The organism is Flavobacterium myungsuense (assembly GCF_042677265.1).
In the GTDB taxonomy this organism is placed as follows: Bacteria; Bacteroidota; Bacteroidia; order Flavobacteriales; family Flavobacteriaceae; genus Flavobacterium; species Flavobacterium myungsuense.
On the sequence record NZ_JBHTIZ010000010.1, the window covers coordinates 1 to 57,671 of the forward strand.

Annotated in this window: 58 protein-coding genes and 1 other RNA gene (1 of these 59 running past the window's edge); 20 read left to right on the forward strand and 39 right to left on the reverse strand. The window is 31.9% G+C overall.

What is annotated here, in order from left to right; genetic code table 11:
* On the forward strand, positions 1-293 hold a 293-nt coding region (locus tag ACFQ0S_RS03110), incomplete at its 5' end, for a T9SS type A sorting domain-containing protein (protein ID WP_379819048.1).
* Between the two features lie 246 nt (positions 294-539).
* On the opposite strand, the gene ACFQ0S_RS03115 is transcribed toward ACFQ0S_RS03110, so the two are convergent.
* The 6 genes from ACFQ0S_RS03115 to ACFQ0S_RS03140 all read right to left on the reverse strand — a co-directional run bounded on the left by ACFQ0S_RS03115 (position 540) and on the right by ACFQ0S_RS03140 (position 3,718).
* Positions 540-1,454, reverse strand: a complete 915-nt coding sequence (locus ACFQ0S_RS03115) for a pseudouridine-5'-phosphate glycosidase (RefSeq protein ID WP_379753587.1) — start codon at positions 1,452-1,454, stop codon at positions 540-542.
* Positions 1,441-2,373, reverse strand: a complete 933-nt coding sequence (locus ACFQ0S_RS03120) for a PfkB family carbohydrate kinase (RefSeq protein ID WP_379753584.1) — start codon at positions 2,371-2,373, stop codon at positions 1,441-1,443. Before ACFQ0S_RS03120 ends, ACFQ0S_RS03115 begins: the two co-directional genes overlap by 14 nt.
* Before the next feature lie 155 nt (positions 2,374-2,528).
* Complete coding sequence (locus tag ACFQ0S_RS03125) at positions 2,529-2,810, reverse strand: Txe/YoeB family addiction module toxin (RefSeq protein ID WP_379753581.1); 282 nt, start codon at positions 2,808-2,810, stop codon at positions 2,529-2,531.
* Entirely contained in the window at positions 2,786-3,031 is a 246-nt protein-coding gene (locus ACFQ0S_RS03130; protein WP_379753578.1) for a DUF2683 family protein, read from the reverse strand. The genes ACFQ0S_RS03125 and ACFQ0S_RS03130 overlap by 25 nt, the downstream gene beginning before the upstream one ends.
* 108 nt (positions 3,032-3,139) lie before the next feature.
* On the reverse strand, positions 3,140-3,274 hold the full coding sequence (locus ACFQ0S_RS03135; protein WP_379819049.1) for a hypothetical protein: 135 nt from the start codon (positions 3,272-3,274) through the stop codon (positions 3,140-3,142).
* Positions 3,275-3,331: 57 nt separating this feature from the next.
* The gene (locus ACFQ0S_RS03140) at positions 3,332-3,718 is read right to left on the reverse strand and encodes an HU family DNA-binding protein (RefSeq protein ID WP_379753575.1); all 387 of its coding nucleotides are present in this window, start codon (positions 3,716-3,718) and stop codon (positions 3,332-3,334) included.
* Between the two features lie 1,091 nt (positions 3,719-4,809).
* Between ACFQ0S_RS03140 and ACFQ0S_RS03145 the strand changes: the two genes are divergently transcribed.
* Together ACFQ0S_RS03145 and ACFQ0S_RS03150 are read left to right on the forward strand one after the other, a co-directional pair.
* Positions 4,810-5,799, forward strand: coding sequence for a helix-turn-helix domain-containing protein (locus ACFQ0S_RS03145; protein ID WP_379753572.1), 990 nt, complete (start codon positions 4,810-4,812; stop codon positions 5,797-5,799).
* Positions 5,800-6,108: 309 nt separating this feature from the next.
* Entirely contained in the window at positions 6,109-11,106 is a 4,998-nt protein-coding gene (locus ACFQ0S_RS03150; protein WP_379819050.1) for an InlB B-repeat-containing protein, read from the forward strand.
* 52 nt (positions 11,107-11,158) lie between these two features.
* Here the strand turns inward: ACFQ0S_RS03150 and smpB are convergent, their stop codons facing one another.
* Entirely contained in the window at positions 11,159-11,611 is a 453-nt protein-coding gene (gene smpB / locus ACFQ0S_RS03155; protein WP_379753566.1) for an SsrA-binding protein SmpB, read from the reverse strand.
* 61 nt (positions 11,612-11,672) lie between these two features.
* Here smpB and ACFQ0S_RS03160 point away from each other — a divergent pair, with 61 nt between their 5' ends.
* Complete coding sequence (locus ACFQ0S_RS03160; protein ID WP_379753563.1) at positions 11,673-11,897, forward strand: VF530 family protein; 225 nt, start codon at positions 11,673-11,675, stop codon at positions 11,895-11,897.
* Between the two features lie 18 nt (positions 11,898-11,915).
* On the opposite strand, the gene ACFQ0S_RS03165 is transcribed toward ACFQ0S_RS03160, so the two are convergent.
* Positions 11,916-12,767: an aldose 1-epimerase family protein gene (locus ACFQ0S_RS03165; RefSeq protein WP_379753560.1), complete on the reverse strand. Its 852-nt coding sequence runs from the start codon at positions 12,765-12,767 to the stop codon at positions 11,916-11,918.
* 97 nt (positions 12,768-12,864) lie between these two features.
* Between ACFQ0S_RS03165 and ACFQ0S_RS03170 the strand changes: the two genes are divergently transcribed.
* The 3 genes from ACFQ0S_RS03170 to dnaK all read left to right on the forward strand — a co-directional run bounded on the left by ACFQ0S_RS03170 (position 12,865) and on the right by dnaK (position 17,706).
* Positions 12,865-13,146 (forward strand): hypothetical protein, encoded by a 282-nt coding sequence (locus tag ACFQ0S_RS03170; RefSeq protein WP_379753557.1) that lies wholly within the window; start codon positions 12,865-12,867, stop codon positions 13,144-13,146.
* Between the two features lie 192 nt (positions 13,147-13,338).
* Entirely contained in the window at positions 13,339-15,588 is a 2,250-nt protein-coding gene (locus tag ACFQ0S_RS03175) for a M1 family metallopeptidase (RefSeq protein ID WP_379753554.1), read from the forward strand.
* Positions 15,589-15,819: 231 nt separating this feature from the next.
* On the forward strand, positions 15,820-17,706 hold the full coding sequence (dnaK, locus tag ACFQ0S_RS03180; RefSeq protein ID WP_379753551.1) for a molecular chaperone DnaK: 1,887 nt from the start codon (positions 15,820-15,822) through the stop codon (positions 17,704-17,706).
* 70 nt (positions 17,707-17,776) lie between these two features.
* Here the strand turns inward: dnaK and ACFQ0S_RS03185 are convergent, their stop codons facing one another.
* Positions 17,777-18,661, reverse strand: a complete 885-nt coding sequence (locus ACFQ0S_RS03185; protein WP_379753548.1) for a Brp/Blh family beta-carotene 15,15'-dioxygenase — start codon at positions 18,659-18,661, stop codon at positions 17,777-17,779.
* Positions 18,662-18,783: 122 nt separating this feature from the next.
* On the opposite strand from ACFQ0S_RS03185, the gene ACFQ0S_RS03190 reads away from it, so the two are divergent.
* From ACFQ0S_RS03190 to ACFQ0S_RS03200, 3 genes are all read left to right on the forward strand, one after another.
* On the forward strand, positions 18,784-19,509 hold the full coding sequence (locus ACFQ0S_RS03190) for a bacteriorhodopsin-like (protein WP_379753545.1): 726 nt from the start codon (positions 18,784-18,786) through the stop codon (positions 19,507-19,509).
* Positions 19,510-19,616: 107 nt separating this feature from the next.
* The gene (locus tag ACFQ0S_RS03195) at positions 19,617-20,210 is read left to right on the forward strand and encodes a hypothetical protein (RefSeq protein ID WP_379753542.1); all 594 of its coding nucleotides are present in this window, start codon (positions 19,617-19,619) and stop codon (positions 20,208-20,210) included.
* A gap of 93 nt (positions 20,211-20,303) precedes the next feature.
* Positions 20,304-20,687: a RidA family protein gene (locus ACFQ0S_RS03200; protein WP_379753539.1), complete on the forward strand. Its 384-nt coding sequence runs from the start codon at positions 20,304-20,306 to the stop codon at positions 20,685-20,687.
* A 64-nt stretch (positions 20,688-20,751) separates the two neighbouring features.
* On the opposite strand, the gene ACFQ0S_RS03205 is transcribed toward ACFQ0S_RS03200, so the two are convergent.
* Entirely contained in the window at positions 20,752-21,801 is a 1,050-nt protein-coding gene (locus ACFQ0S_RS03205) for a glutaminyl-peptide cyclotransferase (protein ID WP_379753536.1), read from the reverse strand.
* A gap of 88 nt (positions 21,802-21,889) precedes the next feature.
* On the opposite strand from ACFQ0S_RS03205, the gene ffs reads away from it, so the two are divergent.
* From ffs to fsa, 3 genes are all read left to right on the forward strand, one after another.
* Positions 21,890-21,987: signal recognition particle sRNA small type (gene ffs, locus ACFQ0S_RS03210), an RNA gene on the forward strand.
* Positions 21,988-22,247: 260 nt separating this feature from the next.
* Positions 22,248-23,051, forward strand: coding sequence for an SDR family oxidoreductase (locus ACFQ0S_RS03215; protein ID WP_379753533.1), 804 nt, complete (start codon positions 22,248-22,250; stop codon positions 23,049-23,051).
* 62 nt (positions 23,052-23,113) lie between these two features.
* Positions 23,114-23,770 carry a fructose-6-phosphate aldolase gene (fsa, locus tag ACFQ0S_RS03220; protein WP_379753530.1) on the forward strand — a complete coding sequence of 219 codons (657 nt, stop codon included), beginning with the start codon at positions 23,114-23,116 and terminating at the stop codon, positions 23,768-23,770.
* Positions 23,771-23,839: 69 nt separating this feature from the next.
* On the opposite strand, the gene ACFQ0S_RS03225 is transcribed toward fsa, so the two are convergent.
* From ACFQ0S_RS03225 to ACFQ0S_RS03235, 3 genes are all read right to left on the reverse strand, one after another.
* On the reverse strand, positions 23,840-24,073 hold the full coding sequence (locus ACFQ0S_RS03225; protein WP_379753527.1) for a hypothetical protein: 234 nt from the start codon (positions 24,071-24,073) through the stop codon (positions 23,840-23,842).
* Between the two features lie 52 nt (positions 24,074-24,125).
* Positions 24,126-24,350 carry a hypothetical protein gene (locus ACFQ0S_RS03230; protein WP_379753524.1) on the reverse strand — a complete coding sequence of 75 codons (225 nt, stop codon included), beginning with the start codon at positions 24,348-24,350 and terminating at the stop codon, positions 24,126-24,128.
* 169 nt (positions 24,351-24,519) lie between these two features.
* The gene (locus ACFQ0S_RS03235; RefSeq protein ID WP_379753521.1) at positions 24,520-24,960 is read right to left on the reverse strand and encodes a KTSC domain-containing protein; all 441 of its coding nucleotides are present in this window, start codon (positions 24,958-24,960) and stop codon (positions 24,520-24,522) included.
* A gap of 205 nt (positions 24,961-25,165) precedes the next feature.
* On the opposite strand from ACFQ0S_RS03235, the gene ACFQ0S_RS03240 reads away from it, so the two are divergent.
* From ACFQ0S_RS03240 to ACFQ0S_RS03255, 4 genes are all read left to right on the forward strand, one after another.
* Positions 25,166-27,136 (forward strand): endonuclease, encoded by a 1,971-nt coding sequence (locus ACFQ0S_RS03240; protein ID WP_379753518.1) that lies wholly within the window; start codon positions 25,166-25,168, stop codon positions 27,134-27,136.
* An 81-nt stretch (positions 27,137-27,217) separates the two neighbouring features.
* Positions 27,218-27,763, forward strand: coding sequence for a hypothetical protein (locus ACFQ0S_RS03245; protein ID WP_379753515.1), 546 nt, complete (start codon positions 27,218-27,220; stop codon positions 27,761-27,763).
* Positions 27,760-27,912: a hypothetical protein gene (locus ACFQ0S_RS03250; protein ID WP_379753512.1), complete on the forward strand. Its 153-nt coding sequence runs from the start codon at positions 27,760-27,762 to the stop codon at positions 27,910-27,912. Before ACFQ0S_RS03245 ends, ACFQ0S_RS03250 begins: the two co-directional genes overlap by 4 nt.
* A gap of 11 nt (positions 27,913-27,923) precedes the next feature.
* The gene (locus tag ACFQ0S_RS03255) at positions 27,924-28,145 is read left to right on the forward strand and encodes a hypothetical protein (RefSeq protein ID WP_379753509.1); all 222 of its coding nucleotides are present in this window, start codon (positions 27,924-27,926) and stop codon (positions 28,143-28,145) included.
* A gap of 6 nt (positions 28,146-28,151) precedes the next feature.
* Here ACFQ0S_RS03255 and ACFQ0S_RS03260 read toward each other — a convergent pair whose 3' ends face one another.
* Positions 28,152-28,574, reverse strand: a complete 423-nt coding sequence (locus ACFQ0S_RS03260) for a thiol-disulfide oxidoreductase DCC family protein (protein WP_379753506.1) — start codon at positions 28,572-28,574, stop codon at positions 28,152-28,154.
* A 5-nt stretch (positions 28,575-28,579) separates the two neighbouring features.
* Entirely contained in the window at positions 28,580-30,745 is a 2,166-nt protein-coding gene (locus tag ACFQ0S_RS03265; protein WP_379753503.1) for an endonuclease MutS2, read from the reverse strand.
* Positions 30,746-30,827: 82 nt separating this feature from the next.
* On the opposite strand from ACFQ0S_RS03265, the gene ung reads away from it, so the two are divergent.
* Positions 30,828-31,496: a uracil-DNA glycosylase gene (gene ung / locus ACFQ0S_RS03270; RefSeq protein WP_379753500.1), complete on the forward strand. Its 669-nt coding sequence runs from the start codon at positions 30,828-30,830 to the stop codon at positions 31,494-31,496.
* Between the two features lie 2 nt (positions 31,497-31,498).
* On the opposite strand, the gene ACFQ0S_RS03275 is transcribed toward ung, so the two are convergent.
* The 4 genes from ACFQ0S_RS03275 to ACFQ0S_RS03290 all read right to left on the reverse strand — a co-directional run bounded on the left by ACFQ0S_RS03275 (position 31,499) and on the right by ACFQ0S_RS03290 (position 35,542).
* On the reverse strand, positions 31,499-32,431 hold the full coding sequence (locus ACFQ0S_RS03275) for a transglutaminase (RefSeq protein WP_379753497.1): 933 nt from the start codon (positions 32,429-32,431) through the stop codon (positions 31,499-31,501).
* Between the two features lie 204 nt (positions 32,432-32,635).
* Positions 32,636-33,502: a nucleoside phosphorylase gene (locus tag ACFQ0S_RS03280; RefSeq protein WP_379753494.1), complete on the reverse strand. Its 867-nt coding sequence runs from the start codon at positions 33,500-33,502 to the stop codon at positions 32,636-32,638.
* 49 nt (positions 33,503-33,551) lie between these two features.
* Positions 33,552-33,902 carry a translation initiation factor gene (locus tag ACFQ0S_RS03285; RefSeq protein WP_379753491.1) on the reverse strand — a complete coding sequence of 117 codons (351 nt, stop codon included), beginning with the start codon at positions 33,900-33,902 and terminating at the stop codon, positions 33,552-33,554.
* Positions 33,903-34,114: 212 nt separating this feature from the next.
* Complete coding sequence (locus ACFQ0S_RS03290; protein WP_379753489.1) at positions 34,115-35,542, reverse strand: L-serine ammonia-lyase; 1,428 nt, start codon at positions 35,540-35,542, stop codon at positions 34,115-34,117.
* A gap of 295 nt (positions 35,543-35,837) precedes the next feature.
* Here ACFQ0S_RS03290 and ACFQ0S_RS03295 point away from each other — a divergent pair, with 295 nt between their 5' ends.
* A complete protein-coding gene (locus ACFQ0S_RS03295; protein WP_379753486.1) occupies positions 35,838-36,674 on the forward strand; it encodes an ATP cone domain-containing protein in 837 nt (278 codons plus the stop codon).
* On the forward strand, positions 36,671-38,026 hold the full coding sequence (locus ACFQ0S_RS03300; protein WP_379753483.1) for an MBL fold metallo-hydrolase RNA specificity domain-containing protein: 1,356 nt from the start codon (positions 36,671-36,673) through the stop codon (positions 38,024-38,026). Before ACFQ0S_RS03295 ends, ACFQ0S_RS03300 begins: the two co-directional genes overlap by 4 nt.
* Before the next feature lie 11 nt (positions 38,027-38,037).
* Here the strand turns inward: ACFQ0S_RS03300 and ACFQ0S_RS03305 are convergent, their stop codons facing one another.
* The 20 genes from ACFQ0S_RS03305 to ACFQ0S_RS03400 form a co-directional block, all read right to left on the reverse strand.
* Positions 38,038-38,430 carry a hypothetical protein gene (locus tag ACFQ0S_RS03305; RefSeq protein WP_379753480.1) on the reverse strand — a complete coding sequence of 131 codons (393 nt, stop codon included), beginning with the start codon at positions 38,428-38,430 and terminating at the stop codon, positions 38,038-38,040.
* A 5-nt stretch (positions 38,431-38,435) separates the two neighbouring features.
* On the reverse strand, positions 38,436-38,666 hold the full coding sequence (locus ACFQ0S_RS03310) for a hypothetical protein (RefSeq protein ID WP_379753477.1): 231 nt from the start codon (positions 38,664-38,666) through the stop codon (positions 38,436-38,438).
* A gap of 41 nt (positions 38,667-38,707) precedes the next feature.
* Entirely contained in the window at positions 38,708-39,985 is a 1,278-nt protein-coding gene (locus ACFQ0S_RS03315) for an NRAMP family divalent metal transporter (protein WP_379753474.1), read from the reverse strand.
* A 66-nt stretch (positions 39,986-40,051) separates the two neighbouring features.
* On the reverse strand, positions 40,052-40,393 hold the full coding sequence (locus ACFQ0S_RS03320; RefSeq protein ID WP_379753471.1) for a DUF6799 domain-containing protein: 342 nt from the start codon (positions 40,391-40,393) through the stop codon (positions 40,052-40,054).
* Positions 40,394-40,815: 422 nt separating this feature from the next.
* Positions 40,816-41,346 (reverse strand): TspO/MBR family protein, encoded by a 531-nt coding sequence (locus tag ACFQ0S_RS03325; RefSeq protein WP_379753468.1) that lies wholly within the window; start codon positions 41,344-41,346, stop codon positions 40,816-40,818.
* Positions 41,347-41,494: 148 nt separating this feature from the next.
* Positions 41,495-42,343 carry a universal stress protein gene (locus tag ACFQ0S_RS03330; protein ID WP_379753465.1) on the reverse strand — a complete coding sequence of 283 codons (849 nt, stop codon included), beginning with the start codon at positions 42,341-42,343 and terminating at the stop codon, positions 41,495-41,497.
* 356 nt (positions 42,344-42,699) lie between these two features.
* Positions 42,700-42,972 (reverse strand): heavy-metal-associated domain-containing protein, encoded by a 273-nt coding sequence (locus ACFQ0S_RS03335; protein WP_379753462.1) that lies wholly within the window; start codon positions 42,970-42,972, stop codon positions 42,700-42,702.
* A gap of 58 nt (positions 42,973-43,030) precedes the next feature.
* A complete protein-coding gene (locus tag ACFQ0S_RS03340) occupies positions 43,031-43,687 on the reverse strand; it encodes a BON domain-containing protein (protein ID WP_379753459.1) in 657 nt (218 codons plus the stop codon).
* A 193-nt stretch (positions 43,688-43,880) separates the two neighbouring features.
* Positions 43,881-44,768 carry a DnaJ C-terminal domain-containing protein gene (locus ACFQ0S_RS03345; protein WP_379753456.1) on the reverse strand — a complete coding sequence of 296 codons (888 nt, stop codon included), beginning with the start codon at positions 44,766-44,768 and terminating at the stop codon, positions 43,881-43,883.
* A gap of 214 nt (positions 44,769-44,982) precedes the next feature.
* On the reverse strand, positions 44,983-47,337 hold the full coding sequence (locus ACFQ0S_RS03350) for a glycosyltransferase (RefSeq protein ID WP_379753453.1): 2,355 nt from the start codon (positions 47,335-47,337) through the stop codon (positions 44,983-44,985).
* An 11-nt stretch (positions 47,338-47,348) separates the two neighbouring features.
* Entirely contained in the window at positions 47,349-48,371 is a 1,023-nt protein-coding gene (locus ACFQ0S_RS03355; protein ID WP_379753450.1) for a glycoside hydrolase family 130 protein, read from the reverse strand.
* 128 nt (positions 48,372-48,499) lie between these two features.
* Positions 48,500-49,177 (reverse strand): ABC transporter ATP-binding protein, encoded by a 678-nt coding sequence (locus ACFQ0S_RS03360; protein ID WP_379753447.1) that lies wholly within the window; start codon positions 49,175-49,177, stop codon positions 48,500-48,502.
* Positions 49,178-49,179: 2 nt separating this feature from the next.
* Positions 49,180-50,436, reverse strand: coding sequence for an ABC transporter permease (locus ACFQ0S_RS03365; protein WP_379753444.1), 1,257 nt, complete (start codon positions 50,434-50,436; stop codon positions 49,180-49,182).
* On the reverse strand, positions 50,426-51,517 hold the full coding sequence (locus ACFQ0S_RS03370; protein ID WP_379753442.1) for an efflux RND transporter periplasmic adaptor subunit: 1,092 nt from the start codon (positions 51,515-51,517) through the stop codon (positions 50,426-50,428). Before ACFQ0S_RS03370 ends, ACFQ0S_RS03365 begins: the two co-directional genes overlap by 11 nt.
* Before the next feature lie 59 nt (positions 51,518-51,576).
* On the reverse strand, positions 51,577-51,891 hold the full coding sequence (locus ACFQ0S_RS03375; RefSeq protein ID WP_379753438.1) for a hypothetical protein: 315 nt from the start codon (positions 51,889-51,891) through the stop codon (positions 51,577-51,579).
* Positions 51,892-52,166: 275 nt separating this feature from the next.
* Entirely contained in the window at positions 52,167-52,601 is a 435-nt protein-coding gene (locus ACFQ0S_RS03380; RefSeq protein ID WP_379753435.1) for an Hsp20/alpha crystallin family protein, read from the reverse strand.
* 319 nt (positions 52,602-52,920) lie between these two features.
* Positions 52,921-54,003 carry an AI-2E family transporter gene (locus tag ACFQ0S_RS03385; RefSeq protein WP_379753432.1) on the reverse strand — a complete coding sequence of 361 codons (1,083 nt, stop codon included), beginning with the start codon at positions 54,001-54,003 and terminating at the stop codon, positions 52,921-52,923.
* Positions 54,004-54,025: 22 nt separating this feature from the next.
* Positions 54,026-56,554, reverse strand: coding sequence for a cation-translocating P-type ATPase (locus tag ACFQ0S_RS03390; protein ID WP_379753429.1), 2,529 nt, complete (start codon positions 56,552-56,554; stop codon positions 54,026-54,028).
* A gap of 236 nt (positions 56,555-56,790) precedes the next feature.
* A complete protein-coding gene (locus ACFQ0S_RS03395; protein WP_379753426.1) occupies positions 56,791-57,225 on the reverse strand; it encodes a response regulator in 435 nt (144 codons plus the stop codon).
* Positions 57,226-57,228: 3 nt separating this feature from the next.
* Positions 57,229-57,671: the final stretch of a PAS domain-containing hybrid sensor histidine kinase/response regulator gene (locus ACFQ0S_RS03400; RefSeq protein ID WP_379753423.1), read on the reverse strand. The gene runs 1,837 nt beyond the window's last position; 443 of the gene's 2,280 nt are visible here — the last part of the coding sequence; its start codon lies off the right edge, out of view; it ends in the stop codon at positions 57,229-57,231.

The following is a 57,671-nucleotide window of genomic DNA, read 5'->3' on the forward strand; positions in this document are numbered from 1 at the left end:
AATTAACTATTCCAAGTTCTAGAATGTCAGACACAAATACTTCTAGCATCTTTAACGTAAAAGCGTTCCCTAATCCATTTGCATCGCACTTTAGTTTAGACATCGAGAGTTCAAGCGACGCTCAAGTAGAGATGAAAGTATACGATATGATAGGAAGACAATTAGATGTTCGTAAGGCTACCGCATCAGAACTAAGTGTTCTAGAAGTAGGTCGCAATTATCCATCAGGAGTTTACAATGTTGTTTTATCTCAAGGAGATAAAGTAAAATCGTTACGAATGATGAAAAGATAATATTCAATATAAAATAGTATAACTCCAAAGCCTCTTCTAATTTTTGAAGAGGCTTTATTTATACTATTACCATTATTTAAGAAGCGCCAAATTATTCGAGATAACTAGTTAAAACCATTTTGGTTCTAAAAAAAACTCTAAAAAAATAAAAAATACAATACCCAATCTGTAAACAGCCTTAAACTTCAGTTTAGGGCTTTTTTTGTATAGAAAAGGCAGTAGTGTAGAGCAAAAAACCAAATGCTATTACTTGCAATGCGCTACCGCAATTTGAGCCGCTAACCTCGCATTGTTTTTAATTAAGGCAATATTGGTCTCTAAGCTTTCGCCTTGGGTATGATCAGCAATATATTTCAGTATAAATGGTGTTACTTCTTTGCCTTTTATCTTTTGTTGATTGGCAGCTTCCAATGCGTTTAAGATGTACTGTTCTATGGCATCTTGACCCATCTCAAACTCAGTTGGTACAGGATTCGCAATCAATACGGCGCCGTCCAATTGCATCCCCCATTTGGCTTTCAATAAATCGGCAATAGCGTCTGCAGAATCCAGTCGCAAAGGGGAATCAAACCCACTTTTAGACGAATAAAAACTAGGAAACTCATTCTGGCCATAGGTCACCACAGGAATGCCAAGCGTTTCCATATATTCTAAGGTCAAGCCAATATCTAAAATAGATTTTACACCCGCAGCAACAATCGCCACATTGGTTTGTCCCATTTCAGTTAAATCAGCTGAGATGTCCATCGTTGCTGTAGCTCCACGGTGTACCCCGCCAATACCTCCGGTAGCAAATATTTTAACACCCGCCATGGCAGCAATTCGCATTGTGGCCGCAACGGTAGTTGCACCTGGGAGTTTTTGAGCAATAACATAAGGCATGTCTCTCAAACTCACTTTCCAAACGTTTTGTGCCTGAGCAAAATAATCAATAGCTTCTGACGATAATCCCACTAAGCATTTTCCCTCTTTAATGGCAATGGTAGCCGGAACAGCTCCTTGTTTTCGTACTTCATCCTCTACTGACTTTGCTGTGATGGCATTTTGAGGCCAAGGCATTCCGTGGGAGATAATAGTAGATTCTAGTGCCACAATAGGTAAATTGTTATCTAAAGCATGTTGCACTTCTGGACTTAGGACTATAAAATTAGAGGTGTTCATTATAATAGGTGTTTTTAATTTGGTATAGATATTCACTGTTCAGGTGCTGCAGTACTGCTCCTTTAATTTGTAATACTTCTAGCGCTAAAGTATGTGCCAATTGCAGGCAAGTTTCTTCGTTTTCGTGATTAAGAAAGCCAAAAACCCAACCCGCTAAGGCAGCATCACCGGCGCCAGTGCTGTCGCTAATGCTAATTTCAGGAACTTGCAATGCCAACGATTGAGTGGCGGTGTAAATAACGGAGCCTTGATTTCCTTTTCTAATCCAAACCTGTTGCACGCCGCGACGAAACAAGCTTTGCACAAGAGCCAACTCATCGGTCGTGTCGCCAGTAGCCATGGCTCTGAGCTCGTCTTCATTAGGTGTAATCATAAAAACGCCTTCTAAATCCAATGCCGCTAGCTTGGAGGCTTTAGCCACCGAAACTGGCTCAATAATTAGTTTCTGTCGGTGCGTTTTAGCAAAATCAATCAACCACTGTATGCTTGCTATGGGGATATTAGTGTCGAGGATCACCAAGTCAAAGGCTGCAATAAAGTGCGATTTAGACTCCAAGAAATCGGGGGTGAGGTATGTGCTGCTGATGTCTTGACAAACCGCTACCACCAGATTTCCGTCAGGATTCATAATAGAAATATATTTTCCGGTACTGTCATTAGCATAAACACAATGGTCTAGCACAATGCCTTTTTGGTTTAAACTTTTGGTAATGTACTCTGCATCAGCATCTGCGCCTAATGCCGTTATTAGTGAAGGATGAAGTTGTAACAATCCTAAATGCTGCGCAATATTACTTATAACACCACCTATACTGGAGGTTTTAGTCGCAGGATTAGAGGTGCTGGGAATGCAATGCTGTTCACAAAAATACAACTCGTCCACTAGTGTTGCTCCAATACACAAAACCGATTTCTTCATGAAACAAATATAGAAAATTTATTCGAAATGGTTTTGTTCCTGTAAACACAAAAGGCGTAAGATTCAATTCTTGCGCCTTTTTTATTGAGAAGAAAAAGAGTCTAGTTTTTTTTAATTTTTTGGTTGAAACCTATTGTTTGCCTTCGAGACAGGTTTTATTTATCAGAATAATGACCCATTGCCGAAACAACTTCTACTAATACTAAAGTATCACTTACCGAATAAATCATTCGGTCTTTAAGATTTATTTTTCTGGACCAAAATCCCGTTAAACTATACTTTAATGGTTCGGGATTTCCGATGCCTTCAAAAGGGGTTTCAGTAAGTTCTTTTAAAATCTTTTCAATTCGTTTAATGCTAGACTGATTACCTGATTTTAGATGTTGGGTAATATGTTTTTTGGCTATTTCTGTTACTTCAACCCTAAACTTCCCCATACATCATTTGGATTTATTACGGTTCTTTTATTACTTTTTGCTGATTTTAAAACCATTTTTACGAATTCTGGATTGTAGTTGTCTTTTTCTATTTCTTTTAAAGTAGTACTATTTAATTCGGAATCAATACGTACTCCTTTATTAGTGGCAGAAAGCATTTTAGCAAGCTCCAATACTATTTTTCCCGCTTTAGTTCGTTCGTTTATAGTTATAGTTTTCATAATGAGTGTTATTAAAAGACAAATATACAAAAAAATCATGCCTATTTAGTGATGCGATCTTTTTAGTGAAACACATTTTTTGTTTAAAATTCTATTTTTTTATTCTTCTTACTTGTTAGGTGTAATTATTACATACGTCAGTTCGAGTATTTTTTGTGGTGTAAAATGCAACGAAACTTCTCGATACGCTTCGCACTCGAAGTGACGTATATCGAGAACCGTTTTTAATGAAATTTTTCTCATCATCTCAATCTTTCAAAGATGTTTAATCTGTGATTGAAAGCATTTTTACCCCAAATGCTATTTGCCCTTCCTAATAAAACGCAACTCTTTAAGCATGGCCTTAAACTTCTTGCCCGGTCTAAAAATAACTGAAGCACTTCGAACGTTTTTTGGAGACACGCCTTCGGGAGTTTCACTTGCGTTTCCCTTCACGCTAATTTGAAAAGCACCTAATTGCCCAAGTCGTACAATTTTTCCCGCCTCTAATTCTTTAGAAACCATTGCAACCAAACTAATAACAACCGCATAACAATCGGCTTGCGTTAAGGAAGAGCTATAGGCAATTTGTTCTGAAAGTGCTTCTAAATCTATTTCTCCCGTTTTAGTGACTTTAGGATAATACAGCATCGAAGCGCTAGGATTTGTGGGATTGGTTTTCCCAATAGGGGTAATAGTAATAGCCATAATTTTAGGAGGTCAAGAAGTTATACCAATAACATTTGTAAAATAGTACAATAGTTTATGGTGTAATGCCTATATAGTATGAAAATAGTCCATCTTTAATGGACTATATTGACCCGAGCGCTAGTGAACAGGCGAAGCAATACATAATCGGTATTATTTTTTGCTCGTCCTGACAAAAATATGCATTTGTCTGTATCAAGCAACAAATTTACCACGGTAAATTACACAAGTTACCTAGGTAACTCACTTAATTTACCGCGGTAATTTAATTGATTAACCGTGGTAAAATAAAAGTCTTGTTCTGATTGAGTGTTGGTTTGGTCTAGACATAAAGCAATAGTAGTAAGATTGCGTTAATTAGCTAACTATTATGTTTATGGTAATAATGCTAAAGTTCATTACTAATTTGTTCCAAATGACAAATAGCAAATAATACCAATAACATTTGTAAAATAGTCCAATAGTTTATGGTGTAATGCCGATATAGTATGAAAATAGTCCATCTTTATTGGACTATATTGAATACATAATCGGTATAAATATACAGAAGTCACGATATATCTAAAAGTGTCCTTAACATACAAAATAAAATTTGACTGTACGCTAATCGGACTAAGAATTCAGTAATGGGTAGCTGATGACAAAGATTAGAGGGATTTTGCTTCGCCAGTTCGACCTTTGATCTCGGGTCACTGATTATCATATAAAAATCTGTTTTTATCAATTTAAATACGAGTCATTCGTGTACTATTTTAAAAATTGGTATAAATAACGGATTGTCATGAAATAAAATAACCTTAATATTAGTATTTCGTAAAATTCTATTATGTTTGCGTCTCATTAAAAAGTACAAGTTGCATTCTATAATTCCTTATATCTGTTTAACAGGCCTATTTTTGCCCTTGCTCATCCTTTTTTATAATAAGGGATACCGAACCGCGAACCGCTATTTAGCTGGATTCCTTTTTTTTGCGGCTTTGTATTTATTGGAGAACTTTTACTTTTTTTATGGCAAAACACTCTTTATAATCGCTTTTTTTACAAATACCCACGCTTTTTTTTATTTAATTGGTCCGTGTGCCTTTTTCTATGTGAGAAGTATTTTAAAAGACAACAGTAAACTCAATACAACAGATTATTTACACTTCGCTCTTTTTATCATTTCTTTTGTGGGTTATCTTCCTTATTTTTTTTCCAGTTGGGATTATAAACTCAATATTGCTCAAAACATTTGTAGCGAAAATTGGGATATGGCAGCTTTTCATATCAACAAAATTATCCCACATAAAATAGACCAAGGATTAAACGTATTGCAGACCTATTTCTACGCAGTCAATCTTTGGTATTTACTGTGGCATCATAAAAAGGTAGCATTTAATCCAATCGTTACAACCGCACAGTACAAACTGATTCGGAATTGGCTCTATATTTTTATAGGGCTTGTTACTATTATTACCCTTAATTTTACCGTTGCCATGGCCAATATGTGGCTGTACGATGATAAATCTGTTTTCTTGAATCGCGCCAGTGGTGCCTTGCTTTTTGCTTCTATAATTTATATTGGAATGAATATGGCCGTTATGTTTTTTCCTCATATTATGTATGGCTTGCCTATAGAAAATCAATACCAACCCATAAAAGGGGCTATTCCATCTAATACCATTTCTATTGAAGAAAAGTACTCGGATGTTACCGATTTTTCTTCAGAAAAAAAGAAAGAACCCGAACTTTTTTCTTCAGAATATATTGAAAAGATAGAAACCCATCTACAAGAAAGAATCGAGAAGCAAAAGTATTTGGAAACCAACTGTGGTTTAAGTAAAATATCCGATGAAATAGGGATCCCAGCCCATCATTTGACCTATTATTTCAATGGTATAAAAAAACAATCCTTTTCGGACTGGAGAAACCAGTTGCGAGTTGCTTATGCTATCGGCATACTAAATCAAGGAAATGCGAACCAATTAACGCTCGAAGCCATTGGATTAAAAGTTGGTTTTAAATCCAATTCTACATTTATCCGTTCGTTTAAAAATGTAACCGGAAAAACACCAAGTGACTATCTGGTAAGTACTTCCTAAAATTAGGTAAAGGGTAGTGTTCAATCGGCCGTTTAAAGCAAGAGGCCTTAGTCAAAACTCAAATGGCGAAAGATTTAGTTCATGTTCCTTTTTTATAATTCGCTGTTACCAAAATCCCGAATTCGTTCCTCTCCCAATGAATTTCTTCTAGCTATTGACTCTTTTTCTTTGTACTAAAACTATACGATTTTTTGTTAAATCTTCTTTCATTTTTAAAAATGAAAGAAAGTTGAAGCCTCTGTGGTGTGATTATTTGTTATTTATTTTTTCTTTTGCGGGCTTTAAAATTAAGTTATATAAAATTCAAATATGGTGAATAGCACAAAAAACTTACAAACCCAAAAAAAACTTCTTAAGGCAATAGTATGTCTGCTTATTCTTTTTCAAATTTCAAACAGTTGGGCACAAACCAAAGTTTACAACGCCCTCCATTTTGACGGGGTCAACGACAATGCGATTACCACTACCCTTAATTTGGATAATAGTGTAGTTGGCATTACGACCTGGGAAGGATGGATCTATCCTACTACTAATGATGGTAATTACCGTATGATCATGAGCGTAGAAGATGGAGGTTGCGATCGTTTTATAGCTATGAACAGTGGTAATTATGTTATAGGAATTGGAACAACGATATGTTTGTGGACACCCGTAACTATAGATCTCAATCAATGGCAGCATGTGGCGGTTATTTATAACGAAGCTGCAGGATGGGTAAAATTTTATAAGAACGGTGTGGAGTACACCAGTTCATTATCGGGCCATAGCACAGCTGTTAAGTTTGGCATTGGCTGTTCTCAGCAAGCAGGCCCTACGCAATTTTTCCAGGGAGCTATCGATGAAGTACGGGTTTGGAATGTAGCCCGCACCCAGACTCAGATTCAGAACGCTATGTATAGTGAACTCGTAGGCAATGAAACCAATTTGCTTGCCTATTACAACTTTAATCAGGGTACTGCATCGGGGTCTAATTCCGGTGTTACTACCTTAACCGATGTTACCGGCAATGGGCACAACGCTACGCTCAGCAACTTTGCATTAACAGGATCTACCAGCAACTGGATCAACAGTACCTGGATGCAACCTCCCGGTAATGGTTTGTATTTTAACGGAACAACTAATTTCGTAAATGTGCCAAGTCGTACCAGTCCGTTTACAGGTAATGCGGATCATACCATAGAATTTAATGTGCTTTACAAAGGTGGACAAACGGGAGATCGTTGGTTATTGTGGTATGGTGCGCTTGCAGGTGATCAAATGGAAGTGATTGGGTATAATGGTGAAACCGGGAAAATTAAGGATCATCACGTTTCTACGGGGAATGATATTACGGCTACAACGGCAGCACTCGTTCCAAACAGGTGGACCCATGTGGCACTGGTATATAACGGATCGAGCCGAACTATGGCTGTTTATATCAATGGCACTTTTGTAGAAACGTTTAACTATGTATCCAATTTAGCCATTCCGGCAAATTCACAATTGCAATTGGGGACCTATGCTTCTGTTGCCGATGGGGTGAATTTCTCCTGCCATATGGTACTGGATGAAGTTCGTATTTGGAATGTGGCGCGCACGCAGTCTCAAATTCAGGCTGCCATGAATACCGAATTGGTGGGAACAGAGACGAATTTAAAAGTGTATTACAATTTCAATCAGGGTATTGCAGGTAGTACAAATACAAACCGAACTACTTTAACTGACAGAACAAGAAGCGGATATGATGGTACCCTCAGCAACTTTTCATTGTCAGGATCTACCGGCAACTGGGTGGAGAGTTATGCCATAGTGGTGCCAACATTATCTGCCGCAACAAGTTTTACATCTACCGGTTTTACGGCCAATTGGGCTGCGCCGGGCATTGGGACCATTACTAATTATGTATTTGATGTATCTACGAGTTCCGTTTTTTCTTCTTTTATTAGTGGCTACAATGGGCTGAGTGTATCCGGTACCTCTCAGGCCGTAACAGGTTTAAGCGCCGGCACTACTTATTATTACAGGGTGCGTGCTAATAAAACTTCCGTAACCGGACAGGGTGCTTACACTGAAGTGCAAACAGTACTTTTCAATACAGTCACTTATGATGGTAATAGCCATACAGGCGGTTCGGTTCCCTCCGCTAACACTGGTGCCAACGGAGCATCTGTAACCCTGGCTACTAACACCGGAAGTTTGACGAGAACGGGTTATACGTTTGGCGGTTGGAATACAGTAGCCAATGGTACCGGAACTAGTTATGCAGCTGGTGCTTCTTATACTTTATCAGGAAATATTACGCTGTTTGCACAGTGGACAGTGAACACCTTAACAGCTACTTATAATAGTCAGAGTGGTAGTGCGATATCTAATGGATCAACAACAACCGGAGGATCAATTTCAACTTCACCCGGCACACCTACAAGAACCGGTTATACCTTTAATGGTTGGTTTGCGGCCTCCAGCGGAGGCAGTGCCATTAGTTTCCCTTATACCCATGGCCAGACAGCGAACTTTACGCTGTTTGCACAGTGGACAGCGAACACCTTAACAGTTACTTATAATAGTCAGAGTGGTAGTGCGATATCTAATGGATCAACAACAGCCGGGGGATCAATTGCTGCCTCACCAGGATCACCTACAAGAGCGGGTTATACCTTTAATGGTTGGTTTACAGCATCGAGTGGCGGCAGTGCCATTAGCTTTCCTTATACCCATGGCCAGACAGCGAACTTTACGTTGTTTGCGCAGTGGACAGCGCCTCCAGGTAATGCTTTACATTTTGATGGGGTGAACGATAATGCGATTACCACTACCCTTGATTTGGATAACACTGTTGTTCCTGTTACTACCTGGGAGGCCTGGGTTTATCCAACTACCAATGATGGAGAATATCGAATGATTATGGGCGTAGAAGATGGAGCTTGCGATCGTTTCGTAGCGATCAATAGTGGTAATTTTATTGTAGGAATTGGTTTTCCTTTATGTTTATGGACTCCCGTAGCCATCGATCTTAATAAATGGCAGCATATTGCCGTTGTGTATGACGAAGGGGCAGGGGTGGCAAAATTTTATAAGAATGGAGTGGAGTACACCAGTTCATTATCGAGTCATAGTGCAGCGGTTAAGTTTGGCATTGGTTGTTCACAACAAAATGGTAATGGACCTGCTGGCGCTACGCAATTTTTTCAAGGGTCCATAGATGAAGTAAGGGTTTGGGAGGTAGCCCGAACCCAGAATCAAATTCAGAGTGCTATGCACAATGAACTTACAGGCAATGAAACCAATTTATTGGCTTATTACAACTTTAACCAGGGAACAGCATCGGGATTTAATTCGGATGTAATAACCTTAACAGATGTTAGTGGTCGCGGGTATAATGCTCCGCTAAGCAATTTTTCATTATCAGGAGCTACCAGCAATTGGGTTGAGAGTTATGCCATGGTGGTTCCAACATCATCTGCAGCAACAAGTTTAACTTCTGCTGGCTTTACCGCTAATTGGACCGCTCCCGCAATTGGTACAATAACCAATTATGTATTGGATGTATCTACAAGTTCTAGCTTTTCTTCTTTTGTTAGTGGCTATAATGGGCTGAGTGTATCAAGCACCTCTAAAGCTGTAACAGGTTTAAGTGCCGGTACCACTTATTATTACCGAGTACGTGCCGATAAAACTTCCGTAACTGGACAGGGTACCTACGCTGAAGTACAAACGGTACAATTGGCTGTTGACTATACCATTACTTTCGTACCGCCTGCCGGTTTAGCTGGTATGCCAAACCAAACGATTGCTGCTGGCGTTACAGCCAATTTAAGTGCAAATACGATGACCAATCCAGGCTATACCTTTGCAGGATGGGCAACCACCGGTGGAGGTGCAGCAGTCTATTCCGATGGAGCTAGCTATACTATGGGTGTAGGATATGTAACACTATGGTCAACATGGACAGCTAATACCTTAACAGTTACTTACGATAGTCAGAGTGGTAGTGCCATTTCTAATGGATCAACTACAACCGGAGGATCAATTTCAACTTCACCCGGCACACCAACAAGAACCGGTTATACCTTTAATGGCTGGTTTGTGGCATCGAGTGGTGGTAATGCCATTAGTTTCCCTTATACCCATGGTCAGACAGCGAACTTTACGCTGTTTGCACAGTGGACGGCAACATCAGTTCAAACCACCACAATAAGAGATAATTTTTGTGGAAAAACGTTTCGTTTCCTAAATGAAATTGTTCAATGTAATTCAGTTGCTACAGCCACGCAATATCGTTTCGAGGTAACAGATGAATCAAATGTTGTAAGAGTTGTTACAAGCGGTAATTATACTTTTAATCCAGCGGGTTTTACTTTTGATCATCCTACCAACCGCGGATTCAATTGGGCTAAAAACTACAGTTTCCGAGTAGCCCTTTACATAGATGGTAATTGGTCAGCTTACGGTCCTTTATGCACAGCACGTACACCAAACGAGCCACCAGTTTTACCTACTAAGTTAAGATCACCTTGGTTTTGTAACCAAACAGTAGCAAGCATGAACACTAACATTCAGTGCGACCCTGTTCATTTAGCTACAAATTATGAGTTTAGACTTACAGGTCCAGGAGGGTATAATCAAGCAAGGACTTCAACATCTATCGCTATCAATCTTACTACTTTTCCTAATTTAAGATACAATACGCAGTATACTGTTAGTGTAAGAGCGTTTAGTGGAGGTATTTGGATAGAACCAATAGAAACCTGTACTATAACCACACCAAGTGTGCCACAGACCTCTTTAGTATTCCAACATTGTAACATAAACACGACTACAAAATTTGTGGTTATGGCTCGAACTGTGTTTTATGCAGAAGCGTATAAATTTAGAATTTCTGATGGAACAACAATAGCAGAAATAGAATCGCCAAATATTAATTTTGCTGCATCAACTGTAACTGGTGGCATGATAGGAACAGGTAAAGTATATACTGTTCAAGTAGATGTTAAGTACAATGGTGTATTCTTAAATAATTGGGGACCAACATGTCAATTAACCATTCCAAGTTCTAGAATGTCAGACACAAATACTTCTAGTATCTTTAACGTTAAAGCATTTCCTAATCCTTTTGCAACGCACTTTAGTTTAGACATTGAGAGTTCAAGTGACGCTCAAGTAGAAATGAAAGTATACGATATGATAGGAAGACAATTAGATGTTCGTAAGGCTACTGCATCAGAACTAAGTGTTCTAGAAGTAGGTCGCAATTATCCATCAGGAGTTTACAACGTTGTGGTGAGTCAAGGTAAAAATGTGAAATCTATAAAAATGGTTAAACGATAAATGTTAAGAATTTAAAAGACCTCAAATTTTGTTTTGAGGTCTTTTATTAAAATTAAAATGATTTCTTTATTCTATCTAAATCACGCTTTGTGTCTTGTTCTTTTAATGACTCACGTTTGTCGTAAGTTTTCTTTCCTTTACAAAGACCAATTTCTAGTTTAGCCATTCCTTTTTCATTGGTAAATAATTTCAAAGGAACAATGGTTAATCCTTTTGCCTGCACACTTCTCGCTAAACCTTTTAATTCTCTTTTGTTAAGCAAAAGTTTGCGTTCGCTTCTTGCTTTATGGTTAAACTGGTTTCCAAAAGCATATTCTTCAATATAAGTATTTATAGCAAAGAGTTCGGTGCCACTAAACTCACAGAAACTTTCAGTGATATTTGCTTTGCCAAGTCTAATAGATTTTATTTCTGTACCAGCCAATACAATTCCAGCAGTAAAAGTTTCGATAATTTCATAATCGAAACGGGCTCTTTTATTTAGTATATTGATTGTTTTTAACATAGGACGGCAAATGTAACAACAAATGTATGAAAGACCAATAAAATTAATTTAAATTTGTGCAATGGAAAGCTCAAAAAACAAAGATCCACTTCATGGAATATCGCTTCAATTAATAGTTGAAAAACTAGTCGGTTTTTATGGCTTTGATACTTTAGGCGAATTGATAAAAATTAAATGTTTTACTGAGAATGCAAGCGTAAAATCGAGTTTAACATTTCTAAGAAAAACGGAATGGGCTAGAAAAAAAGTAGAAGAATTGTATATCAAAACGTTACCAAAATTCTAAATTTACTTCTTATATTTTTTATAAAATTTCAATACTAAAAACAAGGTCAAAAGTTTCATTTGCTTCAATGAATTGAATTGCTTCTTTATCCATAATTTTTCCGTTTGAGTGAATCGTGTCGGAATATCCCAACCATGGTTCTAAACAAATAAACGGCGCCTCTTTTTTTGTCCAGATTCCAAAATGAGGAAAATCATCAAATTTAATTTGAAGCAATGGAATGTTGTTTTCTAAAATAGTGATTTTTTTAGAATTTAAATTTTTAAAAATCAATGCATCATTCTCAAATAAAGAGTAGGTTAGAGGCAACTTATTTTCACTCATCTGGTGTTCAATGGTACTATCGGAAATCAAATCGTTTTCAAGTTGATAACTTATCAAATTTTCAGATTGATTAAAAGCCAAAGTATAACTTTCAAAATCTTTAGGTAATGCAAATGCAGGGTGAGCACCTATAGAAAAAGGTAATACGACATTGTCTTTATTATAAATGCTGTAGGCTATTTGCAACTCATTCTCAATTAAAGTGTATTTAAGTTGTAATTCAAATAGGAATGGGTATATTTTTAAGGTTTCTTCATTGGCCAAAAGAGAGAAAACAGCTTCTTCATTTGTTTTGCTAATTAACTGAAAATTAACATCTCTAGCAAAACCATGTCGCAATAATTGATAAGTAGTATCGTTATAAACAAAAGAATTATTTTTTAAAGTACCAACAATGGGAAATAATACTGGAGAATGTTTTCCCCAAAATTCAGGATTTCCTTCCCAGATATATTCTTTATTGAATTTGTTTTTGAAAGATATTAATTCAGCACCTTTATGATTAATTTCTACTGTTGAATGTAAATTTTTAAGAGTAGTTTTCATAATAATTTAAAAATTTATGACTTTTTATTTGTTTTGTAAATATATTTTATTACTTTCACATACCCAAATGCTATTTATTAACTAAAACTTAACCGTTATGATTACTTATTTCGAAATCGTAGAGAAAGAAAATATTCAGTCTCTCAAGTTCCCCAATTCAGATGTCCTTAAAGATAATGACGCCATTTATCAACGTAAAAATGAATTAAATCGTGCGCAAGCTCTTGGAAATCTAGAACATTCCAAAATTAAAATTTTCTTCGAAGACAACCAATCTAAAAAAGTTGTAGAAACTACAGTATGGGCTGTAACAGACAATACAGTTGTTCTCAAACAAGGCTTTGCAATTCCCATAAATAGGATTTTCAGGTCTGTTTAGTTGTGTCAAAATACTATGAAAGCCAACCAATGAGTTGGCTTTTTTATTTGGTACTTTAAACTAAAATTACGTTTTCAACTTAATTTTTAGCTAAAAGTATCTATTTTTTATTTTTATTTAATAAAAAGTATTTAGTTTGTGTAACTTTTACAAAAAAAGTAATTCTAAGTATTAAAATAAATTTATATGTCTATGAGATTAACCTATTGTAAAGTCATATTAATATTGGCTCTAGTTTTTGCAGTCCCAAGTATATTTGGACAACAAAGTCCTATTGTTTCTAAATATGATTATCACGATGCATTTGCACCACTTTTTTATACCAAAAACGGAACAGAAACGCGGTCGGCAAGTGGGCAACCAGGAGCAAAATATTGGCAAAATAGAGCAGATTATCAAATAACAGCAAGTTTAAATGATAAAAACAGTGAAATAACAGGCTCTGAAGTTGTAACATATACTAACAATAGTCCTGATAAATTATCTTTTTTATGGATGAATGTAGATCAAAACTTATTCAAATCTGATTCCAGAGGGAATGCTGTGATTCCTGTAACCGGGAGCAGAAACGGGGCCAAAGGTCAGGTTTTTGATGGTGGTCATAAAATCAAATCCGTAAAAATTATCACTTCAAGTAAAGGAAAAGTCTCAGAAACAGAAGCTAAGTTTTTTATAACTGATACGAGAATGCAAATTATGCTTCCTAAAGAATTAAATGCTAATGGCGGAATTGTAAAATTAAAAATTGAATTCTCTTATATTTCTCCAATTTATGGTTCAGATAGAACAGGGGTTTTAGATACTAAATATGGCAAAATTTTTACCATAGCACAGTGGTATCCTAGGATGTGTGTCTATGATGATGTAAAAGGATGGAATTCCCTTCCCTATATTGGAGCTGGCGAGTTCTATTTAGAGTATGGTGATTTTGATGTTACAATTACCGCACCATCAAATCATATCGTAGTTTGTTCAGGAGAATTAGTAAATCCCACAGAAGTATATACTCCCGAACAACAAAAACGTTGGGCAATGGCATCACAAAGTGATAAAACAGTTGTTATTCGTTCTGCCGATGAAGTGACAAATCCAGCTTCAAGACCTGCTACAAAACCCACTTTAAATTGGCATTTCAAAATGAAAAATGCTAGAGATGTTTCTTGGGCATCTTCGGCTTCATTTATTATAGATGCAGCTAGAATCAATTTGCCAAGCGGAAAAAAGTCAATGGCAATTTCTGCTTATCCAATAGAGAGTGACGGAAATGCTGCTTGGGGAAGATCGACGGAGTATACCAAAGCTAGCATTGAAAATTATTCAAAACGTTGGTTCGAATATCCATATCCAGCAGCGACAAATGTTGCTGGAAATGAAGGTGGCATGGAGTATCCTGGAATTGTTTTTTGCGGTTGGGAATCAAAAGGTGCGGATTTATGGGGCGTTACCGATCATGAATTTGGACACATTTGGTTTCCTATGATTGTTGGATCCAATGAGCGTTTATTTGCTTGGATGGACGAAGGTTTTAATACCTTTATCAATTCATTAAGTAGTGTTGATTTTAATAAAGGTGAGTATAAAATGCCTGCAATGAATTTACATCAAATGTCAGAGCCATATACAAATCATGAAATAGAACCTATTGTAACCGTTCCTGACGGGTTAAAAGAAGCAAATTTAGGCCTTTTAGCTTACAGCAAACCTTCGTCAGGGTTAGTAATCTTGAGAGAACAAATTTTAGGAGAGGAACGATTTGATTTAGCATTTAGGACATATATTTCACGTTGGGCCTATAAACACCCAACGCCAGATGATTTCTACAGAACAATGGAAAATGTTTCTGGTGAAGATTTGAATTGGTTTTGGAGAAGTTGGTTTATTAATAATTGGCGATTAGATCAAGGAATCAATGGAGTAAAATACATTAAAAACGACCCGAAACTAGGTGCAATTATATCTATTGATAACCTTGAGAAAATGCCAATGCCTGTAATTTTAGATATTAAAACCGTTAGCGGTAAAATTACTAGAGTTAAATTGCCTGTAGAAATTTGGCAGAGAAATAAATCATGGTCGTTTAAACACAATTCAACTGAAGAAATTGAAAGCATTGTTCTAGATCCTGATCATGTTTTTCCTGACAGTAATGAAGATAATAATTCATGGAAATCTGGAAACGGTATACTTGAAAAAGATGTTATATTAGATAACTATTTAGGAACGTATTCAAACAAAATGGCACCTGTAAAAATTATTTTTTCTGAAGAAAATGGAGTTTTAAATGCTACAATTACTGATTATCCTTCATTTGGTTTAGAAAATACGGGTGTCGATACTTTTGAGTCTAAACAAGCTGGAGTGCAATTTATATTTAATCAAAATAAAACGGGATTGGATATGATTTTATCTAACGGTAATAAAATACCTTTTACGAAAGAGTAGTTTTTGTATTTTTTTAAAATAAAGTAATAGCGGTTTCTAGAATATAGAAACCGTTTTTTATTCTAATTCAATGTACTAAACTAAATGGTTAAATGTCATCTTGTCATATTTTTCTCCACCAATTTAAATACGAACTGACAATTAATTAAATTTTTTATATTGGCATAAAGATTGACTTATTGCTCACGAGTTGTTAAAAATAAATATACAATAAAATTAAATATAATAAAAATGGGTAAAATAATCGGAATTGATTTAGGTACAACAAACTCTTGTGTCTCTGTAATGGAAGGTAATGAAGCAGTTGTTATCCCTAACGCAGAAGGAAAAAGAACAACACCATCAATCATCGCATTTGTTGAAGGTGGAGAAATTAAAGTAGGGGATCCTGCTAAAAGACAAGCAGTAACTAATCCAACTAAGACTATTGCTTCTATCAAACGTTTCATGGGACATACTTTTGCTGAAACTACAGAAGAAGCAAAAAGAGTTCCTTATTCAGTAGTAAAAGGAGACAACAATACACCACGTGTAGACATTGATGGTCGTTTATATACTGCTCAAGAATTGTCAGCTATGACACTTCAAAAAATGAAAAAAACGGCTGAAGATTATTTAGGTCAAACCGTTACTGAGGCAGTTATTACTGTTCCAGCTTACTTTAATGATGCTCAACGTCAAGCTACAAAAGAAGCGGGTGAGATAGCTGGTCTTAAAGTAATGAGAATCATCAATGAACCAACTGCAGCTGCATTAGCTTATGGTTTGGATAAAAAAGGTAAAGATCAAAAAATTGCTGTTTACGATTTAGGTGGAGGTACATTTGATATCTCTGTTCTTGAATTAGGAGACGGGGTTTTCGAAGTTTTATCTACAAACGGAGATACCCACTTAGGTGGAGATGATTTTGATCAAACAATTATTGACTGGTTGGCAGATGAATTCAAAGCTGAAGAAGGAATTGACTTGCGTTTGGATCCTATGTCTTTACAAAGAATTAAAGAAGCAGCTGAAAAAGCAAAAATTGAGTTGTCATCTTCTGCTGAAACAGAAATCAATTTGCCATATGTTACAGCTACAGCTTCGGGACCAAAACACTTAGTGAAAAAATTAACAAGAGCTAAATTTGAGCAATTGTCAGATGCGTTGGTAAAACGTTCTATGGCACCAGTAGCAAAAGCTTTGAAAGATGCAGGTTTATCTGTTTCTGACATAGACGAAGTTATTCTTGTAGGAGGTTCTACTCGTATGCCAAGAATTGCTGACGAAGTAGAAAAATTCTTTGGTAAAAAAGCGTCTAAAGGAGTTAACCCTGATGAGGTTGTTGCTATTGGAGCAGCTATTCAAGGTGGAGTTCTTTCTGGAGATGTAAAAGATGTATTGTTACTTGACGTTACGCCATTATCTTTAGGTATCGAAACTATGGGAGGTGTAATGACAACATTAATTGAGTCTAATACAACTATACCAACAAAAAAATCTCAAGTATTCTCTACAGCTGCCGATTCTCAACCTACCGTTGAAATCCACGTATTGCAGGGAGCTAGAGCAATGGCTGCTGATAACAAAACAATTGGTCGTTTCCACTTAGATGGTATTCCACCAGCACCAAGAGGAGTTCCACAAATTGAAGTAACTTTTGACATCGATGCTAATGGTATCATCAAAGTATCGGCTACTGACAAAGGAACTGGAAAATCGCATGACATTCGAATCGAGGCTTCATCTGGATTAACAGCTGAAGAAATCGAAAGAATGAAACAAGATGCTGAGGCAAACGCTGAATCAGACAAAATTGCAAGAGAAAGAGCCGAAAAATTGAATGAAGCGGATGGAATGATTTTCCAAACTGAATCTCAATTGAAAGAATTAGGCGAGAAATTATCTGATGATAACAAAGTAGCTATCGAATATGCATTAACTGAATTGAGAATGGCTCACCAATCTCAAGACATTCCAGCTATTCAAAAAGCTTTAGACAATATCAACGCTGCATGGAAAACTGCTACAGAAGCAATGTATGCACAAGGAGAGCAAGGTCAAGCACAAGAGCCACAACCACAAGGAGAGGCTCAAGGAGACAATGTTCAAGATGTTGAATATGAAGAAGTGAAATAATTATTTTTTTAATAATTGATGGACTAAACCGAGTTAGCAATAGCTCGGTTTTTTTTATTGAATATTGAATTTATTTTTTTTCAAACATTTTCAGAATAACTAGTACATGAGGAAAAGTTATAGAAGCTAAAAAAGAAAAAAACAAGGCATTAAATATTTTTTGGTCTTTAAGAATAAAATAAAGCAAAGCAATCCCAACTAATGAAACTATCCAATAAAAAAAAGCAGAACGGAAATATATTTTGAAATTTTCGAAACTAACCTCACCATAAAGAAATTTCATTTGGTTCATTATAGATGGGATACTATGCCAAAATATAAAATACAAAGCAAACCCCCATATAAGACTTGATACTTTAAATAGTATAGTAAATACAATTAGATAGAAAAGTTCCTTAAAAATAAAATTTTTGAATTCCTCATTTATAAAGTAAAGAAATACAATAAATAGTATAAATAAAAAAAGAAGAATTTTTAGAATAAGAAAAAATGAATATATTGGAACTCCTATAGATGTAATGGCTAAAATAATTGTATAAACTTCTTTATCATGAAATAAAAAAATTAAAAATAGAATTATTAGTCCATATATCATTTGGAAAAAAAATTTCACCCATCTGTTTGCTAGTTTTAGTTTTTCATTCCATTGTTGCTCACCAAAATGATAACCGCTTACTAATATAAATAAACTCAAAGCTAACCATGGAATGATATAAAATAAAATGGCTCCACTCAATACTATTGCTACATAATAAAGAAGGACTTTATAAAAATGAAGAGTTTTGCCTTTGGTATTTACAATTTTAATGAGTTCCAAATCGTTTGCACCATGTAAAATACCGAAAGTGAATATTAAGATAAATCCTACGCAAAGTTGACCAATAGTTGATAAATATGAATTTATCCATAAGCCAAAAAAGCTTGCTATAATTGCATAATTCGAGTAATTTGTCATTCAATTTTATTTTTGTTCAAAATTAGTTAAAAAAAAATAAACAAAATGTATTGTTTTTTGTTTAAAATTTTATATATTTGATTAAACAAATTTTTATTAACTTTAACCAAAAACTATTTATTATGACAAACTTAATGTTTATTCCATCATTAGTAACTAAAATGTTACCAGATGATTATGTAGGGTTTACTTTTTTTGTAGGATGCATGGCCATGATGGCTGCATCAGCTTTTTTCTTTTTATCATTGAATCAATTTGATAAAAAATGGCGTACTTCTGTTTTAGTGTCAGGTTTAATTACCTTTATTGCCGCTGTTCATTACTTTTATATGAAAGAGTACTGGGCAGAAATTCATGAATCACCAACTTTTTTCCGTTATGTTGATTGGATTTTGACAGTACCATTGATGTGTTTAGAGTTTTACTTGATACTCAAAGTAGCAGGTGCGAAAACAGATTTATTATGGAAAATGATTTTTCTATCAATAGTAATGCTTGTTACAGGATACTTAGGAGAAACAGTTTATTCTGATAGTGCAGCACTTTGGGGTGGTATTTCTGGATTAGCTTATTTTGTTATAGTTTATGAAATTTGGTTAGGAAGTGCTTCTAAATTAGCAGCCGCAGCTGGAGGTAATGTTTTAGCAGCTCATAAAATTCTATGTTGGTTTGTACTTGTAGGTTGGGCTATTTATCCATTAGGATATATGCTAGGAACTGACGGTTGGTATACAAGTATACTTGGTAAAGGTAGCGTAGACGTAGCTTACAATATTGCCGATGCAATCAATAAAATAGGTTTCGGATTAGTTATTTACAGCTTGGCTGTAAAATCTCAGAAAGACTAAATTTTAAATACCACATAATTGTAAACCGAGTTAGAAATAGCTCGGTTTTTTTTATTTCAATTCATATTATTTTGTATTTTCGTAGCAGTTGAAAATCTAACTTTCTCATGAAAAAAACAATTCTGCTTTTTACAATTTTATTATTTTCTAACACTTCATTTAGTCAAAAAAAATCAACTTCTTCGAAATTTCTTGCTAAATTCGATAATATTTCTGCTGAGATAGTTAAGAATAATTTTTATCTATTCATTACAAATAAAGGCGCGAAAAAAGATACTATTTTATTAAAAAGTATCGATGAAAACAAGTTGCCTCTACAATGTAAAATTTTACCATTTATGGCTAAAGGAGTAAAATTGTATAGTGTTTCTTGGACAGAAAATAAAGTTACGGAAGCCAAATTAAAAACTGAAGATGCAACAACGACATTTACAGAGATTTGCAATGTAACTTCTAAAACCAAATTGCTATCCAATACACAAACTACTACTAAAATTAAAGAAATTCATTTTTTAGATGCTAAACAAACAGCTTCAGAGACTATTCAAAAAGTAAGAAATGAAGGCTTGTTATTAAGTATTACAGTTGAAGGAGATATTATTTTAAAAAGCAAAACTCAAGAAAATAAAATGACCTACAGTCCTACTGAAAATAAATTTGTAAATGCTTTAACTACATCATCTAATAAAAAGAAAAAATAATTGTAAACTAATCTTATTTTTTTAAATTGCAGATGGACTAATTCATTAAGTGATAGTTTCATAATACATTATAAATCAATAATTAATAATAAAATGAAAAGAGAAAATATCTTAACAGGTTCACCTTGGGAAGACAAAATGGGATATTGTCGTGCTGTTCGCATTGGTAATATTGTTGAAGTTTCGGGTACAGTTGCTATTGTAGATGGCGAAAAAGTAAAAGCTAATGATGCCCATGCACAAACATTAAATATCTTAGAACGAATAGAAAAAGTACTTGAAGATTTAAATGTAAGTATGAAAGACGTTATTCGTACCCGAATATTTACTACCGATATTTCAACTTTTGAAGCAGTTGCAACTGCACACGCTACTTATTTTAAAGATGTAAAGCCTACAACAGGTTTTTATGAAGTGAGCAAACTTGTTGCCCCTGAATATCTTGTTGAAATTGAGTTTACAGCCGTAGTGGCTTAAAACACTTAGAATAAAAAAAGCCCTAAACATTATTATTAGGGCTTTTCTTATTTTTAATATTTTCTTATTCTATAATCTTAATCTCAAACAATTTATCCCAATATTTGCCGGTAACAAAAATCGTATTTGTTCTAGGGTTAAAGGCAATTCCATTCAAAACTTCAGCTCTACTGTATTTTAATTGCTTTCTTAAATCGGTAAGGTTTAAAATAGCTTCTACTGTTCCGCTAATCGGATTAACAACTGCAATGGCATCTTTTTGCCAAATATTACAGTACAATTTTCCCTTTATCCATTCCAATTCATTTACACTTTTTATTTTACTATTGTTGGTATATACATTAATATAATCAATCATTTTTTGAGTATCAGGATTCATTTTCCAGATTTTCTCAGTTCCATCAGATTGATATAGATATTTCCCATCATTTGTCATACCCCAACCTTCAATTTTCTTATCGAAGTTAAATGTTTTTTCTAATTTCCAAGTATCGGCATTATAAACAAAACCTTTAAGCTCTTTATACGTTAATTGAAAAATTTTATTATTTAAAATAGTAATTCCTTCAGCAAAATATTCGTCGTCAATTTTTAAGTTCTTATAAACTTTTCCAGTTTTATAATCTGTTTTAAAAAGCTTTGACCTATTATATTGTCCGCCACTTTCATACAAGGTATCTCTATAAAACTCAAGTCCTTCGGTATATGAAGTAGTGTCATGCGGAAAAGTATTTATTATTTTATAGTTTAATAATTTAGGCTCAACATCTGAAACTAATTCCACTCTTGCTGTTGTTTCAACATTTTCGCCTTCAAAAAAAACTAAAGCTTTCAAGTTTTGATACCCTAACTTTTTATCTTTAAATTCAAAACGCACTTTTTCAACTCCTTTTTTCGAGGCTACTTTTACATCATTTACATAATAAATAATACTGTCAATTTCTTTGTTTTGAGTATTCAGAATTTCAAGAAATAAGGATTCATTCGGATTAAATTGTTCCTTAAATTCCGATGAGTTAAAGCTAAAATAGCTTGCTGAATCTTTTCCTTTACTTCCACAGGAAACAATAATTAAGCCTAATAAAATGATTGATAGAATGTTACGTCTCTTCATTGTTGTAATTTTAAAGCTGCAATATACAATAGTAATTTATAAGTTTAAATCCATTTGCAAAAATACAAAAAGATTGTATATTTGCACCCGGCAAGTCCTACACGACCAGCTCCTGCAAACTCCTCCAGGATGGGAACATAGCAAAGGTATGTGGTTGAGCGGTGCGATGTAGGTCGCTTGCCTTTTTTAATCTTCCTTTATGGAGGATTTTTTTTTGAAAATTAGGAGCATAATTTTCGGCATTTCAACTAATCATGTTCCCGCTATCGCCTATAGTCGCTCCTACGTCACGAGCTATTTATCTCTATCGGGGCTAAAGACAATTTATAGGGTTTTCTAGAAATTATAATTAAAGAATCAAAATAACTACATTTGTATTAACAACAAAGCTCACGGCTCGGCTCCCTCTCCTTTGGAGAGGGCTGGGGTGAGGAAAAAAATCATAAATGAACAAAGTAGTTCTTATTACTGGTGGCTCTTCTGGAATAGGGAAATCTATAGGAGAATATCTGCATCAAAAAGATTTTATCGTTTACGGCACCAGTCGTAATCCTGAAAAAGTAGTCAATTCTATTTTTCCGTTACTTGCTTTAGATGTCAGAAATGTAGAAAGTATAAAGGTGGCAATGAATAAAGTAATTGCTCTTTCTGGTCGTTTAGATATTGTCATTAATAATGCAGGAGTAGGAATCACAGGACCATTAGAAGAAATTCCGACCCAAGAAATTAAAAATAATTTCGAGACCAATTTTTTCGGACCAATAGAAGTCATGAAAGCGGTTTTACCACAAATGAGGTTGCAAAAATCGGGATTAATAATCAATATTACATCAATTGCAGCGTATATGGGTTTGCCTTACAGAAGTGTATATTCAGCATCAAAAGGCGCTTTAGAATTAATCACAGAATCCTTGCGAATGGAAGTCAAATCCTTTGGAATACAAATTACAAATGTTGCTCCGGGAGATTTTGCCACCAATATTGCATCAGGACGATTTCACGCTCCATTAATTAAAGGTTCAGCATATGAAATTGCGTATGGTAATACCCTTAAAATGATTGACGATCATGTTGATTCTGGCAGTAATCCTAACGAAATGGCAGAAGCTATTTATACGATAATTCAAAATCCAAATCCTAGAATTCATTATAAAGTAGGTGCTTTTATGCAAAAATTTTCCATTTTACTAAAAAGAATTTTACCTGATAAAGTCTATGAAAAAATGCTAATGAATCATTATAAATTGTAATATTGCACGGAATTTTGAATGACTTTCAAATATTAGAAAATAATTTAACATAAATCAATACTATGAAATTTTTTATAGACACAGCTAATTTAGCTCAGATTAAAGAAGCACAAGCATTAGGCGTTTTAGACGGAGTTACGACTAATCCAAGTTTAATGGCAAAAGAAGGAATTACGGGTAAAAATAGCATCTTGAAACATTATGTTGATATCTGTAATATTGTAGACGGTGATGTAAGTGCCGAAGTAAATGCTTTAGATTTCGCAGGAATGGTTAAAGAAGGCGAGGAGTTGGCCGATTTGCACGAACAAATTGTAGTAAAACTGCCAATGACAAAAGAAGGGGTCATGGCTGCTAAATATTTTTCAGATAAAGGAATTAAAACTAACGTAACTTTAGTGTTCTCAGCTGGGCAAGCTTTATTGGCTGCAAAAGCAGGAGCAACATATGTTTCTCCTTTTATAGGTCGTTTAGATGATGTATCAACCGATGGTTTGGCTCTAATTGAAGAGATTAGATTAATATATGACAACTACGGTTATGAAACCCAAATTCTTGCGGCTTCTGTTCGTCATACGATGCATATTGTAAATTGTGCTAAAATTGGTGCCGATGTGATGACAGGGCCACTTTCTGCAATATATGGCTTACTGAAACACCCTTTAACAGATATTGGTCTGGCTCAGTTTGTTGCAGATTTTGAGAAAGGGAATAAATAAAGCGTTTTAAGATAAAGTCCATTATAATAATGTAAAAAGCGATTTTCAGATTTTTGAAAATCGCTTTTATTAATTAGGTTTAGTATGTTTACTTTTGCACTGATCTAAATTAAATTGACTATGCTCTAATTCGTTAAGAGTTATTGTCATATCTAGCGTTAATTTTCTAAGCATTTGATAATCATTAGCATCATTATGTTTTTGAATTTTTAGCCTTATTTCGTGAAGTTGATTTTCTAACATCTCGACAGTTTCTTTAGCCTTTTTTATTTGATCAACATAAATTTGACAAGAATCATTCATATAATTTTTATTTACTTATAAAATTGAAGTTTTGTATTTTTACTTAAACGAACTATGATATGCTACTAGGATTTTCAAGAAATAATTGAAAGTGTTTTAATTCATAAACTGCTTTAGACATTCTTATATTTATCCTCTTTAATTCATGAATTAGTTCAATATTACGTCGGTCTAAACTAAGTTTATTTCTAATGTCTATCAATTCGTTTTCTAAAATACAAACTTTTTCTTTAGCCTTTATTGCTTTGAGTTCGTATTTTATGTAAGAATCATCCATATTAGTAACAATTTATTAATATAAAAATTACTACAAATTTAGATTGTTTTTTTTAAACATACAATCACTAAAATTAGTGATTTTTTATATAGTTCCTTACAAAAAGAAGTTGTAACAAAACAAAAAAAGCGCCAATTACAGCGCTTAAAATAGTGAAATAGTAATTATTTTATTCTTGGTTGCTTACTTTTCTGTAAGGAAAAGCATTAAAAATATGTCTTTTTGCAAATCGGCTGGGAGACTCAGCATTTACCATTTTTATATATGTTGCTTTAGGAACACTAATAAATTCATAGCTACTTCCGTTAGAAAAATTTACAGACAATCTAATATTTTCATATTTATAATCTAAAATAGTACAAGTAGCAATAGTCTCATTAAATTCAGGCAATCCTTGCTTGATGGTTTCAGGATTTATACTTACTAGGAAATGATAAGCTTCTATTATTTCTTTACTTTTTTCTTCAGCTTCTTTTAATCCAGCTTCATCACCCTGAAATTTATCAGGATGACTTTCTTTCATAGCATTTCTATAAATAGTTTTCAAATCCTTTAATGCTACCATTTTATCAACATTTAGTAGCTTTCTGTATTCAACAATTTTTTTCATATAAAAGTATAACGTATTGTTTTTTAGTGTTAAAATAAATAATAGAATTATAAAACCACAAATTTTTTGCAAATGTACATTTTTAAAAAAGATTAACAATTTTTTTTTCACAAAGTGCATAAATTCAATTATTAATACTCTAAAATTGCATTATATGCAATATATCAATAAATTCATTACATTTGTCTAACTAAAATTTATAAAAATGATGAAAAACTTGTTTTTCGCACTGTTATTTTTGTGTTCATATGTTTCGTCCTCCGGACAAATTGTAATTAATGAAATAGATGCCGATACTCCAAGTTCTGATATTTTAGAGTTTGTCGAACTTAAATCAACCTCGCCAACATTTTCGCTTGATGGGTATGTATTAGTTTTTTTTAATGGTTCAACAACTGGATCAGGAACTTTCAGCTATTTTGCTATTGATTTAGATGGATTAAAGACTGATATAAATGGAATAATTACTATAGGTAATCCTACTGTTTCTCCAACTCCAGCGATGACTTTTCCTATCACAAGTTTAGAAAACGGACCAGATGCAGTGGCTTTGTATTTAGGAAATGCCTCAGACTTCCCATTGAATACAACTGCAAAATCTGCTGGACTTATAAATGCTTTGGCTTATTCTAATAATCCAACAGTAAAGCCAACGGCATTAATGTCTATTTTTGGAATTACAGTATGTACCAATGAGAATCAAACACTAGCAGTACAGACTCAATCTATACAACGAAAAAATGATGGTACTTATGAAGTTAAAAACCCAACTCCTGGTGTAAACAATGATGGCACTGGATTTATTTTTAACTATGTTAATACATCAACTAATGTAACAACTATTACTGAGGGTCAGAATTTAATTGTTACAGCTACGTTAAGTCGAGCGGTTACAAATGTTCCATTGAACTTAACTTTTATTTTAAATAATTTTAATTTTAATTCTAATGATATTACAGGCAATTTGAGTATAACAATTCCAGTTGGAGCTATTACGGGGAGTGCAACAATTTTAATTAAAAATGATGGTTTTAATGAAGGTGATGAAGAATTAAAAGTTCAATTTGCAACTCCATCTACCGAATATTATTTAAATAATAATAGTATAATTGTTAGAGTTAATGATATAAATTTTACGGTTTCATCTTTTGGTTCTCCGCTTAATCCAACTTATGGTAATGTTTTAAGTACAGCTCCAGCAAATTATTATTATTCTATTGAAGGTCTTTCTGGTCAAGCATTAAAATTAGGTTTACAAAATATTATTGCTAATCCAGCAGTAGTTCGTGCACATGTATATGGCGATATATATGATATTTTAAATAAATCAGATCAAAATCCAGCAAATAGCAATCAAGTTTGGTTGATGTATGTTGAACAACCACGTTCTAAAATTGATGCTCAGGATGGCAATAGCATAATTGGAAAATGGAATAGAGAACATATTTTTCCTCAATCTCGTGGGGGGTTTGCTGATGCTACTAGCAGCATTCCTTCTGGAATTAATAACTGGACAACCACAGGACCTGATGTAATTGCTACTGGTCACGGTGATGCACATCATATTAGAGCGGAAGACGGTCAAGAAAATACTTCAAGAGGTAATAAAAATTACGGAATAGATTATAAAGGACCAACTGGAAATAAAGGTACTTGGCGTGGTGATGTTGCTCGAGCTTTGTTTTATATGGCAGTGCGTTATAATGGGCTAAGTGTTGTAAACGGAAATCCTTCTACTAGCAGAATTGGTGAGATAGGCGATTTAGCCACTTTGTTAGATTGGAATCGATTTGAAAAGGTTGATGATTTTGAAATGAATAGAAATAACTACATCTATACATGGCAAATAAACAGAAATCCTTTTATTGACTACCCCAGTTTAGCTGATTATATTTGGGGGCCAAATGCTGGACAACCATGGTCTTCATCATTAACAACAAAAGTTTTTGATGAATTAAAAGTTGCAATTTTTCCAAATCCAGCAAATGACTACTTGATGGTTTCGGGTTTAATAAATGAAGGTACTATTGAAATTTATTCTGTTTCGGGTTCATTACTATTCAGAAATTCAATACTAAATGAAACTCGATTGAATTTAAATTTAACTTCAGGAATGTATCTAGCAAAAATAACCTCTGAGAATAAATCAGTTTTAAAGAAAATTGTAATAAAATAATTTCATTTTTTAAATAAAAAAAAACATTGGTATTCAATTATTGTGATGGTTTTCTTTTATTTATTTTATTTAATTTTGAGTATGAAAATTGCATTTCCAATTAAACCAAATTCATTCAAAAATACTTTTTGCGTTTTTAAAGAAGCTCCTTTTGAAGAAATTGAAAATAGGAAAAGTGATTTTATAAGTTCATCTGGAAGCACTTACTATTATACTGAAATAGGAATGTACAGATTGTCTAATCATTGGGGAAGGCTAGCCAATAGTAAATGGCGTTTAGAATCTTTAGAAATTCAGAGTCAATCAAAAACTAAACTAGGATTTGCATTATGGACCAATTTTTATCCTGACAACACATTAGAGAAATTGTATTATATAACAACCGATTTCAATACAAAAACGGTAAGCTATCAACATAAAAACAACCCTTTATATGATAACAAAGCAATACTTCGAACCAGTTTTGAAACAACTAAAAAAATAAAGCAAATTCGTAACCTTCTTAATCTAACCTCTTGGGCAAAACATTTTGAAAATGAAGATTTAGATGTTTTACGAGAAAAAATAATAAATGACTTGATGCTTACAAATAAAACTTTGGAAGAAATAAAACGAGATTTAAGATGAGTAGAAATAACGAAAAGAACATCAAAAAGCATAATGATAAATTGCACAAAGAGCAAGATAAAGCAAAAAAAGCAATAGTGCTTCGAAATGAAAGATTGAAAGAAATTGTAAAAAAATTCAATGCAAATAATACATCAAAAAACAACTAAACTGAAAATAGATGAAAAGTAATAAATTCATAGTATTAAAGGAAAGTGTTCAAGAAATAATTGATCTTATTGCCCTGAAAAAATTTAAAGAAGCTAATAATAAATTAGTAGAAGTTAGCGAATTACTTGATGAACTTCTCGATTTTTCAGAAGAAGATGATGATTTAATGCAAATAAGTCGCTACCAAGTATTACTGAATCAATTGCATCAAAAAATAAATACAGTAGAATAATATAAATTATTCTAAAAATTTAGCTTTTAATTCCTTAGTAGGCATCATGCAACGTTCCTTTTTTCCATACCATTTATATCTGTTTTTAGCAACATAATCATAAAGTACATTTCGTAAACCAGTTGGAATAATTTTAAAAAAAGTTCCAAAATGGAAAAAACCACCAAGATTTTTAGCTATTTGCAAAGCAGCTTCGGATTTGTAATAATAGGCAACTCCTGGATGGTATAAAATAATACTATCTATATTTTTATCTTGAATACCAATATGAAGTATAATTTTTTGACCTAATTCTGATTGTAAAGCCACAAACCGAAAAAAATCTTTTTTATCATATTGAATAACAAATTGAACTGATGATTCGCATAGATTGCAAACACCGTCAAAAAGAATTATTTTCTTATTTATTGGTAATTCTGAAATTTCCATAACGATTATTTATTTTGCACATATTCTAAAGCTTCAATACTAACGGTAGAAGTAAAAACACCATAATTAACAACAGCTTTATTTTTTTCTATTTTATCAATGGTGCCAATTGCTTTGCCATCAAACATTCGAACACGATCACCAACTTTTAAAATAACTTTTGGTTTTTCAGGAACCAAGTTGGCTTTTATTTTCTTTTCTTTTTTTTCAATCCGAATGGCTTCTACTTTAACTTCTACTTCTTTTTGAATTGTTTTTTCTTTCTCTTTTTTTACAATCGTTTCTTTTGCAGATGCTTTTCGGCGTTTCGAATTGTCCATTTCTACAATTTTCAAAAATTCGGCAAGCAATTCTTTTTTGTTTTTATTATTGAAATATTTCTCCGAAATAGCATCTACTTTTTGCCCAATATAAATGAGTTTCTGATTACTATCATACAATTCCTGAAAACTTTCTAACTTTTCTTTTATTTTTACGTTTATGGTTTCCATTTTTCTTCCCTCTTCACGTGCTTTAATCTCTTCCTCCTTTAACGTTTGCGATGTCTTTTCCATCTTAGAACGCTCTTTTTGAAGCGTAGCAATGGTTTTATCAAATCGTACTTTACCCACTTCAATTTTCTTTTTGGCACGATTAATTAAGCCAAATGGAATTCCATTTTTCTGAGCAACTTCAAAAGTGAAGGAGCTTCCTGCTTGTCCTAAAGCTAATTGATACAATGGTTCTAGTGATTTTTCATCAAAAAGCATGTTAGCATTTGTTGCAAAAGGCAACTCGTTTGCCAAAATTTTTAGGTTTGAATAATGTGTAGTAATTATTCCAAAAGCTTCACGATGATAGAACTCTTCTAAGAAAATTTCTGCCAAAGCACCTCCCAATTCAGGATCAGAACCCGTTCCGAATTCATCAATTAAGAACAATGTTTTTTTATTGCACTTTTTCAGGAAATAGTTCATGTTCTTTAGTCGGTAACTGTATGTACTTAAATGATTTTCAATAGATTGATTGTCGCCTATATCGGTTAATATTCTATCAAACAAAAAAGTTTCACTTCGCTCGTGTACAGGAATTAGTATTCCGGATTGTAACATCAATTGCAACAAACCAACTGTTTTTAAAGATATTGTTTTTCCACCAGCGTTAGGACCAGAGATTACAATAATTCGATTTTCTTGATGTAATTCGATAGTTTGAGGATGTGTAATTTCGTTTTTCTGTTTATTATTCAAATACAAAATAGGATGGAAAGCTTCTCGAAAATACAATCTTCTCTCTTCTGTTATATTAGGTAAAATTCCATTAATTCGAGTAGCGTATTTTGCTTTTGCAGCAATGACATCTATATCACTTAAAAAATCTTGATACTGAATAATTAAAGGCAAAAAATGTCGAATACTATTAGATAGTTGTTTTAGAATTCTAGTAATTTCTTCTTTTTCTTCATATTCTAGATTACTCAATTCTCGAGAATAATTCAATGTAGTTTCGGGTTCTATATAAGCAATACTTCCCGTTTTAGAACTTCCAAGTATTGAGCCCTTCACCTTTTTTCTATACATGGCTAGAACTGCTAAAACACGTCGGTTGTGCACAAAACTTTCTTTAATATCATCTAAATAACCTAAGCTGTTATATTGTGTTAAAGCAATTCCGAAACTTTGATTCACTTTACCCCGAACAGTATTCATTTCTCTTCGAATGTGTTGTAAATCGGGAGAAGCATTATCTCTAATTTCACCATATTTATCAACAACTTCATCAATTAGCTTAATAATTTCTTTAGTGTATTCTATCTGTGATGCTTTGCCATTTAAGTAGGGGTAATAATCTTCGAATTTTTTAAAAAATTGGAGTAAGACATTACTTGTTTCAGAAATTGAAGCAATCTTTCTGAAGCTTCCCACTTCAAGAAAACTATCTTCAATGCCTAGAAATTTTATTTCATACGAAATGGCATCAAACCCATGATTAGGAATTGCATTATTATTTTGATAAGAGGAAAGGTATTCAGATGTTTGCATTAATGCTGTCATCAGCATTTCTTTTTCTTTAAACGGAACAATTTCCAGGGCTTTTTGTTTTCCAATATCGGTATTGCATATAGAAGAAATAGTTTCTAATACGGTAGGAAATTGAAGGTCTTGTAAAGTTTTTTCTGTAATTGAGATCATGTATTTTGAATCAAAGTTCAAAGTTACAAAGGTTAAAAGTCTTATTGATTGAGAATTTCATATTTTTGGAAAAAATTATGCAATGTTGATTGATATTGATCCATCTTGGCAAACCGTTTTATTTGAAGAATTTCAGAAATCCTATTTTCACGATTTGATGAAAGTAGTAGAGCATGAATATCAAAATATAGTTTGTTATCCGCCAAAGGAATTAATTTTTGCAGCATTAAAACAATGCTCTTTTGATGATTTGAAAGTAGTAATTATTGGACAAGACCCTTACCATGGAGACGGAGAAGCCAATGGATTATGTTTTTCAGTAAATGATGGTGTAAAAATTCCCCCATCGTTGCGCAATATTTATAGAGAGTTAAATGATGACTTAGAATTGCTATTTATGCCAACTTCAGGAAATTTAGAGCGTTGGGCAAAGCAAGGTGTTTTACTTTTAAACGCAACACTTTCTGTTCGAAAAGACAATCCCAATAGTCATAAACACTTAAAGTGGAATATTTTTACGGATGCAATTATCGAAATCATTTCTAAAGAGAAAACAAATATTGTTTTCTTGCTTTGGGGAAGTTTTGCCCATAAAAAAGGCTTGAAAATTGATAGAAGCAAACATTTTGTTTTAGAATGTGGTCATCCATCGCCTATGAGCGCTAATCAAGGCAAATGGTTTGGTAATAAGCATTTTAGTAAAACTAATTTCTATTTAAAATCTAAAAGCAAAATCCCAATCGATTGGTAAAATTAGTCTAAAGTTAAGGCCCCTAATATTTCTTCTGACATAAACGGACCTCCTGGATATTTAGCCGTATAATCTAAATTGAGCCAAACTTGTCCGCGTTCATCAATATGGTAATGAATTGATTTTCTTTTGCTTTCAGCAACAAAAAGTACATTTTTTATGAGATAATTTATGGCCTCTAGATCGACAGAATTACCAATTAATATTTCCGGGTACATGTGACCACCAGTATGAATTAATCGAGGTGTGCCGCCAATAGCTTTAATGCTAGCGGCCATAAGTATAGAGTGATCATCGCAGTCACCAGATAAATATAGTAAGGATTCGGTAGCTGTGGCAATATAATCTTTTCCTTTAGGATCACTAACATAATTCCATCGGTTATTTATTTCTTTAAAAACGGCAAAGCATTGAATAATTGTTCTGAATTTAAAATAGCCATTTACATTCTTAAAATGTTTAGTTGTTGCCATTAATGCAAAATCTCTTACTTTTCTATTGTCATATTCTATAGCCGAAATAATTTTAGATTTATTAGGAAAAGGTAGCAATTTAGAGAGGATTAAATCTTGCGGATTTGGGCTGTCAGACATAGAATATATCATGTACCTATAATCTTCGGTTATACTAGAAAATCCATATCTCCCAGAGAAGCTTCCAAATGCAAGAGCTATTAAATAAAGTACAATACAAATAATGATTATTGTTCTCAAAGCTCTTAAAATTAGTTGTATTGTAATTAAAATAAACAGGAACAATATAACTCGGTCTATTTTAAAATACCAATTCAAATTTATAGTATTTTGATGCACAATAATGAATACCGGAATAGCGATTAATACATTTAGAACAAAAATAATGACATTGTCCCAGGGCTTTTTTACCTGAAAATTTTGTTTAGTTTTTGTAATATAATTATTTACAGTTCTAAGCATGTGTGGAGTAATAACAAAAGCGAAAATGCTTTTACTATTTTAGCAAAAGTAACTTTTTTATAAATAATTTATAAGATAAAGAATTGATTTTGAATTTTGTTTAACAGTTTTTTTCTATTAGATTTAATAGTTTAAAGCTATATATTTTGGTGGTTTTGACTTTTACATTCTAAAAATTATTTAAACCAAAAAAATAAAAAAATATTATTCAGCTATTTTATCTAAAGCATAGGCAATTAATTCGTCAACAGCTTTATAAGGGTCTTCGCTAAAAGTTCCTGAAGCACGATTAGCGATAATTGCATTTAATGATAAGCAATGATGACCAAGAAGTTTTCCTAGTCCAAAAATAGCTCCGGTTTCCATTTCTAGATTCGTAATTCTTTCTCCATTAAAACTAAAATTATCCATCTTAGCATTTAATTTTTCATCTTGAATATTCAAACGCAAAACGCGCCCTTGCGGACCATAAAATCCTCCTGCAGTTCCGGTAATTCCTTTATGTATTTTATCGCTATCCATTTTTTTTGCAAGCGTTTCAGAACAAGCAATGATATAGGGACGTCCTTTTTTTAAATCCCAATTAGTGTGTTTTATAAAAGCATTTTCCATTTCTACAATAGAAATTTCATCTATTAAATAGGAGCGAAGCATGTTGTCCAAACCCAATCCGTATTTTGCCATTACAAAACTATCAACAGGAATATCGACTTGAAGTGAACCCGAAGTTCCAATTCTAATAATGTTTAATGAGGTTAAATTTTCTTTTGGCATTTTGGTTTTCAAATCAATATTTACCAAAGCATCTACTTCGTTCATAACGATATCTATGTTGTCTGGGCCAATTCCAGTTGACATTACGGTAATTCTCTTCCCTTTAAACATCCCAGTTTCTGTTTTAAATTCTCTTTTTTGTATAGAAAACTCAATACTGTCAAAAAAACGAGTGATTTTCTCTACTCTATTTTGATCGCCAACAAAGATGATGTCTTTTGCAATATGTTCTGGTTTTAGATTCAAATGATAGACACTTCCGTCGGGATTAAGAATCAATTCTGATGATTTTATCATGTTTTTTTATTTTTAATGAATTGTATATAGCTTAAAAAAATATTTTTTTTTAACCACCAACTCGTTTTATGTTATACCCTTCACTTTTTAATAATTCTATAATTTTATCTCTAAAATTGCCTTGAATTATGATTTCATTATCTTTTACAGCACCGCCAACGCCACATTTTGTTTTTAGAGTTTTGCCTAGAATTTTTAAATCTTCTTCAGTTCCTTGAAAACCTTTTATAATTGTAGCAATTTTCCCGCCTCTGTTTTTTTTGTCTAAATGAGCTTCAAGAAATTGCTTGTTATTTGCTACTGTTTCTTGCGAATCAGAATGAGAATCAAATTCAAAATCTTTATTAGTTGAGAAGACAAATCCGCCTAAATCTTCAAGACTATTTATTTTTTTTGCCATAATATATAAACAAAATGCTATTCTTTTTAACTTACAAGTTGATTTTTAGTAATATTTGTAACAAAACTAAGCATTTTATTGTTTATTTAATAATCAATTGATAAATATTTTAAAGTCAATTTAAGGTTATTACAAACATAGTAAAATTGAACAAGCACAATGAAAGTATGGTAAAATCAACTACTTTAATTTCATTTTCAAATCCAAAAAAATCAACAATCCGACATATTAACTGCAACTGCTAAACCACCTTCAGAAGTTTCTTTGTATTTTGTGTTCATATCTTTTGCGGTTTGCCACATCGTATCAATTACTTTGTCTAATGGGACTTTTGCATTATTTGGATTGGTTTCTAATGCTAATTCGGCTGCGTTAATTGCTTTTATTGCTCCCATAGTATTGCGCTCGATACAAGGAATTTGAACCAAACCGCCAATTGGGTCACAGGTTAATCCCAAATGATGTTCCATTGCTATTTCAGCGGCCATTAAAACTTGTTCTGGAGTTCCACCCATAACTTCACATAAAGCCGCTGCTGCCATTGCTGATGAAACACCAATTTCGGCTTGGCACCCACCCATAGCAGCTGAAATAGTTGCTCCTTTTTTAAAAATACTACCAATTTCGCTAGCAACCATCAAAAATTGTATGATTTGCTCTTCGTCTGCCTTATGATTTTCTATCACTAAATAATACATTAAAACAGCAGGAATTACTCCAGCACTTCCATTAGTAGGTGCGGTTACTACTCGTCCAAGAGCTGCATTGACTTCATTTACAGCCAATGCAAAACAGCTTACCCATTTTAAGATTTGGCGAAATTTCACTTCTGTTTTTCTAATTTCTTCTAACCAGGATTGAGGGGAATCATAATTAGCCAATCCGATAAGGTTTTGATGCATGTCAAAAGCCCTACGGCGCACGTTTAAACCACCTGGCAGAGTGCCCTCAGAATGACAGCCAATATACATACATTCTAGCATGGTGTGCCAAATGCGCATTATTTCGTAGTGTACTTGTTGTTCTGAACGCATCGATAATTCATTTGCATAAACAATCTCTGATATTTTTTTTTGTTCAGAAATTGTATAGGCCAGTAGCATTTCTGCATTTTCAATAGGAAAAGGAAAAGCACATTTTAAAGCTAACTTTTTTTTAGCATTACTACGTTCTTCTTTTACTACAAATCCACCTCCAATAGAGTAGAAAGTAGCATCGTACTTTTCTCCATTTTCTAAGAAAGCTGTAAATAACAATCCATTAGCATGAAATGGAAGAAAGTTTTTATTGAAAATAATATCCACAACTGGATTAAATGAGATACTATGGGAATTTCCTAAAAGAAGTGTATTTGTACCTTGAATTTTTCTAATAATTTCTGAGATATTTTCTACTGGAATCAATTCAGGATCTTGACCGCATAAACCAAGCATAACTGCTAAATCGGTAGCGTGACCTTTACCAGTTAATGAAAGTGAACCGTATAAGTCAACCTGTATCCGTATTGTTTTTTGAATGATGTTTTCACTTCTTAATTCGGTTAAAAAACGCTCAGCTGCACGCCATGGACCAAGTGTATGGGAACTAGAAGGACCGATACCTATTTTAAGCATATCAAATACAGAAATACATTCTTCCATTGCTTTAGAACTTTATACAAAGATAGTAGGGAAATAAATTAAAATAGGGATTAAATTCAATAGTTATTTTTTGTGTGATTGCCCAATAGGAACTTGTCTTTTGTAATTCATTTAATATGTGATTTTAAAATTTCATGCATGTTGATTATAAACGACTTATATAATTCTAAATGAAGTTTAATATCAAATACATATCATAAATACATCTGTATATTATGTAACTTTAGCTATTAATTATATAAATAAAAATGATATAAAAAATGCCATCTTTATACTTTTAAATTTCAAATTTTTTATGAAAGTCATCAAGCATTCAGGAGATATTGTAGATTTTAACACAAACAAACTCAAATTGTCATTGATGAAATCGGGTGCCAATAAGAATATTGTTGATGAAGTTATTAAAAGTATAGAGAAAGAAATCTATGAAGGAATTCCAACAAAAAAAATTTATAAACTGGCTTTTAGTTTATTAAAAAAAGCATCTAATTCTCATGCCGCGAGATACAATTTAAGGGCGGCTATTGAACTATTAGGGCCAGCAGGTTTTTTCTTTGAAAAATTTATTTCAAGATTGTTTGCAGTGGAAACCTTTCAAACCAAAACCAATATGGTATTACAAGGAAAATGCATTTCGCACGAAATTGATGTCATTTTAAAAAAGGAAAATAGTATTGCAATGGTAGAATGTAAATTTCATGAAAGAAGAGAGTCTAATTCGGATGTAAAAGTACCAATGTATATCCTATCACGTTTTAATGATTTAAAAGACAAACCACACCAAATTTTCTCCAATAAAGACCAAATCTCTAAATGTTGGATTGTGACCAACAATAGGTTTACAAGCGATGCTATCACTTTTGCAAAATGTTCGGGCTTACATATTCTAAGTTGGGATTATCCTGAAAACAATAATTTGAGTAATAAAATTGATAATAATCAGCTATATCCGGTTACTTGTTTAACTACATTAACCCTTACAGAAAAAGAAAAACTATTAATTCTAGATGTCATTTTAGTAAAAGAATTGATCAATAATTCTGAAAGTTTAGAAAAAATAGGATTGAGTAATTTTAGAATTAAAAACGTCCAAAAAGAAGCACTAGCATTATGTAAATATATACAATCATGAAAATCAAATTTATTGGAGGTGCAGGAACTGTAACAGGTTCAAAAACATTAGTAGAAAGTAATGGCATCCGAATTTTGATAGATTGCGGTCAATTTCAAGGTATAAAACCTTTACGAGAACTTAACTGGGAACCATTACCAATTTTGCCATCTAGTATCGATTTTGTATTGCTCACACATGGGCATTTAGATCATTGCGGTTGGCTGCCTCGACTTGTTAATCAAGGGTTTGAAGGCAAAATTTACTGCACGAGTCCTACAAAAGACATTACAAAATTAATATTGCTTGATAGTGCAAAAATTCAGGAAGAGGAGGCCAATAAAGCCAATGAAGAGCATTATTCTAAACACGATATCGCCGAGCCACTTTATACTGTAGCACAAGCAGAAAAGGTTTTTCCGCATTTTAGAATAATAAAGACCAATGAAATCATTAACCTTGATGCTGAAATTTCAGTAGTTTTTAGTAATGCAGGACATATTATTGGGGCATGCACAATTGAATTGTCGCTTGAAAATAAAACGTTGGTTTTTTCTGGAGATATTGGGCGTGATAATGATTTATTGGTATTTCCACCAGTAAAACCAAAAAAAGCAGATTATGTTTTTTTAGAAAGCACCTATGGTAATAGATTGCATCCTGAAACTGATGTAATGGCAGAATTAGAAAAGTGCATTAATAATACCGTTCAAAAAGGAGGTTCAATTATTATTCCAAGTTTTGCTGTTGAACGTGCGCAAACGGTTATGTATTTACTTTGGTTACTTAGGGAAGAAGGTAAAATTCCTAATATTCCATATATTATTGACACTCCAATGGGAATTAAAGTACTTGATATCTTTTCTAATAATAGAAATTGGCATAAACTTCCCGAAGAAGAATTTGTTGAGATGTGCAAAATGTTTACTATGATTACAGATTACCAGGAAACTATTGATACCATTTATAACAAACAACCCAAAGTAGTCATTGCCGCTAGCGGAATGATAACTGGTGGTAGAGTTTTAAGTTATTTAGAGCGATATATTGGTTTACCTGAAACTACAGTAATCATAATTGGTTATCAAGCTGAAGGAACTCGAGGTAGAAAATTATTGGAAGGGGCAAAAGACATCAAAATTCATGGAAAATATTATGACGTTAAAGCTACTATCCTTGAAATAGAAAGTTTATCGGCACATGCCGATCAAAAAGGGTTGTTGAATTGGCTTTCTGAATTAAAAACGAAACCCCAAAAAGTATTTTTGGTTCATGGAGAAAACCAACCAGCAGATGAACTTCGTATAAAAATTAAGGAGCAATATGGCTATGATTGTAACGTTCCTTTGATGGGTCAAGAAATTGAATTGTAAATACTATTTTCTTATCTGTACAACGGACTAGAAAAATGCTCAATTATAAAACGCTCTCTTTGATAAGCATTCATTTTGTCAGTTTCTTTGATATTCATTTTAATCTTTGCGAAACGATCATCTTCTTTCAAAATATTGAATAATTCTGTTTTGGCACTTGTTGGACCAAAAAGTAAAACTTTATTATAGTTCAAAATCATTTTCGCTATTTTTTTGTAATAATCAGAAAGCGTTTGTTGCTCTTTATTGTGCATAAAACTTTCGCCTTTTGCCAAACTTTTTTCTTTCTCTTCGTGTGTGAATTTAGTTTCGATTGTTTCTATCTCAAAAGAATTTTCAGAAAATTCGATTAAATGAGCTATTGAATGATCCATCCAAATTCCTAATTTTTTTGTTGATTTCATTTTTTCTAATTGTTTAATTCAGTTGTAGCACTATGATGGTTTGGAGCATATTTTTTTAAAAGCATTTCTAAAGAATTATAATAATCTTGTAAGATCCTACTATTTATTTTAGGATTTTTTTCCTCAGAAATAGGAACTGGAATTTCATCTAAATATTTTAACAATTCTGGATATTTATCCCGAATAGTCATTGTGATATTTAGAATATCAGTATTTAATTTGTTTAATGTTTTCATTTTGAAGTTTTTTATTTTTCTGAAATTTTAATTTAAAATAATCATTCCAAAAATTGTAAATAAATTAAAGTTCCAGCTGCTAATGTCATTATTATAAATGCTAAAAAACCAAGAATGTTTACCGTAACGCTATTTACATTTCTACCCATTATTTTTTTATTATTGGCAATATGCAAAATTATGGCTATGAGCACCGGAGCAGTTAACCCGTAAAGAATTGCTGTATATATTAATGCGTTAATTGGTGAGATCCCAATATAATTGAGGGATAGGCCTAAAATTAAAGAAATAGCAAAAATTAAATAAAATCCTTTTGCTTCGTGAAATTTTTTATCTAAACCTTGTTCCCATCCAAAAGTTTCTGTGAAAATATAGGATAATGAACCACTTAATACAGGAATGGCAATAAGTCCCGTGCCAATTACACCAATTGCAAAAAGGAGATATGCTAAATTACCAGCAAGAGGTTTTAATGCTACAGCAGCTTGTTCAACAGTGTCAATTTGATTTATTCCTCCTTTAAATAATACCGTTCCAGTGGTTAATATGATAAAATACATTACTAATCCTGAAAATGTCATCCCAAAATCTACGTCTTGATTTATTTCATGAATAATTTTTTTGTTTACAATAATATGTTTGTTTTTATTTTTCATTTCCTCTACTTCAACAGATGCTTGCCAAAAAAATAAATAGGGTGAAATGGTAGTGCCTAATATCCCGACAATAATTGCAATAAAATGTTTGTCAAATCGTATTGTTGGAATAAAAGTGGCTTTAATAATTTCACTAAAATCTTGTTTATAAAGAAAAGGAACAACAAAATAAACTAACATTACAATGCATAAATATTTTAAAGTTGATGCTATTTTTTGATAGGGAAGATAAATAATTAGACCTAAAAGTAAGACGGTAAAAAAAACACTAAAAAAAGTGGCATCAACAGATGGAAAAAGCATGTTTCCCACAGCACCCATTGCAGCAATATCGGCACCAATGTTCATAATAATTGCGGGAAAGCTAAATAGAAGCATTAAATATAGTATTGGTCTTGAATAATGTTTTTTAAGCGTTCCTGTTAATCCTTGTGAGGTAACTATTCCTATTCTTGCACACATTTGTTGAATAATCGCCATCAGTGGAAAAGCAATAATTGCAGTCCAAAGAGTCGATAAGCCAAATTGGGCACCTGCTTGGGAGTAAGTAGCAATTCCAGAGGGGTCATCATCACTTGCACCTGTAACAAGTCCTGGCCCTAGAAGTTTCCAAAATTTTTCAATTTTATTAGTTCTACCTTTTTTGGGCATTTTCACATTCATAATTATGATTCAGAAATGTTTTGAAATCACTATTGTATCTAACAGTATTTAAGGATTTTAACACGGTTACTTTGTTTCCTTTTTATTTTTGATTTTTTTTGTTTTTTCATGGCACATTTTTCCACTCATTTCCATACAATCGCCTTCTTTCATTTGCATTTTCGAACCGTCTCTCATTATACATTCTCCATTAACCATACATTTTGTTCCGTTTTTCATTAACATAGTTTTTTTCATTGGCATGGTTTTACCGTTTTTCATTATCATCATTTTACCTTCTTTCATCATACAACAGTCCGTATTAGTTGTTGATTTTTTTGTCTGTGCATTTATACTTAATGATAGGACAAGGAAAATCAAGGTTAGAAATGATGCCATTTTTGGAAAAAATAATCCATTAGTTCTCATAATATATTTATTTTAATTTCGTCAGTTCTGCTGTTGTCCAGTCTTCAGGTTCGCTGTTGCTCGATTGCTATTTTTACTTTTTTAGTATAGTATTCAAATTTAAAAAATGCTATAAATCATATTGTTATACAACTATTAGTAAAGATTACAATATTTACAGATTTCAATTTTGTTTCTATGTTTTCTTCTTAAAAATAGCATTTGAATAAAATTTCTCATTTATTGCTTTTTTTGATTTGTTAATGTTAAAATCAACTGATGTTACTAAACTTTTATCATCTATATTTTTGGGAAATATTGTCTTATAAATTCTCTAAATTCAAATGAAGGACGGAAAATTTCTTTAAAGAATCTTAATCCAAATAGAGACAAATTGCCTATTTCATAATTAATATTTTTTTAAAAAGTTTTCATGATATAAACTAGGCTTGATAGGAGTTAAACACGAGTAAAATTTTGATGTTCAGTATTAATTCATAAATAACCCATCCCATATAAGGTATGAGTATGTAAAAAGCAGTTTTAGAAATCTTGAATAGTTGTATGATTAGCATTAAAATAAAGACAAATAAAATCGAAATAATAAAAAATGCAAATACTACAAAATGTAAATTAAAAAATAATACAAACCATAAAAAGTTCAAAAAGAGTTGTATTAAAAACAATTGAATGGCTTGATTTTTTAATTTATAATTGATTTTACTTGTCCAAACATACCACAACGAATTACCAACCAAGAAATATAGTAAAACCCAAATCGCTCCAAATGAATAAATAGAAATTTTCCATGTATTCAAAATATAGGATTCGTACCAATAATTATTTTCAGTTTGTGAAAATAGTATAGAAGCAATTCCTACCATTTGACAAAACAAAACTGAAATTACTAATTTCACAATTGATTGAATATTTTCTAGATTTGACAACATGTACTTAAATTGTTCTGTTTTCATTTTTATAAGTCAATCTGATGTTTTATTAATTTCCCAATTGGTCAAGTTGTTAGAAGTAGTTTTGAACTGCGTTTAATACTTATTTGTTTTAAAAGATTGAATTTTGTTCCATAAATTTTAGAAATTACAAAAAATGTAAATGAGTAGTTTATTTAGAAATTATTTTATTTTTTTTAAAAACTAACATTGGCGTTTTTGTATCAAAAACCATATCAGTAGTTTTACTTGATAAAAATAGTTTATCAAACCAATTTCGATTTTGTTTTGTAAATGAAATCAATACTGATGTTCTTGTTTTTTGAATGTATTTTTGAATGTGTTTGTTTAAAGGATAAAGCGCATTTAACTCGTTAAAATGAAAACTAGTATTCTCGGTTTCATATCTTGTCGTGAGTTTATTCAACTTATTTTTTTTAGCTTTTAATCGAACTAAATAATCAAAGTGTAAGATGTTTAATTTTGCTTTTACTTGTAGGGTAAATTGTTGAACCCTATCCAGTTCTTCCCCAAGATTAATAAGGTCAGAAGCAAAACAGACATTTGTAATGGCTCTACTTTTATAATTTTTAGGTATAATAAAGACCGGAATTGGGCAAAATGCAACTAATTGCGATGCAGTAGTTCCAAACAATTGTATCAGTTTTCCAGCTCCTATGGTACTAATGCAAATATAATCGGCCTTAATTTCTTTAGCATACTCAATAATTTTATTGCTGGCATTCATCCCAACTTGGCAAATACATTTGTAAGATGTTTTTTTAATTGTACTTTTTTGATAGATAGTATGAATAAATTGCTCTAATGTTTTTTGACTACGTTTCAATTCATTAGCTTCATATTGACCATAATAAACATGATCCCAAATAGTTGGTCTGAAGATTTCAACTACATTATAAAAAATAAGTTCGCATGGAGTTTGTGTTGCCAATTGCATAGCAAAATGAATTGCTTTTCTAGAATTAGCAGAAAAATCGGTAGTAACAAGTATCTTTTTCATGATAACTATTTTTCAACTTATACTATAAAGTTCGTTTGCTATAAATTAAAAAGTGTTATATAACTTTCAATATTTGTTATATAATTCCTATTTTTTTATGTTAGAATATCTTGCTAGAATCATCACACACATCAATAAAAAAAGTTGCTTTTTGGGCTATATTTATTTCGTTGACGCTTTCTTCAAATTATGAAAATAGTCTATTTTTTTAAGTTCTCATAGGATAATAGGGTAGAAGCTTTAAAAAAATATATAGAATGATCAGGATATTTATAAAGCCTGCAAAATAAATTTTATTTTCCCCAATAAATAGAACTAAAGTAATTTTTTCATAATTTTAGTTTTGAAGTCAATCGCTACATATTATCAATTTTACCTGCCATACAACTGATGTAACTTTTTATCTTGAGCAACAAACCATTTTCATTGGTTGCTTCAGGATAGCCAATTGACTCTAATTTTTTTAGAATCTTATCTCTATCTGAATTTTCATAAGTCACTTCTACGATATTATTTTCTGGTTCGATTTCAATAATTATTACTCCATTTACTTTAAATAATTCTTTCTGAATTGTTGTTGCAGAACCATCACATTTTAAGTTTGCAACAACTATTTTTTCTGTTATCATTTTCTTTTTTTTAATTATTATTGGAAAGTTGAAGTTAAGTAGGCTACTCTTTGATTTTTTAGGCTAAATATCTGATTGATAATTCATTATTTACAGCACAAACTCCAAGTGTATTCCAAGCTATTCTTTCTGCTTCTTCTTTTTCATAGAAGGAATCAACGGTTCCTCTTAGTGTTACTTTGCAGCCTGAAACATCAACATAAATGCTATCGTAATTAAGAGCCCAATTGCGAATGAATGCTTTTTCTATAGCTTCTTTCTCAACTGGGTTTTTAAGTTCTGATTTAATTTTTATATTATTTATGACACCTTTTACTCCACTAATATTAGACATTGCCATATTTGCTGATTCCCTTTGATAATTCCAGTCTAATGTCCCATCAAGATAAATCCATCCACCAAGAACTTTTATGACTAATTTTTCTTGAAGAATATTCAAATTCCATTTTAAGATATTTAAAATCTCTTCTGCAATTTCATTGTCTTTTTTGTTACTATATCCATGATATACTTCCATTTTATCTACAATAACTTTTACACCAGGAACTTTTTTAACGATATTTTCTGCTTCAATTATTTTAGAATAATTGTTAACAGTTCCTGTTAATGTTACTACACCTTTTTTTTCAATTACACCAATTTCAGCCTTATGTAACAGAAGTTCACATTTTATTGCATTTTGGATGTCTTTTTGTAATTTTTCATTTGTTTTCATAAATTTCAAATTTTCATAAGTGAATTTAACTTCTTACAACAAAATTGTATTATTTGTATAATATATATGTTATATAAATTTTCAGAAAACTTTCATTATTTACAGATTTTTAAAATTCAGGGTAGCTTTTATTATTTTGTTTCGAGTTTGATGTTCTCAAATATTAATTAAACATTTCGATGGGTCACTATATTTAAGAGATAGCTTTCAATTCTTCAAATAGTTTTTTTTGCTTTTCATTTATATTTTCTGGAATTTGCACTTGAATTAAAAGATACAAATCCCCAAAAAAAGTTGCTTTTTCGTAGATTGGCATTCCTTTTCCTTTTATTCGAATTGTTTTGCCATTTTGAGTTCCTGCAGTAATTTTTATTTTTAATTTACCTGATAATGTTTCTACAATAATTTCATTCCCTAAAACCGCATCGAATAGGTTTACGTTTACTGTTTGATACAAATCATTTCCTTTTCTAATAAATTTTGGATTTTCTTTCACCCGAATCCTCACAAACAAATCGCCACGATTAGACTCATTACTCCCTTTTGCACCTTTGCTTTTTATTCTCAATTGTTGGTCGGTATAAGCACCAGGTTTTGTAGTTACCCGAAGTTTTTCGTTGTCTAATTGAATAATTCTACTAGTTCCAGTATAAGCTTCTTCTAGCGAAATTTCCATTTCGGTTTCATAATCGCTACCTCGCCTTGGTTGTTGTTGTCTTGCTTTTTGGCCTCTGCCTTCAAAAAACTGAGCGAAAAAATCGGAAAAATCTTCTTGATTTCCTGCAAATCCTTGATTGGGATTACCTTGGTAATAGTGTCGACTCGAATCCCTTTGTTGGTCAAAAGCTTGTTGGTTTTGTTGCCAATTTTCTCCCAACTCATCATATTGCTTTCTTTTTTCGGGGTCGCCTAAAACTTCATTGGCCTCATTGACTAGTTTAAATCGTTCTTCGGCTTTTTTATCTCCTAAATTCTTGTCAGGATGGTATTTTTTGGCTAAAGTCCGATAAGCCTTTTTAATATCGTCAGCTGTGGCTTTTTTATTAATTTCTAATATTTTATAATAGTCTGTATAGTCCATGTTTGGCAGCAATTTTACTCTACTCTATAATAATATTAATCAGTAATGTATTCATCCTCCAATTCAATTTTTCTCACATTGAAAGTCTGTTTAATAAATTCAGACTTATTAGGTCTCTGTTTTCTGATTTTTTTCTGATTTTTTTTTTGAGGTACATTTTTATTTCTTTTTGCGATTGTCATTGTTCTACGTTTTTAAATTTATAGTAGTTTTATTATTCTTGAAACTGTTTAACTATTAATTCATTCTTGCGTTGTTGTTTATTGTCTGAATATTTTTCAATTGTTAATCTCGCCATTAAGTAACTCACCGTCGATTCTGCTCCTTGATTTAGGTTGATATAAGTATCTTCTAAACCATCATAACAGCCTCCTGTACACGGATTGTATATAATTTGGTTTAAATGATTGTTGCCTAAAAACCAACTGAAAGCAGTTTCCATTTTATTAAAATAATCCTCGTCTTTAAAAACATCATAAAATCTACTTAATGTCAATATAGTGTAGGCAACATCAATAGGTTGTTCTCCTCCTTTTTTGTCAGGACTTATTTCCTGGCTATTATGCAACCATCCATTGTTAGAAATCACTTTAATAATATTATTTTTAAATAATTTTGATAACAAAAAATCAAACGAGACTCGTGCTGTAGTTTTATATTCAATATTTCCTGTAACCTCCCAAGCATATAACATTGCTTCAGATAAAATACTATTAGCATAAGTTAAATAACTCTCAAACCAATACCATTTTGTATCTGTTTCGTGTTTGTACATTTGCAACATTTTATCTGCCAAGTGCCTTATTTGAAAAATATTTTCTAAAGAATTGTTTTTTAAATTGTAATAATAAAGACCTTTTATTATAAATGCCATTGATCTTGTTGAATGAATATTGTTGACATTTTTCAAGATTTTTTTTAGTATTTTTTCTGCATTTAATGAAAATTCATTAGGTAGTATATCACTTATAGAAATTAAAAATCCAAGGGACCAAATGGCTCTACCGTTAGAATCTTCTAAATTTGTTTGGTAATTTTGCTCTGTAAATTCTTTATTTTCGTTTACATAATTCAAAAAATACCCGTCTTCTTGAAAGCAGTATTTTATAAAATTTAGGTATCTATTAATATATACTAAATCATCATTGTTTTTAGTTAATTTATAGTGCTGACAAAGCGCTACCAGAGCACGAGCATTATCGTCGAGAGTATATCCTGAATTTATATCGGGCTGGTTAATGATAGAAAATTGAATGATTCCAAAAGATGTAGTCAGCTTTTTTATATGATTGAGATTTATTTTTGGTATAGTATAGTGTAATAAAATGGTGTCATCAGTATTTTCAAATAATTTTGCATGTGCAATAGATGAGTTTTCCCAGGCGGTTGAAGCCATTATATGCAACTCATTTGAACTAATATTTTTCATTAATTGTTCATCGTTTAATAAATTAATAACTTGCTTGGCTAATTGTTTTGGTTTCTCAAAATCTATGATAATTCCCGCGCCATCTTTCAAGACTTCGCAAGCATGGGGAATTGGTGTTGATATAATGGGGCAACCGCAACTTAATGCATACGAGAATGTACCACTAACGGCTTGATTAGGATCTTTGGATGTAAACAAATAAATATCGCTAAGTTGTAAGTATTCTAACAAGTCTTCAAGAGGTAAATATGAATTGATAAACCGAACGTTTTTGTTCAAAAACAAGGTCTCTATTTTTGCTTCGAGCATTTCTCTATATTGTTCTCCTTCGTTTTTTAAGACTGACGGATGTGTTTTTCCGATTATAAGAAATACCACATCGGGATTTTCTTTAACAATTTCAGGCAAAGCATCTAATGTGGTTTCAATACACTTCCCAACACTTAATAATCCGAAAGTCGATAGCACTTTTTTACCCGATAGATTATACTTTTTTTTAAGAATTTTTTTGTCTGTATGGTTTACCAAATGTGTTCCGTGAGGAATAATTGAAATTTTATCTTTACGAACTTGATAATCATTTTCTAAAATAGTTGAAGAAGAATTTGTCATAACAATTATGCCATCAGCCAATGATACGATTTGTTGCACATTTTTTTGCAATAACTCATTTGGTTCTGGCAAAACAGTATGAAACACTACTAAAACCGACTTGTTGAGTTTGTTTAAAAACTTTAAGAATTCTGCTTCTTTATTTCTGAACAATCCAAACTCGTGTTGAATTAAAACCACATGAATGTTTTCATTTTCATTGATTTCATTTGCCAATTCAATAAATGAATAAACAGAGTTTGTGTCCAAAAGATATTGTATACTATTTTTATATTTTTCTCTTTGATTTTCTGAATCTAATGCACAAATTTTTATATCAAATGATTCATTAAAATTGTTTCTTAGTGATTGTATTAAATCCTGAGTATAGGATGCTATACCACATTCTTTTGGCGGAAAAGTAGATATCACCAAAACTTCGGGTAATTTATTTATTTTGTTAGAAATCACCTTTTTAGATAGCAAATCCTTTTTTAACAAATTATTTGTAAAATATGGGCTGTCAGTATAAACACTATTATTTTTCATTTTTTATTAAATTAAGGTTTTAATTCTCTCAATAATTCTGATAAATTCACAGATGCGCATGCAATATGCTCATCGGCAGCACCATAATAAATATACAGTGTATCATTATTTACAATTGCTCCTGTTGGGAAACAAACGTTATTTACAATTCCATGCAATTCCCATTCATATTCCGGTTCAAAAAGAGGATACGGCAAGCGTGCAATTTCTTTTTCTGGATTATCTAAGTCTAATAAACTAACACAGGCACAATACACATAACCATCTATTGTATCGTGAACACCATGATAAATAACGAGCCAGCCCAACTGCGTTTCAATGGGTGGGCAACCACCACCCACATAACTTACTTCGTGTTCATATTTAGGAGAAATGAGAATATAATCGCTAAACCTAAGAAAAAAATTATCCCAAAAAGTATGTGTCAATTCACTCAAATCATAAATTGAAACAATTTGAATATCTGGTTTTATTCTGTGTAAAAAATAGAACTTACCATTTATTTTTCTTGGAAAAAGAATGATATTTTTGTCCCATAATAATGCTTTTTTTTCTAGATTTTTGGGAAGAATATATTTCGCGTTAAACCGAAAATATTTTTCGTTTAATTCTCCTCGTGTTTCTGCTAAATGTTGAAATTCTTCATAAGAATATTCAGGTACAATTAAACCCCGTTTCTCCCATGTAACTAAGTCTTTTGAAGTAGCTAAAGCTCCCATGGCGTTTAGCCCATCGTTTGCTGTATAGGTTAGATAATATAAATCTTCTATTTTTACGATTCTAGGATCTTCTACACCTTGTTTTTCATAATCAAATTGAGGAAAAAGTAGGGGTACATCTAATCGAGTTTTAACTTCTTGAAGTAAGTTTAATTTACAATACCCTATAGTCGAATAATTATCCTTACCTACTGCCCGGTAAAATATATGAATATCTTCACCATCAGCTATCACGGCTGGATTTAAAACACCTTCTTTTTCAAAACCGAGTGCTCTTTTTTCTAGAATTATTCCTTCCTTTTTTATCTGCAACATAGCTATATATTTTAGTTTTATAAATTAAAAATAGAAATATAAAGGTCGATTTGTCAAGATAAAATAGTGTTATATAACTTTTTGAATAAGTTATATATTTTCCACTTTTTTAAAATAAAGTGTTGAGGCTATGAAATAATTTTTCCATCCTCCATTGTGATAATCCTATTGGTTTTTTTGGCAAAATCATTGTCATGGGTTACAATGAGTAGAGTTTGTTTTTTTTCTAAAGTCAGTTTTTTAAAAATATCAAAAACTAAGTCACTATTTTTTTTGTCTAAATTTCCAGTAGGCTCATCGCCCATAATAATTAGTGGATCATTGATTAAAGCACGTGCAATGGCAACCCTTTGTTTCTGACCGCCACTTAATTGATGTGGCATTTTAAAGGCTTGGTCTAGCATATCAAGTGTTGTCAGGTGTTCGATTGCTCGATTTTCAATTTCTTTTTCAGAATATTTTCGCAATTTCAAACCCGGAAGCATGACATTTCTCAACACATTATATTCTGAAAGTAAATAATGGAATTGGAATACAAAACCAATTTTTTCATTACGAATTATAGCCAATTCTTGATCTGTCTTACCCGTAATGAGTTCATTTTTGATTAATAATTGTCCTTCATAATCAGTATCCATAGTAGAAAGCAAATACAGTAATGTCGACTTTCCGCAACCCGATTTACCTACTATAGATACAAACTCGCCATTAGTGACACTCATATTAATTTCTTTGAGTACCTGAAATTTAATGGGATCGTAAAAATATTTAGTTAATCCTTTAGTCTCTATTACTTTATTTTCCATTGTTATTTTCCTCTAATTATTTCTACGGGATCTATTTTACTGGCTTTGAGTGCTGGAAAAAGTCCTGCAATAGTGGTGGTAAAAAGAGCAAAAACGATTCCTATTAAATAAAAAACACCACTGTAATGTATTGGATAGGTTTTTATGGTGGGTAATGAAGCGGTTTCAAAAGGAATCATATCGATTATTGAAGAAAAAATATACCCAAATAACAAACCAAAAAGGCCTCCAACAATTCCTATAATTAGAGAGAGTGATACAAAAATCCACTTGACATCACTACCCGAAAAACCTGTAGCTTTTAGAATAGCAATACTATCCATTTTTTCATATATCATCATATTGAGTATATTATATATGCCAAAACCAGCAACAATGAGCAATACGATTCCAACGGCATAGGAAATAATGGTTCTCACTTTACTTCCAGTTTCAAACTGTGAATTGGCGGTATTATAATCAATAGTATCCAAATTGAATTTTTGTTTAAACTCTTTAGCTAATGCCGTTGCTAGGTCCATATCAAACAATTTAATTTGAATATCAGTAATATAATTGGTAGGTTCTCCCAATATTTTTTGGGCTGTTGCTAATGAAGTGTAACTCATAGAATCATCAATATCGGAAATACCAATTTGTGAAATCCCAACAATTTTTAAAGAAGATAAATTGCCTCTTGTAGAAGTAATTTTAATTATGTCGCCTTTGCTTAATAACATTTTATCAGCCAAACCTTTTCCGATAATTATGCTGTTGTTTTGTAGTAAATCGACAACATTACCATCAATAATATAATCGCTAATTTTAAATAACTGTTCTTCCGATAAGACTTCAATACCATTAATAATACCTGAAATTTCAATGGTTCCAGAATTAAAAAAAACGGGAGTAGTAATTTTCGGAGCCACATCAATAATGCGAGAATCTTTTTTTAAATAACTAATAATGGCTTTGCTGTTATAAATAGATTTCCCACGATCTTTTGGTTTTATAGAATTAATAAAGTTAGCATCGTTTTTATATTCCTTTGATAGTGAAACTGGTTGATTTTCTGATGGTTTTATTTCGTTATATAGTCTAACATGAGGGGTTCTATTGAGCATCAATCCATCAAGTAAATCATTTAACCCATTCATAAAACTCACTAAAGTAATAAACATGGCAATGCTAAAGGTGACTCCAACTGCCGCAACAATGGTTTGTTTTAGTCGTGCTAAAAGCAAATGAATAGCAATATCTATGATGAGTTTATAGTTCATTTTGGGGTTTGTATATCATCTCGTCGGGTTTTAAACCTTCCAGAATTTCTACTTTTTGATAATCGCTTAAACCCACTTTTACTTTTTGTTTTTCGGTTTTATTGATTAAAACAAAATCATCTTTTAGTAAATATTCTTTTGGAATTGTAATTGCATTTTTTTTTGTTTGAATAATGATGTTGGCTTCAGCAGTAAGGTTGGGGTATAATTTTTTAGGAGTATTTACAAAATGAGCTTCTATTTTAAAAGTTCTAGAACGCTCATCCATAATGGGATAAATTTTATCAACTTTGGCTTCAAAAACTTGATTTTTATAACTGTCCATTGTAACTAAAATGGGTTGGTTTAGGTTTACCCGAATCATATCGTTTTCATCTACTTCTAATTCTAATAAAAAAGCATCTTTTTGACCAATAATTGCCAAAGGAGTTTGTGGTGAAATCAATGTTCCTTCTTTGACTAAAACATCAAATAATTGCCCTGAAAAAGCACTTTTGATGTTGAAATCACTTTGCGATTTTTGATTTATTTTCAAATTGATGTTATTCCTTCTTTGATCGTTTTGCAATTGTGCTTTAAGTTGTGACAATTGTTTTTTAGCTGATTCATAATTGAGTTTAGAATTTTTATAAGCCAATTCCACTTTTTCAAAATCAACTTCAGAGATTACTTTGTACACTTTTATTCTGCTATACCTATCGAAGATTGACTTATCTAATGCGAGTTTATCATTAGCAGATTGGACTTTCATTTCCATTTCGGCAATTTTATCCTGAATGTAATGATTGCTATTTTGGCTTAATTGATACGTTAAGAGTGAGTTTTCAGTATTTAGCTGGGCTTTTTCACTTTCAATTTCAAACAATGATTGCCCTCTAGAAATAGATTGTCCTACACTAATATTTATTTTCTTTAAAATCCCATTGGTTGTAGAAAAAACGGTGTATTGATTTTCTGATTTTATCACACCCGATGCATAAACACTTTCGGTAACTTCGCCAATAGTTGGTTTAATTCCATCTTTTTTTTTTGTACAAGATAAAAGAAGAAGAGCAACTATTGCGAAAATTTTATTTTTCATTCTAAACTGTGGATTAAAAATTAGTTTTAAATCATAATTCTTTCAAAGTTACAACTTTTTCAATTTCTATATCCTTGAATCAATAAACAAAGTGCATCCTCTAGAGCTTCTAGGGAATAGATTTTTTCTAAAGGAATTTCGAGTTCATCATATTTATCAATAATTTTTTGCAAATCGGTACTCGCAAACTTTATTTTCCCATCGAAAACTATTAATTTAGTTGGTACGATGGATTTGTGTTCCTTCAAAATCATATCTTTTTTGAAAGCCAATACAATCACATTAAAAGCAATTCCTGTGTGCATTAGTTTAACCACTGGGGAAGCTGTGACTGCTAATTCCGCTAATTCTGCTAATGCCTCTTTAATTATCATACTATATTTTATTTTTTAAATAATTATTTTTGAACCATTTATTAGTATATTGTTTTTAATTTAACTTTGTTTTTTTTTACCAAGTAGTTCAAAGTTTCGGAATTTCCAATCCAAATTATTTTGCTGACTGTTAAAGAATAAATATCAGTTTTAAGTACCTTTTTTTTGGTTTATTTAACGCAAATTCTTTCAAAAGTCACACTGTTTTCGGTTTTTTGTTTGTTGAACAATAAAAAAGCCCAATCTCTTTGGAATGGGCTTTTAAGAAAGGACACCTATACAACTTTTATTTCCTTTTTTGGGAGTAATTTAGTTTCTTCCATTTTTGGAATACCTAGTTTAAGAATTCCGTCTTTGTATTTGGCATCAATTTTTTCTCCATTAACCGTTTTCGGAAGTGTAAATGATCTTGAGAATGAATTATAAGAGAATTCTTTTCTTGTAAAATTATCGTTCTCTTCGTTTTTTTCTCTTTCTTTCTCAGCACTAATGGTGAGAACATTATCGTCCAAATCTATATTAAAATCTTTTGTCATAAAACCTGGAGCAGCAAATTCTATGTTAAATTCTTTTTTGGTCTCCTTGATGTTTACTGCTGGAAGTGTGTGTTTTAATTTTTTTTCTAACCATTTGTTATCAAAAAAATCATCATCAAAAAAATTGTCCATTCCAAATGGGATTAAATTTCCGTTAGATTTAATGAGTGTCATAATTTTAAAATTTAATTGTTAAACTTAAATTGATTTTTAATAGGTAAAGTTCATTTTATTTCAAGTATTTTGATTTATAAAATTTTTGAAAAGAATTACAAAATTCACATGTTTTTTTATTAATTCACATGTTTTTGTTAGAGTTGGATACTCCATTAGTATATTGATTCGTATTAAATTTTCACTATTGTACAAATTAAAAAATAGCACTAATAATTGCCAAAATTTAGTTTAGGGAATAAATGTTTTAACGAAATAAAGAAGTGCATTTATAGGTGATAGGACTGAAATTATAGTAATCAAATACCCTTTAATAATATTATTTTTTGTTTTTAGGACCATTCCCATCACTTAGTAATAATGATAAAATATTTAAACTTTCAGTTCTATCAGCAATTAGTTTTACAATACTAATGAATGGAATAAATACAATCATTCCTGCAGCTCCCCATAAAACTCCTCCGATAATAATGATTATAATAATCGCTAATGTGTTTATTTTTAATCTATTGCCTACGGCAAACGGAAAAATGATATAGGCTTCTAATATTTGTACTATTGTAAAAACTACAATTACACCTATAGGATACCAAATAGAATTAAATGTTACCCAAGAAACTGTAATTGGTAATAGTGAAGATATAATAATGCCAACATAAGGAATAAACGTTAAGATAGAAGCAATAAATCCAAATAAAAAGGGGTGAGGTACTCCAATAATAGCCAATCCAATACTGTTCAAAGTTCCTACAATTAAATAAACCAAACCCATTCCCTTAATAAAATTGAAATATTCATGAATCGTTTCAACAAGAATTTCATGAATAGTTTCCTTTTTATACCTTGGAAATAATTGGTAAAGAACGACCGACAATAAATGACGATGATACAATAATAAAGCAGATAGAATAGGAATGAGGATCAAGTTTAAAGCTGCTTCCGATAAGGAGTAAGTTGCATTTCTTAGTAATGGAAAAATTTCTAAATTGGAAGTAAAATTTTTTATGAATGCCAATTGTTTTTCAGAATTCATGCCAAATTGTGCTTCGATATAATTTCCTAATTGCGTCATCGATTGTACTAATTTTGTACTTAGTGAATGCCATTCATTTGTAAAAGAGGTAATTTGCAAAAACAATAAGTATAAAACGATAAGCACTAAAATTGATAATCCAAATAACGAAATTGCAATAGCAACGGTTTTCTCAATTCCTTTTTTTTCTAACCATTTGCATTCAGGATAAAGTATAAAACTAATGAATAATGAAAAGCTTAGTGGAATGAAAATGGTTTTGCCAAAATAAAGTAGTACTGATATTAAAACAACATATTGAAGTAGCTCTAGTAAAGATAATTTCCTTTTTGGGTTCATTTGATTTTCGGGTTTAAGAATTTCGTTCATTTTTGTTTATTTATAATTAATCCTAATTATTCTTAATAAATTTAGATAATCTCACATTTTCTCTTTTATATAACTTTATTAATTCATACCATATAACTGATAGCAGTCCAATTCCGACACTTATTCCTAATTGTGAAATAGTCAATTGCTCAAATTGGAAAAAGCTATTAATTGGTGGGATAAAGAGAATCAATCCAGTAAGAATAAAAGTTGCACTAATAATCAATGCCACTAGATTGTTTTTGTATTTCATTGTAGTGAAAATCGAATAAAAAAAGGATCGATTCACCAAGGTTAAAATAATATTGGCAGTAACTAAACCTGTAAAAACCATTGTTCTGGTTAGGTCTTCGCTTGCCTCATTAGCCACTGCATATTGATAAATAATTAGTAAACCTGTAGTTATCATTAATCCCTGTAAAATGCTCGTTGATAATTCTTTAATATTAAAAAAAGATTTAGTGTATGGTTTTGGTTTTTGGCTCATCGTGTTTTTTTCAATCGGCTCATTTTCATAAACAATCGAGCAAGTGGGATCCATTATTAATTCTAAAAAAGCAATATGAATAGGCGAAAAAATACTAGGATAATCCCATTCTAAAGCTAAGGGAATAAAAACAATGAGTACAATAGGAATGTGAATAGAAATTACAAACTGGATGGCTTTTTTAATATTGGTGTAAATTCTTCTGCCCATAGCAATTGCATCAACCATTGTTGACAAATCATCATTAACTATAATAAGAGAGGCTGTTTGTTTTGCAATTTCTGTTCCTTTTTTTCCCATTGCAATACCAATATGAGCCGATTTTAAAGCCGGACCATCATTTACGCCATCACCTGTCATTGCCACAATTTCTCCATTCGATTTTAAGGCATTTATAATTTTTAGTTTGGCTTCAGGAAACATTCTGGTAAATATTTGTTTTTCCATAACCGTTTTTTTTAATTCTGAGTCAGACAATTTCATTAATTCATCGCCTGTAATACATTGATCAAAGCCCTTAAAACCTACTTGCTTTGCAATGGAAGTTGTGGTTAATCCGTAATCGCCAGTGATGATTTTTACATTAATTCCTGCTGTATAAAAATCTTGCAACACCGCATAAATGTTCTTTTTTGGCGGATCATAGAAAGAAACCAATCCTTTAAAAATAAATTTAAATTCCTGTTGGGTTTTAGGGAATTCGCTTCCTTTAAATTCGGCTTTTGCAACTCCTAGAACACGATACCCTTCAGTTGTTATGGTTGTAATTGCCTTTTCTATTTCTTGCTCATCAATTGCAGATAAATTCGATAAATGCATTAATGCTTCTGGCGCACCTTTTGCCACAATAATTTGTTTTCCTTCCTTGTTTCGATAAACATGAGTCATAATAGGTGGTTTTCCACTCAATGGGTATTCGTGAATCATTTTATAATGCTGTTGTTCCTCTTTTGCTATAATTTTTGAATACGCTTTGTGTAAAGCCACTTCCATTGGGTCAAATGGAATGGGTTCGCTTGCCAGCATAGCTAGTTCAATTAATTCTTTTTCATCACTGTTTATGTCAACTTCAGGAGTTTTTATTTTTTTAGATTTTAATCCAAATATTTTGGCTAGAGTCATCTTGTTTTCAGTAATTGTACCTGTTTTGTCTATACAAATTACAGTAGCGCTGCCCAGAGTTTCGACAGTTTTTGTTTGCTTAACGATTATTCCTTTTTTCATCATTCTCCATGCTCCAATTGCCATAAAAGTGGTAAATGCGACGGGAATTTCCTCGGGTAAAATGCTTAGTGCTAGTGTAAGCGCTTTCAGTAAACTATCTATTACATTTTGCGATTTTATATAGTTTAAGGCTAATACAATCAGAAAAACAACTAGTCCTATCAATGCCATTTTTTGTACAAAACTATTGAGTTTTAATTCAAGTGCGGTTTTTTCTTCTGCTATTCCTTCTATGCTTTTTCCAATTTTCCCTAATTTGGTTTGAATTCCAATTGCTGAAATTGTAGCGATAGCCATTCCGCTTGTAACAGTGGTGCCCTGAAATATCTGGTTATTATTTTGTGTTTTGTCTTTGTGGACAGGAAATGATTCTCCTGTGAGAATAGCTTCGTTTACAGAAAAATCATTCGAATATACAATCCATCCATCTGCAGAAATGACTATTCCTTCTTCTACCAACAGACTATCTCCAATGACTATTTCCTCGGTTTTTATTTCAGTAATAATTCCGTTTCGTATTACTTTACATTTGGGTTTTGAGTAGGCTTTTAGCTTTTCTAATGCATTGCGACTTCGTGTGTCTTGATACAATGAAATAAGAGAAACAAATAAAATAGCAAAAAGTAAAAATATTCCGTCTGCGGTTTTTCCTGTTATAAAATAAATTGATGATGATACAAGTAGAAGTATAATTATTAACGGATCCTGCAGAAATTTTTTTAAGGATTCGAGTATAATATTGGGTTTTTCAAATTTTGTAATGTTGCTCCCATATTTACTTCTTGATTCAATAACTTGCTTATTGCTTAATCCTTGAATATCGAATTTTTTTATTGACATTTCGATCGTATTAAATTAGGTGTCAATAACAAATTTGGCTCTAATTTTCTTGAAAAGTATTATACAATTTTGCAATTAAGTTGTATAATTCATCGGTTATTGTCAAAGATTTAAGATTTCTGATTAACGATTTTTGATTGCAGAAGTTTTGAGCATAGTAAAATCAATATTTCTTTATTAATTAACCCCAAAAGTCAAGCTATTTTAGGCATGGACACAAAGAAAATCAAAAACCCCTACATTCTATTCATATACCAATTTAATTCTTTTTCCATTTTTTGATATTTGAAAATCGATGTAATTATTTTTTGAAGTCGTACAAATGCGGTTTCGCTTTTTACCACATAATCGAAGGCTTTATGGTGCATACAACTTACAGCCACTTCAATTTTATCTTGTGAGGAAAGCATAATAACCGGAATATCAATAGTGTAATTTTTTATTTTATCTAAGGTTTTTAAGCCGTTCATTGCTGTTTTATCAATGCCATCAAGATGGTAATCAAGAATAATTACATCTGGGTTTTTATGTAAATTTTCGATACAAAGTTCACCTGTTGCAAAGGTTTCTATTTCAAAATCCCCATGGTCAAGAAATTGAATTTCTAAAGCCTTTAGAAACAATGCATCATCATCGACTAGGAATAATTTTATTTTTTTTGAGTCTTGCACGATTTAATTATTTAAATTATTGAGTTCCATTTTAAGTTCTTCGATCGCTTGCAAACAAATATTTTCGAGTTCAAGTATCCAATTTTTACATTCTGCCATTGTTGATTCATCTCCAATTTTCCTGGCTATTTCTTCATATTTTTTGTCAATTCCAACAATTGTAAAAGATGGAATTAATTTATGAACTGCCGATTTTAAAGTGTCAAAATCGTTCTCTAACCAACTTTTCTTAATAAAATTAATTAGTATAGGTGTTTGATCGAGATATACATTAATCATTTCTGTCATTAATTTTGGATTTGATTTGGTGATTTTGTTAAGATAACCCATGTCAGTACATTTTTGAGTTTTAGGTTCGTAATTTTCGATAGATTCTATTTCTATTCTTTGCTTAGGTTTTTTAATTAATGTTAGTATTTTTCTATATAAAGCGTTATCATCGATTG

Bases quoted from the DNA above. Each gene is read 5' to 3' on its own strand.
- ACFQ0S_RS03115 (WP_379753587.1), bottom strand. From the start codon at position 1,454: ATGAACACCTCTAATTTTATAGTCCTAAGTCCAGAAGTGCAACATGCT.
- ACFQ0S_RS03120 (WP_379753584.1), bottom strand. From the start codon at position 2,373: ATGAAGAAATCGGTTTTGTGTATTGGAGCAACACTAGTGGACGAGTTG.
- ACFQ0S_RS03125 (WP_379753581.1), bottom strand. From the start codon at position 2,810: ATGGGGAAGTTTAGGGTTGAAGTAACAGAAATAGCCAAAAAACATATT.
- ACFQ0S_RS03130 (WP_379753578.1), bottom strand. From the start codon at position 3,031: ATGAAAACTATAACTATAAACGAACGAACTAAAGCGGGAAAAATAGTA.
- ACFQ0S_RS03135 (WP_379819049.1), bottom strand. From the start codon at position 3,274: ATGAGAAAAATTTCATTAAAAACGGTTCTCGATATACGTCACTTCGAG.
- ACFQ0S_RS03140 (WP_379753575.1), bottom strand. From the start codon at position 3,718: ATGGCTATTACTATTACCCCTATTGGGAAAACCAATCCCACAAATCCT.
- ACFQ0S_RS03150 (WP_379819050.1), top strand. From the start codon at position 6,109: ATGGTGAATAGCACAAAAAACTTACAAACCCAAAAAAAACTTCTTAAG.
- smpB (WP_379753566.1), bottom strand. From the start codon at position 11,611: ATGTTAAAAACAATCAATATACTAAATAAAAGAGCCCGTTTCGATTAT.
- ACFQ0S_RS03160 (WP_379753563.1), top strand. From the start codon at position 11,673: ATGGAAAGCTCAAAAAACAAAGATCCACTTCATGGAATATCGCTTCAA.
- ACFQ0S_RS03165 (WP_379753560.1), bottom strand. From the start codon at position 12,767: ATGAAAACTACTCTTAAAAATTTACATTCAACAGTAGAAATTAATCAT.
- ACFQ0S_RS03170 (WP_379753557.1), top strand. From the start codon at position 12,865: ATGATTACTTATTTCGAAATCGTAGAGAAAGAAAATATTCAGTCTCTC.
- ACFQ0S_RS03175 (WP_379753554.1), top strand. From the start codon at position 13,339: ATGAGATTAACCTATTGTAAAGTCATATTAATATTGGCTCTAGTTTTT.
- dnaK (WP_379753551.1), top strand. From the start codon at position 15,820: ATGGGTAAAATAATCGGAATTGATTTAGGTACAACAAACTCTTGTGTC.
- ACFQ0S_RS03185 (WP_379753548.1), bottom strand. From the start codon at position 18,661: ATGACAAATTACTCGAATTATGCAATTATAGCAAGCTTTTTTGGCTTA.
- ACFQ0S_RS03190 (WP_379753545.1), top strand. From the start codon at position 18,784: ATGACAAACTTAATGTTTATTCCATCATTAGTAACTAAAATGTTACCA.
- ACFQ0S_RS03195 (WP_379753542.1), top strand. From the start codon at position 19,617: ATGAAAAAAACAATTCTGCTTTTTACAATTTTATTATTTTCTAACACT.
- ACFQ0S_RS03200 (WP_379753539.1), top strand. From the start codon at position 20,304: ATGAAAAGAGAAAATATCTTAACAGGTTCACCTTGGGAAGACAAAATG.
- ACFQ0S_RS03205 (WP_379753536.1), bottom strand. From the start codon at position 21,801: ATGAAGAGACGTAACATTCTATCAATCATTTTATTAGGCTTAATTATT.
- ACFQ0S_RS03215 (WP_379753533.1), top strand. From the start codon at position 22,248: ATGAACAAAGTAGTTCTTATTACTGGTGGCTCTTCTGGAATAGGGAAA.
- fsa (WP_379753530.1), top strand. From the start codon at position 23,114: ATGAAATTTTTTATAGACACAGCTAATTTAGCTCAGATTAAAGAAGCA.
- ACFQ0S_RS03225 (WP_379753527.1), bottom strand. From the start codon at position 24,073: ATGAATGATTCTTGTCAAATTTATGTTGATCAAATAAAAAAGGCTAAA.
- ACFQ0S_RS03230 (WP_379753524.1), bottom strand. From the start codon at position 24,350: ATGGATGATTCTTACATAAAATACGAACTCAAAGCAATAAAGGCTAAA.
- ACFQ0S_RS03235 (WP_379753521.1), bottom strand. From the start codon at position 24,960: ATGAAAAAAATTGTTGAATACAGAAAGCTACTAAATGTTGATAAAATG.
- ACFQ0S_RS03240 (WP_379753518.1), top strand. From the start codon at position 25,166: ATGATGAAAAACTTGTTTTTCGCACTGTTATTTTTGTGTTCATATGTT.
- ACFQ0S_RS03245 (WP_379753515.1), top strand. From the start codon at position 27,218: ATGAAAATTGCATTTCCAATTAAACCAAATTCATTCAAAAATACTTTT.
- ACFQ0S_RS03250 (WP_379753512.1), top strand. From the start codon at position 27,760: ATGAGTAGAAATAACGAAAAGAACATCAAAAAGCATAATGATAAATTG.
- ACFQ0S_RS03255 (WP_379753509.1), top strand. From the start codon at position 27,924: ATGAAAAGTAATAAATTCATAGTATTAAAGGAAAGTGTTCAAGAAATA.
- ACFQ0S_RS03260 (WP_379753506.1), bottom strand. From the start codon at position 28,574: ATGGAAATTTCAGAATTACCAATAAATAAGAAAATAATTCTTTTTGAC.
- ACFQ0S_RS03265 (WP_379753503.1), bottom strand. From the start codon at position 30,745: ATGATCTCAATTACAGAAAAAACTTTACAAGACCTTCAATTTCCTACC.
- ung (WP_379753500.1), top strand. From the start codon at position 30,828: ATGTTGATTGATATTGATCCATCTTGGCAAACCGTTTTATTTGAAGAA.
- ACFQ0S_RS03275 (WP_379753497.1), bottom strand. From the start codon at position 32,431: ATGCTTAGAACTGTAAATAATTATATTACAAAAACTAAACAAAATTTT.
- ACFQ0S_RS03280 (WP_379753494.1), bottom strand. From the start codon at position 33,502: ATGATAAAATCATCAGAATTGATTCTTAATCCCGACGGAAGTGTCTAT.
- ACFQ0S_RS03285 (WP_379753491.1), bottom strand. From the start codon at position 33,902: ATGGCAAAAAAAATAAATAGTCTTGAAGATTTAGGCGGATTTGTCTTC.
- ACFQ0S_RS03290 (WP_379753489.1), bottom strand. From the start codon at position 35,542: ATGGAAGAATGTATTTCTGTATTTGATATGCTTAAAATAGGTATCGGT.
- ACFQ0S_RS03295 (WP_379753486.1), top strand. From the start codon at position 35,838: ATGAAAGTCATCAAGCATTCAGGAGATATTGTAGATTTTAACACAAAC.
- ACFQ0S_RS03300 (WP_379753483.1), top strand. From the start codon at position 36,671: ATGAAAATCAAATTTATTGGAGGTGCAGGAACTGTAACAGGTTCAAAA.
- ACFQ0S_RS03305 (WP_379753480.1), bottom strand. From the start codon at position 38,430: ATGAAATCAACAAAAAAATTAGGAATTTGGATGGATCATTCAATAGCT.
- ACFQ0S_RS03310 (WP_379753477.1), bottom strand. From the start codon at position 38,666: ATGAAAACATTAAACAAATTAAATACTGATATTCTAAATATCACAATG.
- ACFQ0S_RS03315 (WP_379753474.1), bottom strand. From the start codon at position 39,985: ATGAATGTGAAAATGCCCAAAAAAGGTAGAACTAATAAAATTGAAAAA.
- ACFQ0S_RS03320 (WP_379753471.1), bottom strand. From the start codon at position 40,393: ATGAGAACTAATGGATTATTTTTTCCAAAAATGGCATCATTTCTAACC.
- ACFQ0S_RS03325 (WP_379753468.1), bottom strand. From the start codon at position 41,346: ATGAAAACAGAACAATTTAAGTACATGTTGTCAAATCTAGAAAATATT.
- ACFQ0S_RS03330 (WP_379753465.1), bottom strand. From the start codon at position 42,343: ATGAAAAAGATACTTGTTACTACCGATTTTTCTGCTAATTCTAGAAAA.
- ACFQ0S_RS03335 (WP_379753462.1), bottom strand. From the start codon at position 42,972: ATGATAACAGAAAAAATAGTTGTTGCAAACTTAAAATGTGATGGTTCT.
- ACFQ0S_RS03340 (WP_379753459.1), bottom strand. From the start codon at position 43,687: ATGAAAACAAATGAAAAATTACAAAAAGACATCCAAAATGCAATAAAA.
- ACFQ0S_RS03345 (WP_379753456.1), bottom strand. From the start codon at position 44,768: ATGGACTATACAGACTATTATAAAATATTAGAAATTAATAAAAAAGCC.
- ACFQ0S_RS03350 (WP_379753453.1), bottom strand. From the start codon at position 47,337: ATGAAAAATAATAGTGTTTATACTGACAGCCCATATTTTACAAATAAT.
- ACFQ0S_RS03355 (WP_379753450.1), bottom strand. From the start codon at position 48,371: ATGTTGCAGATAAAAAAGGAAGGAATAATTCTAGAAAAAAGAGCACTC.
- ACFQ0S_RS03360 (WP_379753447.1), bottom strand. From the start codon at position 49,177: ATGGAAAATAAAGTAATAGAGACTAAAGGATTAACTAAATATTTTTAC.
- ACFQ0S_RS03365 (WP_379753444.1), bottom strand. From the start codon at position 50,436: ATGAACTATAAACTCATCATAGATATTGCTATTCATTTGCTTTTAGCA.
- ACFQ0S_RS03370 (WP_379753442.1), bottom strand. From the start codon at position 51,517: ATGAAAAATAAAATTTTCGCAATAGTTGCTCTTCTTCTTTTATCTTGT.
- ACFQ0S_RS03375 (WP_379753438.1), bottom strand. From the start codon at position 51,891: ATGATAATTAAAGAGGCATTAGCAGAATTAGCGGAATTAGCAGTCACA.
- ACFQ0S_RS03380 (WP_379753435.1), bottom strand. From the start codon at position 52,601: ATGACACTCATTAAATCTAACGGAAATTTAATCCCATTTGGAATGGAC.
- ACFQ0S_RS03385 (WP_379753432.1), bottom strand. From the start codon at position 54,003: ATGAACGAAATTCTTAAACCCGAAAATCAAATGAACCCAAAAAGGAAA.
- ACFQ0S_RS03390 (WP_379753429.1), bottom strand. From the start codon at position 56,554: ATGTCAATAAAAAAATTCGATATTCAAGGATTAAGCAATAAGCAAGTT.